This window comes from Paenibacillus sp. BSR1-1, from assembly GCF_030403775.1.
Taxonomy (GTDB): Bacteria; Bacillota; Bacilli; order Bacillales; family Cytobacillaceae; genus Neobacillus.
Genome location: NZ_JAQMWQ010000003.1, coordinates 288,357 through 346,027 on the forward strand (window position 1 = coordinate 288,357; position 57,671 = coordinate 346,027).

At 38.0% G+C, this 57,671-nt stretch carries 58 protein-coding genes, 1 pseudogene and 1 other annotated feature (2 of these 60 cut by a window edge); of the genes and pseudogenes, 24 read left to right on the plus strand and 35 right to left on the minus strand.

The features are described 5' to 3' along the window. A protein-coding gene (locus PH210_RS07120; protein ID WP_289984217.1) for a bifunctional YncE family protein/alkaline phosphatase family protein crosses the window boundary here: on the minus strand, positions 1 to 1,101 show its start. The gene continues 1,647 nt to the left of window position 1, outside the view; 1,101 of the gene's 2,748 nt are visible here — the first part of the coding sequence; it begins with the start codon at positions 1,099 to 1,101; its stop codon lies off the left edge, out of view. A 381-nt stretch (positions 1,102 to 1,482) separates the two neighbouring features. Then, a complete protein-coding gene (locus tag PH210_RS07125) occupies positions 1,483 to 2,763 on the minus strand; it encodes a VTT domain-containing protein (RefSeq protein WP_289984219.1) in 1,281 nt (426 codons plus the stop codon). A gap of 221 nt (positions 2,764 to 2,984) precedes the next feature. On the opposite strand from PH210_RS07125, the gene PH210_RS07130 reads away from it, so the two are divergent. Continuing rightward, positions 2,985 to 6,107, plus strand: coding sequence for an efflux RND transporter permease subunit (locus tag PH210_RS07130; protein ID WP_289984220.1), 3,123 nt, complete (start codon positions 2,985 to 2,987; stop codon positions 6,105 to 6,107). 50 nt (positions 6,108 to 6,157) lie between these two features. Here PH210_RS07130 and PH210_RS07135 read toward each other — a convergent pair whose 3' ends face one another. Next, the gene (locus tag PH210_RS07135; protein ID WP_289984222.1) at positions 6,158 to 7,246 is read right to left on the minus strand and encodes a PrsW family intramembrane metalloprotease; all 1,089 of its coding nucleotides are present in this window, start codon (positions 7,244 to 7,246) and stop codon (positions 6,158 to 6,160) included. A 742-nt stretch (positions 7,247 to 7,988) separates the two neighbouring features. Continuing rightward, complete coding sequence (locus PH210_RS07140) at positions 7,989 to 8,225, minus strand: helix-turn-helix domain-containing protein (RefSeq protein WP_289984225.1); 237 nt, start codon at positions 8,223 to 8,225, stop codon at positions 7,989 to 7,991. 217 nt (positions 8,226 to 8,442) lie between these two features. On the opposite strand from PH210_RS07140, the gene PH210_RS07145 reads away from it, so the two are divergent. From PH210_RS07145 to PH210_RS07165, 5 genes are all read left to right on the plus strand, one after another. Continuing rightward, a complete protein-coding gene (locus tag PH210_RS07145; protein WP_289984433.1) occupies positions 8,443 to 9,099 on the plus strand; it encodes a response regulator in 657 nt (218 codons plus the stop codon). Position 9,100: 1 nt separating this feature from the next. Beyond that, complete coding sequence (locus tag PH210_RS07150; RefSeq protein ID WP_289984226.1) at positions 9,101 to 10,207, plus strand: sensor histidine kinase; 1,107 nt, start codon at positions 9,101 to 9,103, stop codon at positions 10,205 to 10,207. A 115-nt stretch (positions 10,208 to 10,322) separates the two neighbouring features. Next, the gene (locus PH210_RS07155) at positions 10,323 to 11,261 is read left to right on the plus strand and encodes an ABC transporter ATP-binding protein (RefSeq protein ID WP_289984228.1); all 939 of its coding nucleotides are present in this window, start codon (positions 10,323 to 10,325) and stop codon (positions 11,259 to 11,261) included. 12 nt (positions 11,262 to 11,273) lie between these two features. After that, on the plus strand, positions 11,274 to 12,386 hold the full coding sequence (locus tag PH210_RS07160; RefSeq protein ID WP_289984230.1) for an ABC transporter permease: 1,113 nt from the start codon (positions 11,274 to 11,276) through the stop codon (positions 12,384 to 12,386). Beyond that, positions 12,386 to 13,531, plus strand: coding sequence for an ABC transporter permease (locus PH210_RS07165; RefSeq protein ID WP_289984232.1), 1,146 nt, complete (start codon positions 12,386 to 12,388; stop codon positions 13,529 to 13,531). The genes PH210_RS07160 and PH210_RS07165 overlap by 1 nt, the downstream gene beginning before the upstream one ends. Positions 13,532 to 13,577: 46 nt before the next feature. On the opposite strand, the gene PH210_RS07170 is transcribed toward PH210_RS07165, so the two are convergent. From PH210_RS07170 to PH210_RS07205, 9 genes are all read right to left on the minus strand, one after another. Then, positions 13,578 to 14,090, minus strand: a complete 513-nt coding sequence (locus PH210_RS07170) for a DUF3231 family protein (protein WP_289984233.1) — start codon at positions 14,088 to 14,090, stop codon at positions 13,578 to 13,580. A gap of 106 nt (positions 14,091 to 14,196) precedes the next feature. Beyond that, positions 14,197 to 15,291 (minus strand): Ger(x)C family spore germination protein, encoded by a 1,095-nt coding sequence (locus PH210_RS07175; RefSeq protein WP_289984235.1) that lies wholly within the window; start codon positions 15,289 to 15,291, stop codon positions 14,197 to 14,199. After that, positions 15,288 to 16,388 (minus strand): GerAB/ArcD/ProY family transporter, encoded by a 1,101-nt coding sequence (locus PH210_RS07180; RefSeq protein ID WP_289984237.1) that lies wholly within the window; start codon positions 16,386 to 16,388, stop codon positions 15,288 to 15,290. The genes PH210_RS07175 and PH210_RS07180 overlap by 4 nt, the downstream gene beginning before the upstream one ends. A 1-nt stretch (position 16,389) precedes the next feature. Beyond that, the gene (locus PH210_RS07185) at positions 16,390 to 17,754 is read right to left on the minus strand and encodes a spore germination protein (RefSeq protein WP_289984238.1); all 1,365 of its coding nucleotides are present in this window, start codon (positions 17,752 to 17,754) and stop codon (positions 16,390 to 16,392) included. A gap of 77 nt (positions 17,755 to 17,831) precedes the next feature. Further along, entirely contained in the window at positions 17,832 to 17,966 is a 135-nt protein-coding gene (locus PH210_RS29735; RefSeq protein ID WP_354669967.1) for a DUF3231 family protein, read from the minus strand. A gap of 299 nt (positions 17,967 to 18,265) precedes the next feature. Next, positions 18,266 to 18,406: a hypothetical protein gene (locus PH210_RS07190; protein WP_289984240.1), complete on the minus strand. Its 141-nt coding sequence runs from the start codon at positions 18,404 to 18,406 to the stop codon at positions 18,266 to 18,268. A gap of 60 nt (positions 18,407 to 18,466) precedes the next feature. Next, positions 18,467 to 18,640 (minus strand): asparagine synthase, encoded by a 174-nt coding sequence (locus PH210_RS07195; protein WP_223590070.1) that lies wholly within the window; start codon positions 18,638 to 18,640, stop codon positions 18,467 to 18,469. A gap of 119 nt (positions 18,641 to 18,759) precedes the next feature. Beyond that, entirely contained in the window at positions 18,760 to 19,788 is a 1,029-nt protein-coding gene (gene splB, locus PH210_RS07200) for a spore photoproduct lyase (protein ID WP_289984242.1), read from the minus strand. After that, positions 19,785 to 20,036: a transcriptional regulator SplA domain-containing protein gene (locus PH210_RS07205; RefSeq protein ID WP_289984243.1), complete on the minus strand. Its 252-nt coding sequence runs from the start codon at positions 20,034 to 20,036 to the stop codon at positions 19,785 to 19,787. Before PH210_RS07205 ends, splB begins: the two co-directional genes overlap by 4 nt. Positions 20,037 to 20,206: 170 nt before the next feature. Between PH210_RS07205 and PH210_RS07210 the strand changes: the two genes are divergently transcribed. The 3 genes and pseudogenes from PH210_RS07210 (at position 20,207) to PH210_RS07220 (ending at position 22,258) form a co-directional block, all read left to right on the plus strand. Beyond that, the gene (locus PH210_RS07210) at positions 20,207 to 20,629 is read left to right on the plus strand and encodes a pyridoxamine 5'-phosphate oxidase family protein (RefSeq protein WP_289984244.1); all 423 of its coding nucleotides are present in this window, start codon (positions 20,207 to 20,209) and stop codon (positions 20,627 to 20,629) included. Between the two features lie 136 nt (positions 20,630 to 20,765). Next, complete coding sequence (locus tag PH210_RS07215; protein WP_289984246.1) at positions 20,766 to 21,800, plus strand: DUF3231 family protein; 1,035 nt, start codon at positions 20,766 to 20,768, stop codon at positions 21,798 to 21,800. 12 nt (positions 21,801 to 21,812) lie between these two features. After that, positions 21,813 to 22,258, plus strand: a pseudogene (locus PH210_RS07220) (hypothetical protein). 28 nt (positions 22,259 to 22,286) lie between these two features. On the opposite strand, the gene uvsE reads toward PH210_RS07220, so the two are convergent. The 4 genes from uvsE to PH210_RS07240 form a co-directional block, all read right to left on the minus strand. Next, on the minus strand, positions 22,287 to 23,252 hold the full coding sequence (gene uvsE / locus PH210_RS07225) for a UV DNA damage repair endonuclease UvsE (RefSeq protein WP_289984247.1): 966 nt from the start codon (positions 23,250 to 23,252) through the stop codon (positions 22,287 to 22,289). A 64-nt stretch (positions 23,253 to 23,316) separates the two neighbouring features. Continuing rightward, on the minus strand, positions 23,317 to 23,901 hold the full coding sequence (locus PH210_RS07230; RefSeq protein WP_289984249.1) for a 5' nucleotidase, NT5C type: 585 nt from the start codon (positions 23,899 to 23,901) through the stop codon (positions 23,317 to 23,319). A gap of 12 nt (positions 23,902 to 23,913) precedes the next feature. Continuing rightward, on the minus strand, positions 23,914 to 25,008 hold the full coding sequence (gene ribD / locus PH210_RS07235) for a bifunctional diaminohydroxyphosphoribosylaminopyrimidine deaminase/5-amino-6-(5-phosphoribosylamino)uracil reductase RibD (RefSeq protein ID WP_289984250.1): 1,095 nt from the start codon (positions 25,006 to 25,008) through the stop codon (positions 23,914 to 23,916). After that, on the minus strand, positions 25,001 to 25,759 hold the full coding sequence (locus PH210_RS07240) for a GTP cyclohydrolase II (protein WP_223590087.1): 759 nt from the start codon (positions 25,757 to 25,759) through the stop codon (positions 25,001 to 25,003). The genes ribD and PH210_RS07240 overlap by 8 nt, the downstream gene beginning before the upstream one ends. Positions 25,760 to 25,895: 136 nt before the next feature. Between PH210_RS07240 and dsdA the strand changes: the two genes are divergently transcribed. Continuing rightward, a complete protein-coding gene (gene dsdA / locus PH210_RS07245) occupies positions 25,896 to 27,221 on the plus strand; it encodes a D-serine ammonia-lyase (protein WP_289984252.1) in 1,326 nt (441 codons plus the stop codon). Between the two features lie 776 nt (positions 27,222 to 27,997). On the opposite strand, the gene PH210_RS07250 is transcribed toward dsdA, so the two are convergent. From PH210_RS07250 to PH210_RS07275, 6 genes are all read right to left on the minus strand, one after another. Next, the gene (locus PH210_RS07250) at positions 27,998 to 28,795 is read right to left on the minus strand and encodes a hypothetical protein (RefSeq protein ID WP_289984253.1); all 798 of its coding nucleotides are present in this window, start codon (positions 28,793 to 28,795) and stop codon (positions 27,998 to 28,000) included. 110 nt (positions 28,796 to 28,905) lie between these two features. After that, positions 28,906 to 30,381, minus strand: a complete 1,476-nt coding sequence (locus PH210_RS07255; protein WP_289984255.1) for a pyruvate kinase — start codon at positions 30,379 to 30,381, stop codon at positions 28,906 to 28,908. A gap of 27 nt (positions 30,382 to 30,408) precedes the next feature. Then, positions 30,409 to 30,912, minus strand: a complete 504-nt coding sequence (locus tag PH210_RS07260) for a hypothetical protein (protein ID WP_289984257.1) — start codon at positions 30,910 to 30,912, stop codon at positions 30,409 to 30,411. Continuing rightward, entirely contained in the window at positions 30,896 to 31,381 is a 486-nt protein-coding gene (locus tag PH210_RS07265; protein ID WP_289984258.1) for a hypothetical protein, read from the minus strand. The genes PH210_RS07260 and PH210_RS07265 overlap by 17 nt, the downstream gene beginning before the upstream one ends. Positions 31,382 to 31,507: 126 nt before the next feature. Further along, complete coding sequence (locus tag PH210_RS07270) at positions 31,508 to 32,866, minus strand: arsenic transporter (protein WP_289984259.1); 1,359 nt, start codon at positions 32,864 to 32,866, stop codon at positions 31,508 to 31,510. A gap of 308 nt (positions 32,867 to 33,174) precedes the next feature. Then, positions 33,175 to 33,705 carry a hypothetical protein gene (locus PH210_RS07275; RefSeq protein WP_289984260.1) on the minus strand — a complete coding sequence of 177 codons (531 nt, stop codon included), beginning with the start codon at positions 33,703 to 33,705 and terminating at the stop codon, positions 33,175 to 33,177. 180 nt (positions 33,706 to 33,885) lie between these two features. Here PH210_RS07275 and PH210_RS29740 point away from each other — a divergent pair, with 180 nt between their 5' ends. The 5 genes from PH210_RS29740 (at position 33,886) to PH210_RS07300 (ending at position 38,491) form a co-directional block, all read left to right on the plus strand. Continuing rightward, on the plus strand, positions 33,886 to 34,194 hold the full coding sequence (locus PH210_RS29740; protein WP_354669968.1) for a pentapeptide repeat-containing protein: 309 nt from the start codon (positions 33,886 to 33,888) through the stop codon (positions 34,192 to 34,194). Between the two features lie 324 nt (positions 34,195 to 34,518). Then, positions 34,519 to 35,592 carry a CotH kinase family protein gene (locus PH210_RS07285; protein WP_289984263.1) on the plus strand — a complete coding sequence of 358 codons (1,074 nt, stop codon included), beginning with the start codon at positions 34,519 to 34,521 and terminating at the stop codon, positions 35,590 to 35,592. Positions 35,593 to 35,742: 150 nt separating this feature from the next. After that, on the plus strand, positions 35,743 to 36,291 hold the full coding sequence (locus PH210_RS07290; protein WP_289984264.1) for a YwrJ family protein: 549 nt from the start codon (positions 35,743 to 35,745) through the stop codon (positions 36,289 to 36,291). Positions 36,292 to 36,357: 66 nt separating this feature from the next. Next, positions 36,358 to 37,632: a hypothetical protein gene (locus PH210_RS07295; protein WP_289984265.1), complete on the plus strand. Its 1,275-nt coding sequence runs from the start codon at positions 36,358 to 36,360 to the stop codon at positions 37,630 to 37,632. A gap of 190 nt (positions 37,633 to 37,822) precedes the next feature. After that, on the plus strand, positions 37,823 to 38,491 hold the full coding sequence (locus PH210_RS07300; protein WP_289984266.1) for a YwrJ family protein: 669 nt from the start codon (positions 37,823 to 37,825) through the stop codon (positions 38,489 to 38,491). A 94-nt stretch (positions 38,492 to 38,585) separates the two neighbouring features. Here the strand turns inward: PH210_RS07300 and PH210_RS07305 are convergent, their stop codons facing one another. Together PH210_RS07305 and PH210_RS07310 are read right to left on the minus strand one after the other, a co-directional pair. Further along, positions 38,586 to 39,233, minus strand: a complete 648-nt coding sequence (locus PH210_RS07305; protein ID WP_289984267.1) for a phosphatase PAP2 family protein — start codon at positions 39,231 to 39,233, stop codon at positions 38,586 to 38,588. Between the two features lie 40 nt (positions 39,234 to 39,273). Further along, complete coding sequence (locus tag PH210_RS07310; RefSeq protein ID WP_289984268.1) at positions 39,274 to 40,347, minus strand: NAD(P)H-dependent flavin oxidoreductase; 1,074 nt, start codon at positions 40,345 to 40,347, stop codon at positions 39,274 to 39,276. 149 nt (positions 40,348 to 40,496) lie between these two features. Between PH210_RS07310 and PH210_RS07315 the strand changes: the two genes are divergently transcribed. Next, the gene (locus PH210_RS07315; RefSeq protein ID WP_289984269.1) at positions 40,497 to 40,889 is read left to right on the plus strand and encodes a thiol-disulfide oxidoreductase DCC family protein; all 393 of its coding nucleotides are present in this window, start codon (positions 40,497 to 40,499) and stop codon (positions 40,887 to 40,889) included. A gap of 62 nt (positions 40,890 to 40,951) precedes the next feature. Here PH210_RS07315 and PH210_RS07320 read toward each other — a convergent pair whose 3' ends face one another. Beyond that, positions 40,952 to 41,362 (minus strand): VOC family protein, encoded by a 411-nt coding sequence (locus PH210_RS07320; protein ID WP_223590111.1) that lies wholly within the window; start codon positions 41,360 to 41,362, stop codon positions 40,952 to 40,954. Between the two features lie 140 nt (positions 41,363 to 41,502). Then, entirely contained in the window at positions 41,503 to 42,054 is a 552-nt protein-coding gene (locus PH210_RS07325) for a GNAT family N-acetyltransferase (protein ID WP_289984270.1), read from the minus strand. Between the two features lie 619 nt (positions 42,055 to 42,673). Here PH210_RS07325 and treP point away from each other — a divergent pair. The 3 genes from treP (at position 42,674) to treR (ending at position 46,567) form a co-directional block, all read left to right on the plus strand. Then, positions 42,674 to 44,098: a PTS system trehalose-specific EIIBC component gene (treP, locus tag PH210_RS07330; protein WP_289984271.1), complete on the plus strand. Its 1,425-nt coding sequence runs from the start codon at positions 42,674 to 42,676 to the stop codon at positions 44,096 to 44,098. 73 nt (positions 44,099 to 44,171) lie between these two features. After that, positions 44,172 to 45,839: an alpha,alpha-phosphotrehalase gene (gene treC / locus PH210_RS07335; protein ID WP_289984272.1), complete on the plus strand. Its 1,668-nt coding sequence runs from the start codon at positions 44,172 to 44,174 to the stop codon at positions 45,837 to 45,839. A gap of 14 nt (positions 45,840 to 45,853) precedes the next feature. After that, positions 45,854 to 46,567, plus strand: coding sequence for a trehalose operon repressor (treR, locus tag PH210_RS07340; RefSeq protein WP_289984273.1), 714 nt, complete (start codon positions 45,854 to 45,856; stop codon positions 46,565 to 46,567). Positions 46,568 to 46,619: 52 nt separating this feature from the next. On the opposite strand, the gene PH210_RS07345 is transcribed toward treR, so the two are convergent. Then, positions 46,620 to 48,170, minus strand: a complete 1,551-nt coding sequence (locus PH210_RS07345; protein WP_289984274.1) for an ATP-binding protein — start codon at positions 48,168 to 48,170, stop codon at positions 46,620 to 46,622. A gap of 192 nt (positions 48,171 to 48,362) precedes the next feature. On the opposite strand from PH210_RS07345, the gene PH210_RS07350 reads away from it, so the two are divergent. Both PH210_RS07350 and PH210_RS07355 read left to right on the plus strand, forming a co-directional pair. Next, entirely contained in the window at positions 48,363 to 49,040 is a 678-nt protein-coding gene (locus tag PH210_RS07350; protein WP_289984275.1) for an SOS response-associated peptidase, read from the plus strand. 179 nt (positions 49,041 to 49,219) lie between these two features. Beyond that, on the plus strand, positions 49,220 to 49,837 hold the full coding sequence (locus PH210_RS07355) for an RraA family protein (protein ID WP_289984276.1): 618 nt from the start codon (positions 49,220 to 49,222) through the stop codon (positions 49,835 to 49,837). A gap of 40 nt (positions 49,838 to 49,877) precedes the next feature. Here PH210_RS07355 and PH210_RS07360 read toward each other — a convergent pair whose 3' ends face one another. Together PH210_RS07360 and PH210_RS07365 are read right to left on the minus strand one after the other, a co-directional pair. Then, positions 49,878 to 50,372, minus strand: coding sequence for a GNAT family N-acetyltransferase (locus tag PH210_RS07360; protein ID WP_289984277.1), 495 nt, complete (start codon positions 50,370 to 50,372; stop codon positions 49,878 to 49,880). Positions 50,373 to 50,489: 117 nt separating this feature from the next. Beyond that, positions 50,490 to 50,855, minus strand: a complete 366-nt coding sequence (locus PH210_RS07365; protein ID WP_289984278.1) for a c-type cytochrome — start codon at positions 50,853 to 50,855, stop codon at positions 50,490 to 50,492. A 215-nt stretch (positions 50,856 to 51,070) separates the two neighbouring features. On the opposite strand from PH210_RS07365, the gene PH210_RS07370 reads away from it, so the two are divergent. The 3 genes from PH210_RS07370 (at position 51,071) to PH210_RS07380 (ending at position 52,968) form a co-directional block, all read left to right on the plus strand. Next, positions 51,071 to 51,268, plus strand: a complete 198-nt coding sequence (locus tag PH210_RS07370; protein ID WP_289984279.1) for a hypothetical protein — start codon at positions 51,071 to 51,073, stop codon at positions 51,266 to 51,268. A 96-nt stretch (positions 51,269 to 51,364) separates the two neighbouring features. Continuing rightward, the gene (locus PH210_RS07375) at positions 51,365 to 51,763 is read left to right on the plus strand and encodes a hypothetical protein (protein WP_289984280.1); all 399 of its coding nucleotides are present in this window, start codon (positions 51,365 to 51,367) and stop codon (positions 51,761 to 51,763) included. 314 nt (positions 51,764 to 52,077) lie between these two features. Further along, entirely contained in the window at positions 52,078 to 52,968 is an 891-nt protein-coding gene (locus PH210_RS07380) for an alpha/beta hydrolase (protein ID WP_289984281.1), read from the plus strand. 469 nt (positions 52,969 to 53,437) lie between these two features. On the opposite strand, the gene PH210_RS07385 is transcribed toward PH210_RS07380, so the two are convergent. The 5 genes from PH210_RS07385 to PH210_RS07405 form a co-directional block, all read right to left on the minus strand. Then, positions 53,438 to 53,653, minus strand: coding sequence for a GNAT family N-acetyltransferase (locus PH210_RS07385; protein WP_289984282.1), 216 nt, complete (start codon positions 53,651 to 53,653; stop codon positions 53,438 to 53,440). Beyond that, on the minus strand, positions 53,641 to 53,778 hold the full coding sequence (locus PH210_RS07390; RefSeq protein ID WP_289984283.1) for a hypothetical protein: 138 nt from the start codon (positions 53,776 to 53,778) through the stop codon (positions 53,641 to 53,643). The genes PH210_RS07385 and PH210_RS07390 overlap by 13 nt, the downstream gene beginning before the upstream one ends. Before the next feature lie 415 nt (positions 53,779 to 54,193). Then, positions 54,194 to 54,913, minus strand: coding sequence for a YebC/PmpR family DNA-binding transcriptional regulator (locus tag PH210_RS07395; RefSeq protein WP_289984285.1), 720 nt, complete (start codon positions 54,911 to 54,913; stop codon positions 54,194 to 54,196). A gap of 245 nt (positions 54,914 to 55,158) precedes the next feature. Next, on the minus strand, positions 55,159 to 56,424 hold the full coding sequence (ilvA, locus tag PH210_RS07400; protein ID WP_289984287.1) for a threonine ammonia-lyase IlvA: 1,266 nt from the start codon (positions 56,422 to 56,424) through the stop codon (positions 55,159 to 55,161). 84 nt (positions 56,425 to 56,508) lie between these two features. Next, positions 56,509 to 56,777: a binding site (T-box leader), on the minus strand. A gap of 153 nt (positions 56,778 to 56,930) precedes the next feature. After that, positions 56,931 to 57,671, minus strand: the final stretch of a protein-coding gene (locus tag PH210_RS07405; protein ID WP_289984289.1) for an amidohydrolase. 858 nt of this gene lie beyond the right edge of the window; only the last 741 of its 1,599 coding nucleotides appear in the window; its start codon lies beyond the right edge, outside the window; its stop codon occupies positions 56,931 to 56,933.

The following is a 57,671-nucleotide window of genomic DNA, read 5'->3' on the forward strand; positions in this document are numbered from 1 at the left end:
TGCTGTTGGTAAAAGTCCTTGCAATTCAGGTGCCTTATCTGGAGCCTGCCAGTCATAGACCGCAATGGCATTGTCACGGCCAAGGCTGACCATTAACTTGCCATCCACCATTTTAACAGCGTTTGGAGCTGAACCTTTTGGCGCATTTGGATATGGTTTGATGTCGATTGTTTGGACCACATTATTTGTCTTTGAGTCAATAACAGAAACGGTGTCACTATTTGTGTTGGTGACAAATATGTACTGACCTGACTGTGTCATCCGTTCCGGCTGCACGCCAACTGTAATGTTTTTAACCACTGTATTTGTCGAAAGGTCAACCACTGCAACGGTTCCTGTTGTAGTGGCACCTGTTTTATCTGTCACAACTGGAGTTCCAGAAGAGTCAACCGTAGTGTCGCCTGCTTGAGCTTTGCGGCCGCCTTGGTTTGTTACATATGCGAAGTTACCGTCAACTAATACGCTAGTAGGAGCATTTTCGACGGCAACTTTGGTTAGTGCGCCAGTTACCGGATCAATGACACCAAGGCTGTTGTCACGGTTTAAAGCAACCAGAAGCTTGCCGTCTGGCGCAACTGTAATATCAAGCGGGTTGATATTACCGCCGACAGATGCTTTAGGAAGATTGATAGATTTTAGAACTTTTGGAGTACCATCTTGTCCAACAGACAGAACGACCACTTTACCAGTTGAGCTTGACGACCCAGTTGCATATAGCTGGCTTCCGTCTTTTGAATAAGCCAAGCCCCACATACTGGAAAGACCTAAGCTGATATCCTGGGCTTTCATCACTCCGCTTGAAAGATCGATGACATTGATTCCAGTGCCGCCGTAATTGTTGCGGCCAACGATGGTTACTGCAGTCTTTCCATTTGGATTAACAGCAACAGTCATCGGGTTCCCGCCAAATTCAATTTGTTTTCCTGCAGGTGTAATCAACTGGTTAACAGGTGTCTGCACGGAACCATCTGCTTGTTGACCCACTAAATTGCTTCCAAAAACACCGTCTTGCGCAGCATAGACACCCGCAGAACCTAAAAGCATGGTACTTAATGTAATTCCCGCAAACAGCCTTTTCTTTTTTCTAAGTTTCTTTAACATCTCTCTCACTCCCTTTTTTTGGTACGGTTTAAGATTACTCCTGTTTTATTAAGCACTTATTGATTAAATGTTAATTACAAATTAATAAAATTCTGACTAATTATCTAAAACTATCGACCTAGTTCAATTTCGAGCATTTTTATTTTTTAAAAAAAGGCTCTGTTAGACTTAGTTGTTGATTTGCGCTCCAGTCGCTTCGCTTTCCGCGGGCGTGCCGTGGAGCCTCCTCGGCGCTTTGGCGCCTCCGGGGTCTCCCCTGCCCCGTACTCCCGCAGGAGTCTTCGCGCCTTCCGCTCCAATCAACAGTGTTAAAAATCAATACTGTTCTTTAACATAGCCTTAAAAAAAGAAAAGCTGCCAGAATGGCAGCTTTTCTTTAAACTACTGATTTTTTTTCAAAACAAGTCGAATCATTTCAAACAATAAGAAGTTAAAAAATATCCAGACACCGCCATAGACATATCCGCCAACAATATCACTTGGAAGAATTTCGCTCGATGCTATCTTTGCTATGGTTACCCCCAATAATACGACTATGGCTACTATGGGGCCCATAATTGTAGTAATTGTGTTTTTCGGATGGCGGACAAGTAAAAATAAACATGTTCCATAAATAGTGATGGTTATCAACGAACTTATTTCAGGAAAAGTATCAGAATGAAATTTCCCTACGAACCCTAGCGATTGAAGTGAGGAAAAAATCTGTATGACTGATTCATGAAACAACCTTGCTCCTAAAATGGGAACAATTAGTAGAAGAAACTCAAGCAGCCTGTTTTGTCCTTTTCTCCAAATTATGATGAGGGTTATTCCAATTATGGCACCGAAAGCATACGGAGATTGGAATAATTGAAATAAACTCATCCATCTCATATAAATAGCTGCCTCAACCAAATATTCAGTGACATCATCAAACTGGCTAAACTCACCAAATAAATAGTCTTGAGCCATACCAAGCATCAATGTCACCATACCGATTAATACGAGAGTAAGAAAAATGAGAAAGAGTTCTGTTTTTCGAATGGTTTTAAGATGATGAAGCAGCCGTTGTGTGAACCGTATAAAAAAATCCTTAATTTGATTTTTATAAAACCGGTAGGCCAAATAACCTGCCAACAAGATTGCAAAAACAATGATAAAGATAATTAAATATTTGCTTGCTGAATGATGGAAAGCCTGCCACCTAGGGCCCAATACTTTTCCTAAAGTAATAAAACAAAATCCCCACAAAAATGATCCAATATAAGCAGGTAGTATAAATTTTCGAAATGGCATTTGTGAGATCCCCGAAATATACCCCGTAAAATGCCTGATTCCCGGTATGAAATAAGCGAAAACTAACAATTTACTTCCTGAACGCTCGAACCAGGCAGCTGTTTTTTTATATCTTTCCGGTCCCATGTGGATGTACTTTCCGTATTTTTCAATAAGTTTATATCCTCCTGCCTTCCCAATCCAATAGGTTACCGTAATGCCCGCACCGCCTGCAGCAAAGACCGTCAGGAGTGCAAAAATATAATTCATTTTTCCCTGAAAGACAAAATAACCAGCGTAACTCATTAAAAATTCTCCTGAAATGGGCAGCGCCATAAGCTCCAGGAAAATACCTATAAATAAAATCAGATAGCTGTGATGTTCAAATAAAGTGATTAAATGTGACATTTATATGCCTCCAAATTTAGAACCGAAATAGAACTTGTATGGATTCTTCCCACCTAGCTCTATTTAAAATGCTAGCATGAATTCTTCTTTCATTTTGCATCTTAATCAATTATTAATCTTTTATTAAGGGAACATACACGTTCGTTTTATACACTTAAATTGCCCAAATATGGGAGACTGTATCATTCTAGTTTGATAAGAAAATTACGGGAGGCAAAATAATGAAAAGATTAGTAGAGGCAACCATGCAAAGAGCCATTCTGATGATTGTTTGTGTGGTTATCATTTTAGCCTGGGGCGGTATTTCTGCTTATCAGATGCAAAGAGACTATTTGCCGGGAATTAATAATACTACCCTTTCTGTTAGTATGAGAGTGCCTGGTTACCAAGCAGCTCAGGTCAAACAGCAAGTAACGGATAATCTGGCAAGTGCCGTCAAAACAGTCGATGGTTTATCCAATGTTGAATCCACTTCTTATGACGGCGGATTGTTTATGAGTTTGTATTTTCCAATGAATACAGACATGAAGCAAGCAGAAGATCAAGTAAACAAAGCGTTGGCAAATGCAGACCTACCGTCAACCATTACAAGTACACCCTCGGTAACACGATTAACAACTAGTTCATTCCCAATTTTGACTTATAGCGTAACAAGTTCGAAATTGGATGAGCAAACATTACGTTCTACTGCCACACAGGAAATTGTGAAGCAATTAAAATCTGTTCCTGGTGTATCAGATGTATCCGCCATTGGTGGAGCAAAAGATGGTTATGTATTAACTGTCCGCATGAAAGACCTAGTGAAAAATGGATTAACTTTAGATGATGTAAATAAATCGTTTGCTTTGGCTGTTCCATCCATGCCGCAAGGGAATATCGTTAACAACCAATTATCGATACCTGTCTCTTTTGATGGGTTACCATTAACTGAGAAGCAAATGGAAAACGCAACAATTAAGAATAAAGAAGGAAAAGTTATTCCTGTTTCAGCGTTCGGTACGATCACGCATTCTTTGAATGACGTTAAAACTGTTTCCCGAACTAACGGAGCACCAAGTGTTACTTTAAATGTAATCAAGACACCATCAGCCAATATCACGGATGTGGCTGATCAAGTAAAAGATCGTGTTGCACATCTTCAATTAGATACCGTGAATCCAAAAGATGTTTCGTTCAAAGTTCTACTTGACCGTGAAAAAGAATTAAACAGCTCTTTATTCGGATTAGTTCGGGAAGGCTTGCTTGGCTGTTTATTCTCGATGATTTGTGTGTTCTTCTTCTTCCGAAATGTTAGAAGCACATTATTAATTGCGATTTCACTGCCAATTTCTTTACTAGCAACAACTGCTTTCTTAAAATCAATGGGTATTACATTAAACATTTTAACCGTATCTGGTTTGATTGTAGCAATGGGTCGTATTGTCGATGATTCAATTGTTATCTTGGACAATATGTATCGTAAACGGGAGGAATCAAAGGATAAATCTCTACTATCCGTTCTAGCATCATCTGTTGTTGAAATGCTTCCAGCTATTTTGGGCTCAACGCTTACAACAATCGCCGTTTATATTCCGATTGCTTTTGTCGGCGGGGTAATTAGTGCATCTTACAGTGGATTTGCTTGGTCAGTCGTCATTGCACTTATTATTTCATTCTTTGTTGCGATGCTTGTCATTCCTGCCCTTGCTTTTATGGGATGGAAAGGCGGCAATACAGCAAAACAAACGGTCAAACTTGATAATACAATGAAACCTTTATTGCAGTCTGCTTTTAAACACAAAAAAGCGATGATTATTGTTTCTATCTTAGTCTTTTTAGGTGCTGGTATCTATTCTGCTTTCCTTCCAGTAAGTTTATTGCCTAGTGGAAAAATCGGACAAATTGCCATTAAAGCTGAATTGCCTAAAGGAAGCACGTTAATTCAAGTTGATTCGGAAGTGCAAAAGATTGAAAAAACATTAAAAGAGAATCCAAAAGTTACTGCGTATTCAGCCAACTTTGGCTCAACCATGACACCGCAAAGTGATGACGTGTTTGACCAAGGAGGCGGCTTTATCACTTATCCAAATGTCGCCAACCTTGCTGTTGTGCTGAAGAACCAAAAGGATGCTGATTCTGTCATTAAACAGTTACAAAACCAGCTTCCGACATTATCTAAAGATGTTACTTATACTGTAACAAGCCAGAACATCTCTGGTGATGATTCACAAATGCGTATCTTATTTACAGGTTCGGACCAAACAACATTAGACCAAGTTGCTCAAGAAGCTAGAACAAACTTATCCAAGGTTGCAGGCCTAAGTGTTGACGGAAAAGTTGATTTAACAAATGGTTCACCGAAGTATAAAGTGACTTTTGATCAAAAAGCAATTGAAGAAAAAGGTGTTAAAGTTTCTGACATCCTGGGTGTGATTAGTCGTTACATGTCTGCTTCTAAAGATGCAACGATTACGATTGATCATAAAGCCCTTCCTGTAGACCAATTTTTAGATCAAATTGCATCAGGAACCAACTCTACAATTTCATTAAATGCTTCTGCAGATGATGTTTTAGCATCTCTTGCGGCTGAAACAGTTGCTGGAAATAATGGTGAAATGGTTCGTTTTGACCAAATCGCAAAGATTGAAAAAGACCAATCTCCTTCAACCATTAGTGAACGAGATGGTCAGCCATTCTCCCTTGTTACAGCACAGATTACATCTAATGATATTAGTAAAGTGTCGAGCCAGGCAGATGAAGCTCTAAGCAACATGAAGCTACCTAAAGATGTGACGTATTCATTAGGCGGAATTACTCAACAAGTCAAAGATATGATTTTCGATATGTCTGTTGCGGTTGCATTCTCGATTCTTTTAGTATTGCTGATTACTTCTTCTATTTTCAAAGGCTGGAGAGCACCACTATCAGTACTATTAAGCATTCCACTTGCATTAAGTGGTGTGGTTATCGCATTGGTTATATTCCATGGTGAATGGAATCTTGCAGCTTTAATCGGTATTCTAATGCTTACTGGTATTGTTGTAACAAACGGTATTGTGTTAATTGATAAAATTGAAAGAAATCGAAAAGAAGGAATGCCTGTTAAGGAAGCTGTATTGAACGGTAGTCTTTCTAGGATCAGACCGATCTTAATGACAGCTGCTGCAACAGTCCTTACTTTGTTACCACTTGCATTTTCACACAATGCCGACACAGTAATTTCTCAAACGCTTGGTATTGTCGTTATTGGCGGTATGGTAACATCAACAATTAATAGCTTTATTATCATTCCTATTATCTATGAGTGGCTGCATAAAAAATCAGCAGTCAAAAACGCGAGTTCAATAACGCAAGGCATACACTAATAAATATTCACACCCAAAAAACACCGACTTCTTAGTCGATGTTTTTTGGGTTATTTCATTTCATTCAAGGGACTTATGATTACCCTCCCCTTCTTCTCAGCGATCTCCTTTAAGCCCATCCGAATCATGCGAAATACGAGAATCCATGATGCGGTCATCAAAACGATTTGTCCAACCGGAAAAATACCTGGAATCGGAGCATCCCATAAAGCATGCAGCAAAACCACGATAAAAAATATCCGAAGGAATTTTGCTTTTATAAACATGTTTAATTCCGGATGTTTATCCCCTTGTACCATGCAAAATGCGGCACCAGTCAATGCAGCCCAAGCAACATGTCCGCCAGGTGCTAAAAAACTGCGCCAAAGGATGGTGGAATAAAGGCTTGAAAAACTACCTGAAAGAAGTGCCCTTAATGCATAACCAGCAGTTTCAAACGCTGCGAAGCCAGCGCCAACCGCAGCACCTATCAGAAGACCGTTAAGAATATATCTGTACTTAATGTTGCGCACGAACAGGATAACTGTCGCAACCTTTGCCAGTTCCTCGGCGATTCCTATCGTGATGGGATTGATGTTATGCCTTAAGATATTAAAAAAAACAAGGGCGACCAGCATCGATAGAATACCGCCGATAAACACCACGTAAATGACTCTATAAAAAGCAATATTCTGAGGTGCATTCATTTCCCAGAAGAATATTAAAGTAGTAAATGGCACCGCAAAAGCACCTACAATAATAAGTCCTGGTAAGAAGTTAATATTTTTGAACAAGCTGACACCCAAAAACAATCCAAGGAAAGCAATAAGTGCAATGATGAAAACCCTCGTAAATAGCCAAGGTTTTGGCCATGTTTCCTTTACTTCCTCTATTTTAGGAGTAGTAAGCGCTGTTCCAACGATAAAAAGCCGTTCAGCCTCAAGAATACTATGATTTCGGAACACACGTGAAAATATATTTTGAAATTTTGGTTCAACCGACCGTTCAAATTTAGGAACCATGTCTACATAATGGGCAAATTCATAGAAATAGCTGTTTTCATCCTGGTTACCATTCTCAGGGCGTATAAACTTTTCGCCGCAGTTTAAGCAAAACTTTACCCCATCTGGATTAACATAAACACATCCCGGGCATTTCATTGGCTTCTCCCCTTTCATTTTCTAATCTTAAATGTGCTAATAAATGTATGATTCCCTTTTGAAACCAATAATACCAATACATTTTTTGCAAAATTTTATCGCAAAAAAGGCAGGAGGATTTGAATTCCTTCTGCCTTTTTGTATTAATCCGATTTGCCAAACAGAACGGAAGGATTTCCAATTAATATCCAGTAAATGTCTAAAGTTTCGAAAATTTTGTAGTAAGAGAGAGGAAAGATGTCATAAGTGGCAAAAAAGATGTAGTAAGTCTTCTTGTATTGTGGGATTTACCAATAAATATCCAGGAAATGTCGTAAGTTTCGAAAATTATGTAGTAAGTAAGCGGAAAGATGTCATAAGTGGCAAAAAAGATGTAGTAAGTCTTCTTGAATTGTCTGATTTACCAATTAATATCCAGTAAATGTCGTAAGTTTAGAAAAACACGTAGTAAGTTAGCGAAAAGATGTCATAAGAAGCGAAAAAAATGTAGTAAGTCTTCTTGAATCCTCCTCTTATATTAAAAAAATCTATTATTGATTTAAAAAATCATCGAAATGAAAAAGCGATTCGTGATTTCAACATCATGAATCGCTTTTTAGCTTATAATCCTATTTCTTTCAAAATACTTTCCAATGTAGCCCCTTTATACGAATTTTTAGCCTTTGGAGCTTCGGCTGCAGTAAGATTTTGTAATACAAAGTTTTTGATAATATAATTCATGTCTTTTCCATCCACCACTTTATCAAATCAATGGTTCTTTTTCGAATAATTCCTCGTTGTTTTGCATCACGAGGGCATCATGCCAAAGCCTTAATTTCAGTTGAAGGTTTTCATATTTGTCCGTTTCTTCTTCTAGGCTGATATTTAATCTTTTTGACAATAAGTATGTAATTTCCCCTGAGTATTCCGTAATATCTCTTTCTATCTTCCTTAAATGTGTAACAGAGCAAATTCCTTCACAAAGCTGACTTTGGGTCAATCCAGCTTTTTTTCAATAAAATTTGATAATTTTCCCATCAATCATTCATGCACCCCATGTTGGATTTTATCCATAATTATAGATTGCTCGTTATATTTTACAATAAATGTCGGTATTGTAATAGACAAATATAGAAAGTGAAAATTTTACAAAGCAAGATTACTGGCTTCCCTTAAATGCGTTATAATGGAGAAAAAAGGAAGTGACCGGCGGGGATATGGCTCCACTAGAACCTAAAAAAATTAAGTTGATTATTGCCGATGATAATTCATTTATCCGGGAAGGCTTAAAAATAATTTTAAATACATATGAAGAATTTGAAGTGTTGGATACGGTGAATGATGGAAAAGAAGCTATGGAATATTGCATAAAGCATGTGGTGGATATTGCCTTGCTGGATGTACGCATGCCGAATATGAATGGTGTGGAAGCAACGAAGCTCATTAGCGAACAAACGAAAACCAAACCAATCATTTTAACTACCTTTGATGATGATGAGTACATATTGGAGGCCATCAAAAATGGCGCAAAAGGTTATTTATTGAAAAATAACGACCCGGAACGAATTCGAGATGCGATAAAGAGCGTCATGAACGGAAACAGTATTTTACAGGATGTTGTATTAGAGAAAATTAAATCTAACTTATCGGAAAATAAAGAAACAGAATCGAAAATTGACGCCTCCCTGTTTACCGAAAGAGAACGGGAAATCATGTCGCTGATTGCCAAGGGCTATTCAAACAAAGCCATTTCCAAGCAATTATTTATTTCTGAAGGAACTGTCGCCAATTACATCACTTCAATATTAGGGAAAACAAGATTAGAGCATCGAACACAAATAGCCATTTACTATATTACTGGGAAAGTTGAATAAGATGGATTTTTGGATTATTTTTAGCAAGCTCGCTTTATTAATTTTTATAGCCTTTACCTGTGTCCGGACCGATATTAGTCACATTTCATGGGTTGTTTTCGCTATTCTGCTTTATTTCTGTTTGAATATCACTTTAAATATCTTTAAAAGGATTTCAATAAAAAGAATCCTGCTGTTACTTTCAATCGGGATATCGATTACATCCTATTTTGAAATAAATTCGTTGTTTATTTTACTTTTACCGTTTGCTTTGATTGAATTGACTGCTGATTTTTTTAATAAAAAAATAATCATCCTGCTCATTTCCATAGTCCCTATAATAAACATTAATGAAGCATTACAGCCTCTATATGGGATAGTAACGATTTTTTGTTTCATGATTTTTACCATTATATCAGTGTACGGGGATCGACTAATAAAAAATGAAGAACAAATGGATTCAATGAGAAAAACGCTTCAAAAAATGACCAAAAACCTTAATGAAAATACAGAATACATCCGCCAGTCAGAATACACCTTTAAATTAGAAGAACGAAATCGAATTTCACAGGAAATTCACGATAAAATCGGGCACTCCATAACGGGGGCACTTTTTCAAATGGAAGCAGCCAAGCGTTTAATCGAAACCGACAAACTCAAAGCAACAGAGCTGCTGCAAAATGCCATTAATATTTCCAAGGATGGAATTGAAAACATTCGATTGACTCTAAAAAATATGAAGCCCCCTTCTGAGCAGGTGGGGATTCATCGGATCAAGTTGATGATTGACGAATTTGCCGCAAAACATCAATTTAAAACAGTCCTGACTCACGATGGCAATTTAGATATCATTACCCCGATTCAATGGAAAATCATCCATGAAAATACCATAGAAGCCTTAACCAATACCATGAAATATTCCAATGCAACGCTCGTCTCAGTTGAATTGAAAGTGTTAAACAAAATGATTCGTGTAGAAATTAAGGACAATGGTTCCGGTGCGGATAAAATTAAAAAAGGGCTAGGTATTATCGGGATGGAGGAACGCACTGCTTCCTTGAACGGGAAAATTATTGTCGATGGAACCCGCGGATTTTCTGTCACCACCCTCCTCCCCATTCATTCATGAAAAACTCACGCAAACAATATGAATAATCTCATGTGAAAAGAATGAACGATTGCACTTATTTCTGTTCATTCTTTTTTTTATACTTAAACCATACAAACGATTTAGGGGTGAAAAAATGAACGTTTTAGAAATCAAAAATTTAACAAAAAAATTCAGTGATTTTATTGCTGTCGATAATATGTCTTTAACGGTTGCCGAGGGAGAAATATTTGGATTCCTGGGTGCTAATGGAGCAGGAAAAAGTACCACCATCAATATGATTGCCGGCCTTTTGCGGAGTAATGAAGGTGTCATCAATATCCTTGGTAAAAATGCGGCCAAAAACAGCCGTTTTGCCAAGATGAACATTGGGATGGTTCCTCAAGATTTAGCGATCTATGAAGACATGACTGCCTATGAAAATGTGAAATTCTTTGCTGGTCTCTATGGACTGCGGGGTCAGGAACTAAATGAAAGAGTGGAAGAAGCGCTGGAGTTCGTCGGTCTTCAGGATAAACATAAAAGTTATCCTAATAGTTTTTCGGGCGGGATGAAACGAAGGCTGAATATTGCCTGTGCCATTGCTCACCGTCCAAAACTGATCATTATGGATGAACCAACGGTTGGAATTGATCCACAATCACGGAATTATATCTTAAATTCCGTTCGAAAATTAAATGAAATGGGCTGCACCATTATTTATACCAGCCACTATATGGAGGAAGTCGAGGAAATCTGTTCTCGCATTGCCATCATTGACCATGGCAAGATCATTGCTGAAGGTACAAAGGAACAGTTAAAATCTATCATCACCAATACGAAGGATTTATGGATTGAAGTCAAATCAACGGAAAAAGTAAATGTGGAGTCCATAAAAGCAATCAATGGAGTTGAAGCCGTACAGATTGATGAAAATCTTATCAAAATAAACTCGGACACCGGCGTTAATAATCTTAATAAAATCATTGAGCATTTTATCAATAGTCATCTTGAAATCCGCTCTCTTCAAGAAAAAGCGCCAAACTTAGAGACTGTTTTCTTAACATTAACAGGGAGAAACCTGCGTGACCAATAAGGGGGATTTACTTTGAACATATTGAATATTGCTTGGAAAGGAATTAAAACGGACTTCCGGGATACTAGGACCTTGTTTTTTATGCTCGCTTTTCCGGTCGTGCTGATGCTTGTACTCGGATCTGCCTTATCGAATACCTTTGGAAATAGCCTTCCTGTGGATGACATTCATGTTCTATATCAAGATACTTCACATAGTGACAATTTTAATCAATTTATCGATGCCGCCGAAAAATCTGGGATTCACTTTCAAAAAGTGACCGAAACCATCAATCCCCAAAATGAAGTAAAACAAAGCAAATATGATGGATATGTAGAAGTGACACAACAAGGTTTACAGCTATATGTCAATAACGGGAATAGCATTGAAGGGAGTATCCTTCAAGGAATGCTCACTTCCTATGTTGATAAATACAATATTGCTTCAGAGATCATGAAGGTTGCCCCTGAGAAGCTGGAAAGTGCCTTTACTCACAAACAGAAGGATGATTTTATTAAGGAAACATCCGTCCTTCCAAATAAACAGCCTGGTTCGATGGATTATTATGCGATAGTGATCACAACGATGATTGTCCTTTATGGAGCGATGTCATCAAGTTCTTTAATTATCAGTGAAAGGGTCAGAAAAACGGCAGATCGTTTAATTGCCTCACCAGTGAGGAAAAGTGAAATTTTTATCGGGAAAGTCTTAGGGAGTCTTGTAAGTAATACCATTTGTGTCCTATTAGTCATTTTGTTTAGCAAACTATTTTTTAAAGCAAATTGGGGCAATCATTTAGGTATGGTTATCCTCGTCTTGCTGACAGAAATCATCTTTGCCGTAAGCATGGGAATTGGGCTCAGCTTTTTGACAAAGACAAGTGCAGCTCCAAGAATTATCATCATGCTGTTTGTCCAGTTAGCGTCATTTTTCGGTGGGGCATATTTTAAAATTGATAATCCGCAAGGAATCTTTAAATTCATTACGGAGCTCTCTCCCCTTACCTGGGTAAATTCAGCCATTACCAAAATGATTTTTGCAAATGATCTTTCAGCAGCCATTCCTGCAGTGACCATCCATTTGACTGGTGCACTCATATTCTTACTTGTGGCTGTCATCTCTTTACAAAAACGGGAGGGATTATAATGAAGGATATCCTCTGGTTAATTCAAAATACACTAAGTGTAACGTTCCGAAAAAAGAAAAATATTATTTTATATCTATGTATGCCATTAATCGGTATCTTTATTTCCCTGCTCGTTTATGGCGGGGATCAAAAAGCAATCCTGCATGTCGGAATTGTCAACCAGGACAATAGTGAAATCGCATCCGATACCATCAAATTTCTAAAAGGCTTGGAAAATGTTAAAGTTGTAGAAATTCCAAATGCAAAGACGAAAGATAAAATCATTTCTGGCGATGTGGATAGTGTTATTACCTTTGAAAAAGGGTATTCAGAAAGTGTATTATCCGGTAATCCTGCGCATATCCAGATTACTTCGATCAAAGGAGCTCAAATCACGGGATTTGTTAAATCCTATTTATATCAATATGTTGATAATATTTCGACGATTAGTATTGCCGCTGCTGGAAATCAACAAACTTTTAAGCAGATGTATCATGATTTTCAACAAACCAACTACAAACTGACTACTCATTCCTTAGAGGATACATCCAAAAACAAGAATATGACCAATCAAACAATTGGCTTCCTAATCATGATCATGCTTATGTCTGCAGGAAATATGTCAGAGATTATTCTTCTTGACAAAGAAAACAGAACCTATTTCCGCTTGCTTTCGACCCCCATAAATGCACGAAAATATTTATTAGCGAATGTCTCAGTGAACATGATTATTATGACGATTCAGGTTCTCATCACGTTAACGATCATGAAAATCCTTTTTAATATCGGCATTAGCATGTCATTTTGGCAGGCAGCGTTCGTGATGATTCTATTTTCATTTATTTCAGTAGGGCTCAATTTAGTGATTGTTGCATTTTCCAATAGCAGAAGTGCTGCAGGAGCAATGCAGAATTTGATTATTACCCCGACGGTTATGATTTCCGGTTGCTTCTGGCCGGTCGAAGTAATGCCAAAAACGCTGCAAAAAATAGCTGATTTCCTGCCACAGCGCTGGACCTTGGCTACCCTGACAAAACTGCAAGAAGGAAACTCCTTCAGCAGTTTATCATTAAATTTTATGATTCTGATTGCTTTTGCGGCAGCCTTTTTCCTTATAGCCGTTTATAGGTTCAGCAGAAATAATTCAACTCAGAACTTTGTGTAAAAAAAGCCTGTTCCTTTCTTAGGAACCGGCTTTTAATATAAGGTTCTTAACAATCACCGTGCTTATTTAAATGCAATGGCGGCGGGATGAGCCACCCTTTCTCCTTATTTAAGCGGAGTACTTTTGCCCCAAGTGCTGCCTTTTGGTTGTGTATTTGAAGAAATAACATAGCTACGTCTTCCCTAATTGATTTACCTATCACTTGACTGCTGGTTACAAGCCCTGCAGCAATATCTGCTGAAAGTGTTGCGGCAATAGCAGGATCCGGAACTCTAGCTCCAACCGGAATATCCTCCAAACATGCCTCGGGAGGCTCTGGTGCTGCCGGCGGTAAACCAATACCATTTTCTTTTAAGAGTTCTTCCACTTGTTTCTTATCATGCTGGCAATTATCTATTGCTTCTAATAATAATTTTTTTAAATCATCGTCACCTGCATGGTTAATCAAGGTTTGATATCCTGCAATCATACCATTTCCTGCTAATACAGTTGCCCAAAGGTCAAAAGCTTCACCGTAGTGTAATGGTTCCTCTTTAGGATTTCCACTTAAAATTCCCATTGTTGCCCTCCTTAGTAGATAGGAAAATGAATTCATGTAAAGTGCCACCTTTCTTAAAGCACATAAATAACCTTCCCAATACTAAATAAATTAATGATTCTAAAATTTAGTACATTGTTCCAGTTCCTTTTAATTTAACATCTGATTTTACATGAAATTCAAGTTTGGGGTACAGGTTCTTCCACTGATATAATTCATTTTTCGTAATTCCATGTTTAACCTGATATTTAAGCCCCAGGCCGAGCGGGTCTACCTCTAATTTCTGAAGGTGTTCCAGGAAGTTTTTTACCCTTGCACTAACTAAAATTGCGGCTTTTTTTTCGGATTCTTTTATATCGCTCCTGCGATGCAAGTTTTTTTGAGATTCTTCTATAAATCCTTTGATTTTAATTTGGACGTCAACATAAGGATTTCCCTTTTTCGGTATAATGATTTTCATGTTTGTTTTCGTTTGTTCTGCATTTACAAAAATTTGATCTTTTCCTTTCCCAACATCTATTAATGCTGTCTTTTCTGGATTTAATAGTTCATTTAATAATCTGGTTTCATCACGATTTAATTCAGCTTTTATTGTCTTTCCTTTTAATACAACTGAGGTATTAATTTTAAAAGAACCATTTATCGGTTTAATAATTGGTAAATAAGGATCTATACCACTTTCTCTTAGTCTCATATAGTAATCATTTAATATTTCGGACAAGACGTATGGGGATCTATTTGTTACTTCATTAAATGCCAAAACTAGAGCATTGGCTGGCAGTCTTTCCGATTTTACTTTCCAAGAAAGTACTTCTTTTGCTGATGGCTCACCAACAGCTACATAAGTAATGCCCTGGATATCGGGACGCTTAATAAACCATTTCATAAGGTCCAATTGATTGCTTTGCATGATTTTTTTATCCAAAACAATCACCCTGCAATGCCCAAAATCTAATTTTTTATCTACTAATGATTGAATCACTCTAATAGCTTCCGAAATTGAATTTGACTCTTGGGTGATGATTTGAAAATCCGATTTACCTGCCTCTACTTGTGCGGAGGGAATTGTTAATTTCAGCATGACACGAAAATGATGTTTAGCATTTTCAGGTTGATCGATTCCAATCGCTACAACAAAAAAACGCTTATCAATATCATTAAATTGGCAGCCAGCCAAAAAAAATGTAACCATTATAAAAATAATTAATAAATGATATTTCATGCCTTTTGCCTCCTGGAGATCAAGTAAACCAAAACTACTAGCATAAACTCAGCAGGGAAGCGAATATTGAGCCACAGTTTGACAATATAAAAAAATTGTCTTTGGTTAGTTATTGCTTGCAAAATAAGGGTAAGAACCCCCATTCCAATTAAGAACACAAATGTAAATAGTTTTTCCCTTTTTATATTAGTCTTAGCAGAAGTATTCTTTCCAATGAATACCCCTTCTAATAGTTTTAATCCAATATGCCAGGTGATAATCCCGAATAACAGTACCAATAAAAGGTATAAGCACAGAGTCAAATATAAAACCCGTTCGATGAAACCAAATTCCATCCTTAAAGAATCTGTAATAAAGATCCATGGAAAGACAACATCGTTTACTCCATTAACACCTAAAAAGCCCATCGGGATGAAAAAGGTTGAGCAAAGGACAAAAATCCCAATAATAGGAAGAGTCCAGAGAACCTTTATAAGTTTTCTTGAATCAATGAACCGATTTACAATGGCCAAATTAATATATCCAATAAAAATATAAGTGGCTGCAGATATCGAACTGTAACTTGGAATTTGCCAAATAAAATGACCCATTCTTTTTATATGGTCAAAATAAAAGAATTTACTTGTGATGGCTTTAAATAGAATAAAAGCTACCATAGGGGCAGCAATGACAATAATGATTTCTGTTAAATAAAGGATTGAATCGGTTTTCTTTGAAGCTCCAAAGATTATGATGAAAAGAAGGAACCCCAATATGAGTAGTAAGTTCATTTCAGGATTAAGATACAATTTGACTACATAACTGTAAGAAACTAAAGCAAATGTGCCCGATGCCATCCACATAATTCCCAAAAATACTAAATACGGGTTACGAATATAGGCCGGAAATTTCTCGTGGAAGATTTCTGGAAGTCCTTTTTTGGGAAATCTGCTCATTCCAATGATAAATAAAAAGATAAATAAACTGCCGATGATTATGCTAATTACTATAGATATAATGGAGCCATGAAATCGATCTTGCACTAAAACCATCGGGACATTTAATATGATGTTCAACATCATTGTCAACATGACTATATAGAAAAAATGACGAGTCAAATTAGTGGTGTCCCCCTTTTGGGACATTGGTTATGGTTTCAATCTTATCCGAAGACCCCCATGATATCGATAAAAATGGAGTTCCGAAGCTTCGCATATCTACTAAAATGCATAATAGTACAATTACTCCGCCTACTAATCCGACCATACCAAAGAAACAGGCAAATAAGATTAAAGGATACCTGATACAGCGAATCGCAAAACTCATGGCGTTGACAGGGATCGTAAAGTTTGCAATTGCCACAAATGCTGTGACGATAATCATGATAGAACTAACAAGCTGCGCCTGCTGCGCCGCTTGTCCAAGAATGAGTCCGCCTACGGTCGTAGCGGTTGGTCCAATTGCTTTTGGCAGTCGAATACTTGCTTCGACTAGCATTTCAACGGCTAACATCATAAAAAGAACCTCATAAAAGGATGGATATGGGACCCCCGACCTGCTTCCGGCAATTGTTAAAGTTAATTGTGACCTAAGTATTTCTGGATTATAGGACGTGATAGCAATATATAATGCAGGCAGGATTAATGTGACTAGAAGAGCCAAATAGCGAACTACTATCATAAGCATTTTTATCCAAAAAGAATGAAATAAATCATCCATGGAAGAGATAAAATCAAAAAAAACGGCCGGAAGAATCAATGTGAATGGGGTACCATTGATCAAAATAATAACTTTTCCTTCCGCCAGGTTCAGGACTGTTCTATCCGGCCTTTCCGTTATCATCATTGTAGGGAATAAATGAATCTTCCTTTTATTTAAGGCATTTTCTAGTTGTCCTGCAGACTGAATAACATCTATATCGATTTTACTCAAACGATTTTTTACCTCGTTTATTACTATTGGATCTGCATAATTAACATCATAAAGAATGGCGATTTTGGTCTTTGATAATGTCCCAATTGATTGGTATTCAACCTTTAATTTTTCAGATGGGTACCTTTTTCTAATAAGTGCAAGGTTTGTATTTAAATTTTGTGTAAAAGCTTTCTGGGGGCCTTGAACAACCATTTCTACGGTTGCATCTTCTGGCTGGTTATTTAATACTGATATAACTTTATAAGAATAAATTTCGTTCGAAAAAAAGATTAGAACATTTCCTAATAATAACAAATTTGTAAGATCTTCTTGATTTTGTATGACTTGACAATGGGTTAAAGATAACAAGTGCAAAAGAAATTTACTTTCTTTTTCACATAACATCAATGGCTGGATAATATCGGTTTTAATTTTTTCTGCATCACATAGGTTTTGGATATAAACCAGGTGTATTGGTTGGTTGTAATACTCAAAGGAATGTATGATCAGGTCCTTCGTTTCTTGTAATTGCTGCTTCAAGGTGTTAATAATTTTATTTTGAATTTTCATACATCCACACCTTTTTAAAAGTGAAGTTATTGTTTCTTATTTGCCAATTCCTAGCAATTTCCTGCCAGCGGCGGCTGCTACAGCCAACCGTATTTTATTAATAATTCGGCTCCGTCCTCTGCATATATTCCTGCTTCCGTCATTAGCTTCGTGAATTCCAAAGCTAAATCCCTTCTTTGAGAAACGGATGCACCAGCACCAAAATATCCAATGGATGGATAACGAGTCGTTTATATATTGAGTCCAAAGATTTGCGATTTCTGCTGATGGAAGTTCTGCGTTATGCTAATATTTTCCACTTAAAAGCCTCCATAAAAGTAGATATATTTGTATACTTCACCTTTTAATAAGTTATTAGCCTAACTTTTTCTTTCCTATCGAAAGAAATATGTTTTATAGTTCCTTGAATAAATTTCCATTTATATGGAAAAATATATCTTACATCATGAAGTACAACATCGAAAAAAGGTCTGGGAATTATCCCAGACCAACTCACACTATCAATTTTTTATTAACTCTTTTGAACTTGATCCACTTGATTGTTTCCATATCCAGGGACACTGCCCGCATGCTCTTTATGATATTTTGTTCCTGAACCCTGCTGGTATTTACCTTTTTGGTTCTCATTTCTGTTTCGTTGTTGATTTGACATGAATATCTACCTCCAAAGTTGAAGAAGGTGAGCATGTTCTATTGCCCATCCTTCTATTTACTAACGACGATGTTCAATAAGGTCATATACTCCCAAAACGATGTGAGCTAATCCGAAACCAAAAACGGTATTGGCAATCATTTTATTTGTCCCCCGTTTTTGTTTTAATGCATATCCAGTCGCGGTTACGGCTGAGCCTAATGCAGTTGGTATTAAACCTTCTCGAATATTCATGTATAATCCCCCTACATCGAAGTTAGAAAATGGTGTCAATTCACCATTTTTAGTGTTGCCTTAAAGGATGCATGTATGCTTATTCCAGGTGTTTTAAATATCTATAAGATAGTACCAGTCTATGTGAAATATTCCAATTTTGCATTTGGGAAAAACTTTTCCATATAGCCGTATAGGTGGGTTTTTAAATCCTCTTCTTCTTCTTTTTGATAAATGTATTTGCCAATCCCATATTTCCCCCATTTATATCTTCTTTTTTCTTCATCCAATTCTAATTTTGTCATCGGATAGTTTTTTTCAATTACTTTTTTTGCCGGTTTGGTAAAACGATGTTGAATAAATTCGAAGGTTAAGTCCTCCTTAGCCTCCGGAGGCAATTCTGCTTCCAAACGTTCAAACATATGTTTATACCCTTCCTCCCACCCCTCATGCAGGTAAATGGGAGCAACAATGAACCCAAGCGGATAACCGGCTCTTGCGACTTTTCCTGCTGCTTCAATCCTTTTAGCCAATGGCGAGGTCCCCGGCTCAAAGTTTTTAATGACATAATCGGCGTTAACACTAAATCTAAATCTTGTTCTCCCATTATGTTGCGCATCAAGGAGATGATCCACATGATGAAATTTCGTTACAAATCTAAGTTTTCCAAGTTCTGATTTTCCAAAATGCTCAATGGCTCTTTTTAACGTATGGGTTAAGTGATCAATCCCCACAATATCGGAGGTACAGGAGGCCTCAAACCTTGTCAGTTCCGGAGCCCGCTCCTCCATGTATTTATCGGCAGCTTCCAGAATCTCCTCGACATTCACGTATGTTCGGATATATGGTTTACTGCCCATTGTTGTTTGTAAATAACAATAGTGACAATGCCCCATACATCCGGTCGCGAATGGGATGGCATACTCTGCTGAAGGCTTAGAAGTATCGAATTTCAATGTTTTTCTTATTCCAACCACCAGTGTTGACTTTGCAACTCGATATCTTTGGAAGTCATTGTCACCGGGCAAATTTCTAACTTGATTATGGGATGTGGTATATCGGATTTCGACATCCATTTTTTCGAATTTTTCTAAAAGTTCTTTTCCTAATGGATAGTCCAGTGCATCCGGCTCAAAGTAAACCAATTTAGGCGTGAAAGGGTTATTCATTCCAACCTCCCTTCTGAAGCACTGCCATAATAATAATCAAAGGCTTGATTTGCCTCTTCTTCTGTAGAATAAACTGCCATATCATTGGAAAGCGGGTAATAGGTTTCGTACAAAAATAACGCTAATTCATTGGGCTGTTCAGGATTATTGACAACTGCAGCAGCTTGGATGTTTGCAACATCCTGTGTATGGGGATTTCGGTAAAAAACATAAACAATATCACCAGCATGGTAATTTTGACTTTCCATTCCATCACCTTTTCTTCTTCGCAATTAACCATTTGTAACTCATTATTAAAATTTTTCCCTTTTCGCAGCTAATATTATGTTTTCTTGATAATGGAAATTAATGATCGATTAGTATAGGTTAGTTAATTATGAGGAAATTAATATTGACTTTGAAAAAAGGAGCGGAATCCATGAACGATCAAAATTTAAAAGAGAAGGTTATCAAGATTATCTCTGATCACAAAACCGGTGTCCTTTCATCGGTCGAAAATAATAAGCCCCATTCACGCTATATGACGTTCTACAATGATGACCTTACCCTGTATACACCTACAAAAAAGGATACTGAAAAAATTGAAGAAATCGAGAAGAACTCATCCGTCTCTGTCTTATTAGGTTATGAAAAGAATGGACAAAGCGACGCCTATGTAGAAATCCTTGGAACATCTAGCATTAATGAGTCACAGAATCTTAAAAAGCAATATTGGGATGAATCATTCAATCAATGGTTCGAAGGCCCAGAAGATCCGAACTATGTGTTTCTTCAAATCGTGCCTGAAACTGTCCGGATCTTAAATCTTCATGGTGAACCGCCACAAGAAATTACTATATAAATCCATTTGGCTCTTTTTACTGATTATTTCAAATCTCAGTTAATAAAGCGCTCTTCCTGTTGAAGAGGTTTTACTGCCGAGTATAATACAATCTGAAGAGAATACGATCCTAAAGCGTGCATGAAGAGGAGTATCCATGAAAACAATTAAGCCAATTAAATTAGGTTCCTACAAAGAAGAGATTAGCGAACAATTAACTTCTGCAGAAATGGGGAAACTTTGGGCTACCTATATGGGAAACAGCATGTCAACATGCATTTTAAGTTATTATCTCCAACATGTGGAAGATAAGGATATTAAAACGTTATTAGAAAATGCATTAAGGCTAAGCCTAGAATTTATGAATACAACGAAAGGAATTTTTGAAAAGGAGAACTACCCTATTCCTAAAGGTTTTGGGGATGAGGACGTTAACCTTGGAGCTCCCCGTTTATATCAAGATCAATACTATGTTCATTATCTGAAATACGCTGGAAAAGCAGGTATGAGTATCTATAACGTTGCAATTCCTCTTGTCATTAGAAAGGATGTTAAAGAATTCTTTAGATACTGTATGGATGCCACAATGGACTTAATGGAGCAAATCAATGAAATTTTAATGAATAAGGGATTTATTATGAAACCTCCTTTAATTCCAATACCTGAAAAGGTGGAATTTGTTCATCAGGACTTTTTAAATGGTTTCCTGGGACATGTCCGTTCTTTACATGCCTTAGAAATTGCCCACCTTTACGACAATATTGAAAATAATGTAACGAGCAAGGCACTCATTTTGTCATTTGCACAAGTGGTAAAGGATGAAAAGATTCGGAAATTGTTTGAATGGGGCAGGGAAATGACCACCACAAGTATTGAACACTATATGAAAATGCTACATAATGAAAATTTACCTACTCCTTCTTTTTTGGACGATTTGGTGACAGCATCAACTTATTCACCATTTTCAGATAAATTAATGCTATTTCATAAAATGGATATGTTTTCAATGAAAATAAGAGCATTTGGTAATTCAGCTGCAGTTAACGGAAGGCATGATATTGCGCTAATGTATTCCAAGTCGTTAATGAAAATCGGACAATTTGTTGAAGCGGCAGCAAAAATTTTTGTTGAAAAAGGCTGGATGGAACAACCTCCGCATGCAGTAGATAGAAAAAAATTAGCATCTGAATGAGGTAAAACAAATGTGAATCCAAATGAAAAATTATTATGGAGCATTGCTTTCCCTGGTTTTGGTCAATTGCTTAATGGGAAGTATGTAAAAGGTATCCTCTTTATCTTTTTAGAATTTATGATCAACATCCGTTCACATTTTAACGAAGTAATCATGCTTAGTTTTAATGGGGAAATTGAAAAGACATTTCTTCGCACTGAATTCCAATGGCTAATGTTTTATCCTTGTGTTTATTTTTTTGCCATGTGGGATGCATATAATGATGCAGGTGGAGGCAAAGAACCTTATTCATTTCTGCCATTTGCACTTTCAGCCTTTTTTGTCACTGTGGGGCTTATCTTTTCAGCAAAAAAAAGGTATTCGGGATGCTGCTTGGAACAGTCTGGTTTCCAATGTTAGGTGTGATTCCTGGGGTTTTTATAGGGATATTAATGAAAAAAGTATTAAGAAGAGAATAAAGCTTGGCGAATGCCAAGCTTTTTTTGCCTATTTCAACAGAAAAGAAGAGCCATCAATGACTTCTACATCCCCTCGAGCTCTTATTTCCTCCATTAAATGAAAAAGTGCCTCATCTTTTCTTTTGGCTTCAATCATACAATCAATTTGTTTGATGCTCCCTTTTATTACATTTAAGAAATCAAAGAACATGTTATTGTCAACATAGTCGGAATGGTGGCGAAATTCTTTTTGGCTTTTTGGACTTGAAATATGCATTTTTATGGGCAGCGGAGAATACTTCCATGTATGAATGATCCGCTCCCAATTCACCTCCCAGTTTGGATTCTCATGATGGGCAAGGTGATGATGATAATCGAAAACGAGCGGTATTTCTAATTTTTCACATAAATAAAGAGTATCTTCAAGGGTAAAGGAAGTATCATCATTTTCAAGCATGATCATTTTTTGAATCGATCTAGGTACAGCCATCCAATTATCAACAAAGCGTTCCAGTGATGTTTCAGTTTCTTTATAGTTCCCGCCAACATGCATGACACAGCGGTGAGTTGGGTCAATCCCCATTCCCTTTAATAATAAATAATGCAGCTTTAAGGTTTTGATTGAATTCTTTAAGATGTGGTCCTGCTGGGAATTAAGTAAAACAAAATGATCTGGGTGGAAATCAACTCTCATCCTATGCTTTTTGACAAACTCACCAACTTCATGCAAACTTCTTTTTAGTGGTTTCATATAGTCCCAATCAAGCAGTTCTTCATGATTGGCTAAAGGGATTAATCGGGAGGTTAGCCGATAAAAATGAATGTCAGAAGCGGCATTATGCTTAAGGATACGTAATGTATTATGCAAATTTTCAAGTGATATTCGCTCTAATTTGCGAATTGCAGCCTCCCGATCATCAATTTTCTGGAATTGGGCGAAGGTCATTGTTTTGGAAGGGGAAGCGTTTTTCAGTTCCATGCTCATAGCTACATAACCGAGACGTACAATTGTCATTTGTTCACCTCATCAATGATTTAGAGAAAAAATAGCCTGTTCCATTTGGAACAGGCTGATAATATTAAACTTCCCTTTTTTCTATTTCGCACTCTAAAATAATAGAGAAATCTGACCAATTTACAATTCGCGGTAAATCCAAATCTCGATTATAGGATTGATCTCTTACAATAAGTTTTGTTGATTCTTGAAGTAGTGTATTTAGAACTGCCGGCTTATCATCGAAGTAATAATCCAGTTTTAAATTTTTGATGATGTCCACTTTTTCATGATCCTGCATCCCGTAGAAAAAACGATCATCACGGATGGGAAAACCCCGTTCCTTCATCCATTCCATTGTCTGGTCCCGATACCCCTTTGGCCTTGAGGTAATGTAATAGATCTCATGCCCTTGTTTATCAAGTAGCTGCAACGTTTCAACCGCTTCGGGATAAGGCGGGCAGGAGGTAAAATAAATTTCTTCTAATGATTGCTTCCACATTTCCTTCCCCTGTTCATCCGTTAACCCAAAAGGCTCATGGATCTCCACTCTTTTCAGCTCGTTAAAATGCTCAATCGGTACCTTCTGATTCAATTTTTTATTATAAATATGGAAAGCGTGCTCCCTTAAATTTATTAACGTATCGTCTATATCAAAGCCGAATTTCATTTTAATTACCCCTCATTTTTGGTAAAGCGGATAGCCGATAAATTTAAAATCCGGCCCGATGTTGGTAAAAGATCCACCCGAAAGCTCGACAGCCTCACTCATTTTTTCAAAACCTTCCCCCTCTAGGAAGGTTGGGGCATGCTTACCACCGATTAGTTTAGGTGCAAAATAGAGGACCACTTTATCAATGAGTTGATTTTCTAAAAAAGATGCGTTGATTGTTCCCCCGCCCTCAATTAATAAAGAAGAAACCAAATTTTCTCCCAGGATATGTACAACATCATTAGGATCAACATGTTTGGATCCGCTGGTTTGAAAAACCTTTATTCCTAAAGATAATAATGCCGCTTCCTTTTCCTTATCGTAATTCTTACTTGTAAAAATCCATGTTTCTGCCTGTTTATCGGTGACAACTTTAGATTCTAAAGGTATTTTTAATGCGGAATCCATTATGATACGGATTGGGTTGCGTCCATTTGGAATCCTTGTTGTCAACTCAGGATTATCCTTGATGACGGTATTGGCACCGACTAGAATCGCCATATTTTCATTTCTAAGATGATGGACATCTTTTCTAGCTTCTTCTGAAGTAATCCATTTACTGTGGGAGGTATGAGTAGCGATTTTGCCATCCAAGGTAATTCCTGATTTCAAAGTTACAAATGGCTTTTTCTTTACAATGAATTTATTAAATACCTCATTCATTTGTTGGGATTCCTTTTCACGAACCCCAATTATGACTTCAATCCCAGCATCCTCAAGAATTTTAACACCGTTTCCGGCAACGATGGGATTAGGATCAAGTGTTGCAATCACTACTCGTTTAAGGCCTGCCTCTACAATGGCAACGGCACAAGGACCTGTTCGTCCCTGATGGGAACAAGGCTCCAGAGTTACATAAATGGTACCTCCCTTGGCTTTTTCGCCCGCCATCCTCAGGGCATGGATTTCCGCATGCGGTTCACCGGCCTTTAAATGGGCTCCGATTCCAACCACCCGGTTGTCATTGACAATAACAGAACCGACCAATGGATTTGGATCTGTCTGTCCTTTCATGGCCCTTGCATTTTGCAGGGCCAAATCCATATAAAATTCATGACTAGTCATTTGGGCAAGACCCCTCTTCTTCTTTTAAATGACCGGAGCGATTAATTTTTGTCTGAAGGTATTTTTCATTATACTCAGATACATCTCCCCATAATGGCCTTCTCCCTGAAACAGGTAAACCGGAATTCTTTAAAGCATCTAATTTTTTAGGATTGTTAGTCATAAGAGTAACTGGCTTGGAACGTAAGGCTTTAAGGACTTGGATAGCATCGCTGTAGTTTCTAGAATCATCTACAAACCCAAGTGCTTGATTGGCTTCAACGGTATCATAGCCATTTTCCTGAAGAATATAGGCCATTGCCTTGCTGAATAGGCCAATCCCTCTTCCCTCATGGTTCGCTAAATAGAATAAAGCCCCTGTTCCATGTTCAACAATCATTTTCATGGATTGTTTCAATTGATATCCGCAATCGCATCTTTTACTGCCAAAAATATCTCCAGTGTGACAGATGGAATGCATCCGAATGATCGCATCATCGCCGAATTCAAAATCCCCGTAGGCAAGGACACTGGATTGCTGAAATTCTGCTAAATTGGCGGAAGAAAGTTTGTCAATGATCCTTTCAAAATCCTCGGTTACTTCGTCGCAATTTAGCCAGCAATACCATTTGAAAATTACCGTTTCACCATATAAATTAACAGGAAGCCGAATGGGTCCAACTAAATAGATAGCTCCTTTTTGCGTTTTAATTAATTGAATTTTATCTTCTAAAACCGAAAGAACCTTTGGCTCTAATTTGGTTTGCTTCAAATGAAATCCCCCTTTTTTATTTATTATTTGTTAAAGTTTCAAAAAAACGCAAGGAATATGACTAAAAAAGAGGGTGGTTACAACTGTATTCCTACGTTAAACTATAAATAAAGATAATGATGTGGAGGTTCTTTTTTTGGAGAAGATTAATTTATCTATTGAACAGTATCCTTTATTAAAAAGCCTTAAATCCCTTAAGGAAGAGCTTTGGCTTAATCCAAAAATCGAAACTTTTCATTCAGGAATGGAAAAGTCGCTGGTAACTTTTGAGGATGTATTGGATGCAGAAGAAAGATTAAACCGTTTTGCGCCTTATATTGCCAGCGTTTTCCCTGAAACAAAAGAGGCTAATGGCATTATTGAATCACCATTAATTAGAATACCTTCTATGAAGCAAAACCTAGAAGGTGATTACGCCCAATCGATTTTAGGTGAATTACTGTTAAAATGTGATAGCCACCTTCCTATCTCTGGATCAATTAAAGCTCGAGGCGGCATTTATGAAGTCCTTAAACATGCGGAAACTTTAGCCTTAACACATGGACTGTTAACGCTCAAAGATGATTATTCCATCCTTGATAGTGATCGCTTTCGGACCTTTTTCTCGCAATTTTCCATTGCTGTAGGTTCTACTGGAAATTTGGGATTGAGTATTGGCATTATCAGCGCCAAGTTAGGCTTTAACGTGACAGTTCATATGTCCGCCGATGCCAAGCAATGGAAAAAAGATTTGCTGCGCAGTAAAAGTGTCACAGTTATTGAATACAGTGCAGATTACAGTAAAGCGGTTGAGGAAGGACGAAAACAAGCAGAAGCGGATTCTTTCTGTTATTTTGTCGATGATGAAAACTCACACGATCTTTTCTTAGGTTACGCAGTGGCTGCATTACGCCTGAAAAATCAATTGGAAAAGTTGGACGTGATCATCGATGAAAATCATCCCTTGTTCGTTTATCTTCCATGTGGTGTCGGCGGAGGGCCAGGAGGGGTCGCCTTTGGTTTAAAATTAGTGTTTCAAGATCATGTCCATTGTTTCTTTGCAGAACCGACTCACTCTCCTTGTATGTTACTTGGCTTAATGACAGGACTACACGATAAAATCGCGGTTCAGGATATTGGAATTGATAATATTACAGCTGCCGATGGTCTAGCAGTGGGCAGACCTTCGGGATTTGTCGGAAAAGTCATCGAGCCGTTTTTAAGCGGCATTTATACGATTAGTGATGAACAAATGTATAAGCTATTAAAGGATTTAGTGGATACGGAAAAGATCTATTTAGAACCTTCAGCATTAGCCGGGATGATTGGTCCAATTAAATTAGGCCAAGATGGGACGGATTATTTACAAAAACATCATTTAACAGAAAAAATGAAAAATGCTGTTCATATCCCTTGGGCCACCGGCGGAAGCATGGTGCCAGCTGATATTTTGGAGCAATATTATCAGCTTGGACATCAATAGGGAAACGCCATTCACTTCAAACAATATCAGGCTATCGAAATACTTTCGATAGCCTTTTTTTATTCTTTTTATTTAACAATTCATTTTTAAAATAGTCTGTTGATTTGCGCTCCAGGCGCTTCGCTTTCCGCGTGCGTGCCGGGGAGCCTCCTCGTCGCTGCGCTCCTGCGGGGTCTCCCCTGCCCCGTACTCCCGCAGGAGTCTTCGCGCCTTCCGCTCCAATCAACAGAGTGTTTTTAATAACAATCTTTTATTTACCTATTAAAGGATGAATAAGTGGTGAATTCATTGTTTAAGCCAAAAGGGACTAGCCAAAATGAACATGATTTTGTATCTATCGATGAATTTGTACCGATGACCATCTTCTTCGCTTGATTGATAAAAATATTGCCTTTTCGGTGTGTCCTTATTATAACGATAATAATGAATGCTCCAATAATCCCTCTAATTCTTTTTAATGATGAAGATAAAGGTTATCTTTATGGCATTCAATCTGAACGTTAAGTGGACAAGAATCTAATTTAGCCAGTTTGGAAAAGTTGTGTGTTGCAATTCCCTTGTTGGTCTTACCTCCCTGTTGATTGGAGCGGAGGGCACTCGACTCCTTCGGGATAAAGAGGTCACTGGAGACCCCGCAGGCGCCAAAGCGCCGAGGAGGCTCCAGGACCTCCCCGCGGAAAGCGAGTGCCCGCAGCGGAAATCAACAGGACTGATAGCAGAGACAATCTATTCAAAAAGATTCAAAAAAAACGCCATCCACTTCGAATGGCGTTTTTTTAGAGTTTCAGTTTCGTAATAAAAAACAATTCGTTTTGGAACATATCTAATAGATCTTCGAATTTGGAATTAATTAAATGAGGAAAAAGATTTTCGAGTGCTTCGTAGTAATCCTGGCCTAATACTTCGCGGAGAATGACATACTTATTAAAAAGCAGTGCTTTTTCAAAATCAATACCCAGCTCATAAAGTCCTCTAAACAAGTCTTCCTTAGGTATTTTTTTGATTTTCCGATAAATCTTTTCATTTTTTTCAATAAATTTTTCATTTAAGTAATGGGTTACATAATCAGTATAGATCATTTGGCCAATTTCATTGGTTTCTTTCTTGGAATAATTAAAACCAATTACACGGTCCCCTTTATTTTCACGAATGATAAAAGTTTTATTCCCTTGTAAATGGGTAATGAAATTTTTAACGCTTTTATCAAAAATTTTGTTAAATTGAATGATTTGATGCAGTTTCACCGCAAAGTCTTTGTGTTCCTCGCCGACGACAAAAAGCCGGTCCACGATAGGTAAAAGCTTTAATACTCCTTCGGATAACTGGCTTGAGGCATCATAGATGATGATATCGTGTTCCTTCTTCATCTTTTTTACTTTTTGTTTTTGTTCCGCCAGAGTTAGCTTGGAGAATTCATGGAGGAGATGATTCGAAGGATCCTCTTTTTCTAGGGAGCCATAGGAAATGAATGCAACGGATAAATTAGTGTTCGTTTTCAGCCAATGAAATACAGACAAGGACAATTCTGTTACGCCCGACTTTGCTTTTGGCGAATAAAAGCCAACCAAATACACTTTTCTCACCTGCCTTTTATTTAATAATATTCAAAGGGAAAAGAATGGGTATAGACATTCCCCCGATACCACAAAAAGAGCCGAACACAACCGCGTCGTCTCTTTTTCTACTATAAGATTTGGTGAGTATTTGAGTATGTCCTTGGTGAAAAACTTTGTTCTGTTTGCAGCATATTTCTAAGCATTTTTAAGGACTCAATTATATAAGGACCTTTGTTTAGCATGATACATGCAGCTTGCTTTCCATATGAAGCATCGGTCATTTCTGCACGAGATGGAATGCCTGTTTTTGTTAATTTCTCTAAAACACCTGTTGCCCAAATGGCTGGGATATAAGCGGCAGAGCAAATTTGAAGGATATCATCCTGGACACTGGCCAAGTTTTCCGGTCCTACTTCCACAGCTAAATCCCCTCTTGCGATCATAATACCAAAGCTTTTAAACTTTAAACCTTCAAGAATAATTCTAGCTGTCTGGTGAACCGCGTCCTTTGTTTCGATTTTTGCCACAACCGCGAGATGCATTCCATCATATCTTTTCATTGCCTCACGAAGTTTTTCCAAGTCTATAGGAGAATGTACAAATGATATTCCCACAATGTCGGCATGCTCGATAATAAAGGGTAAATCATGAAGGTCCTTTTCCGTTAAAGCGGGAACATTTAAGCTTGGAAGTGAATCAGGCAGATTTACACCCTTTCCTTCCTTTATTCGAAGGGATTTATTAGCCGGTGTTTGAATGTTAATTTCAATGTAATTTGATGTAATATGCTGGACGACTCCCTTGATTTTACCATCATCGATAAATATCCGATCCTTTAATCTGACATTACGAAACGCTTTTTCAAGTGTAACGGGAACACCAGCGGGACCATCAGTCGAAGCCGGGTGCCCTGGCTTTTCAGGGTCAAGGTATAAACGCAAAATGTCGCCTTTTATGACAGAAATTTCGACCTGCTGAAGCTTTCCGATTCGCACTTTTGGACCTGCCATGTCCATGTATATTTTGCAAGTGCGATGATTATAAATCCCCTCGTCCTTTAACTTTTTTTCCGCCTCTCGCAATCCTTCGATGATTTGTTTCCAAATCCCTTGATGATTGTGTGCACAGTTAATCCTGGCGATATCCATTCCGTTCAATAATAATTCTTTCATCACTTCAGGTTCGTAAATCATTTTGGCATCTAAAGTAACCATTATTGCAGAATGAAGCTGCTTCTCCCTTTTTCCAAAAAGCTCTTCAGATTTTCTTTCTGAAATTTGTTTTGCATCAATCGGTGTGGGAATAGAGAGTCTGGCAGGTGGCGCTGTTTTAACATTAAGGTGGTTTAATATTTTTTCCATCGTAAATAAAACGTGCAAGTTGGAGAATTCCAAAGGTGTAAGCCCTTCAGCCGCTAATGGTATATACAATTCACGTAAATGAAGTTTTCGAAGTGCTAAAAAGGCAAGCAAGTTATCCCGATTTTGCTGCCCATCTTCCAATGAGAATTTTTCTAATGCCATTTCACTTTCTTGAATCACTTGATGATAAAGGTTTAATACTTTTTGAGATAGTTCTTGTTGGTTAATTGAGACATTAACCACACTATTCACTTCCTTGTTAACACTGAATTATCCATTTATTTTATTATTCAAGGATGAAGAAAGTGAAAAGTAAATGAGAAGAATGGTTTGTATTATCATATAAACGTGAAAGGACCAATACATTTTATAACCCTTCTCATAATGATAGAGACCGATTTTTAGGCCGATCCATTCAATTAAGACCGAAAAACCGGACCAAATTAAGATATATAGAATTGTATAAAAACCTTTGATTCTTAACCTTTTGTAAAAATACACAAAAAAATAACCATAGGGTCCGTTCATGACATAAGTTAAAAAATCCATTACCTCATAACTGGATTTATCATTCACATCATATAGATCCCAGGGGCTGACACTGGTGGTATGATCAAAAAAGGTAACAAAGAAAATTCCAAATAGATAATAAGCTATCCCTTCTATCAACGGAAAAATTTTTGGTAAAACGAATATAATCACATTTAATCCAATGATACTGACAATAACAAACCATTCATTCCAATCAAAGGATGTATCATATACCACTTTCATGGTCTTTGCTCCTTTTTTGAGCATATAAAACAAGTCTGGTGAGTACTAAACCAATGAGCAAATAACAACAATGGACAATAAAACCACCAATATGAGTCCAATGGGTATACCGAATGATCTTGAAATAAATAAACAAAAATTCAAGTCCATTTAAGAGCAGTAAAAAGAATAAAAAGGACAAACTCTTTTTGTATGTATCTCCCACATTTAAGAATGCATTAACAAATAGAAGCACAATTATAGGAATCAAGATGTCCCGATATAAGAGAAAAGCGATAAATAAAAATGGATCTTGGGTTGATTCAATCTTATCCAAATTGATTGTCATTATCGTATTATAATTGGTTGCGGCCATGGCTAAGACCATATAAACCATTGAGTTTTGTAAAAAGGACAATGCTTTATGTTGAAAGAAGAAAAATAGACAAAGGATTAAGGTAATTCCAATCGATACTGGCAGGCCAATCAAAATGAACTCCTCCGAATTCCATCGTTCTCGATTTTTCATTTGGCCATAGTATGGACCTCCGATAACAAATTAATGCTAAAAATAAAAATTAAAAAGGACTCATCCTTCGATGAATCCTGGCAAAAATTATGGAACAAAAACGAGTAATAACCATAAATACAAACAAATGAGCGTAAAGACCAACGTTAGCGGAATGACAAGGGCTGTCACTTTAATATATTCCATCCAGGTTATTCTAATCTTATTTTTCTTGAGGATATGCATCCAAATTAGCGTTGCTAAAGTTCCGATTGGAAGAATCAGCGAGCCGACATCACTGCCAATTATATTCGCGAGGTAAACAGTTTTTATTAGGAGCGGGTTTAATCCCATATCCGTTAACGCCAAGGTTGAGATCATTAATGCGGGGTGATTGTTAAAGATGTTGGAAAGCAGTGCTGTTATCAATCCCATGGTTAAACTGGCATGCAATAAGCTGTCGTTGACTATTGGTTTGAGATGGTTTATCAAAAAGCTTGAAAGGCCAATATTGTGTAAACCAAAAATGATAACATACATGCTAAAAGCAAATATCAAAATATGCCAAGGAATCTTTTTGACGACGTCCTTAGGATTGGTCTTTAAATACACCCATCTCCAGATTAATAAAATGATTGACCCGAGTACGGCGACCAAGGATACCGATATGCCAACAAAGGATGCGGCAAATAAACTAATTCTTACAAAAAATACAAAGATCAGCATACTAATCATGAGCTTTTGTTGTTGATTAAATAAATCTTCTCTATTATTCTGCAATGGGTGGTATCGCCGGTTTTTTTGTAACGGGATACAAAAGGAATGGTGGCCGATCTCGCGGGGAATGTCTTTCTTAAATACTAGGAACAATAATAAGGAAAGGAAAAGTAATCCAATTACCCCTGGCACAAACATCATTTCTGTTTGGAGATATAGGTCCATTCCAATAATTTTTAATGCAATTAGATTCACAATATTACTAACACCAATCGGTGCACTTGATGCTGTTGCAATTAACGCTCCGCTCAACAGGAATGGTATTTTTTGTTTATTTTTCAATCCTAGATTATTTAATATTAAAATTAATATTGGTGTTGTTATTAATATACTGCCATCATTATTAAAGAAAAGCGTCATTAGAAAACAGAGCAGTAAGGTCAACCAATATAGGCGAATACCTTTCCCTTTTGATAATTTCAACATAAGAGCTGCCGTCCAGTTAAAGAAGCCAAAGCTTTCAAGCACAATTGCCATAACAATAGTCGCGATAATAGTAATCGCAGCTCCGGTTACCTTGGAGCTGATATCTAGTAAATCTCCTGTTGAAACGCTTCCACTTAAAAAAACAAGGATGGCTCCTATCGTTGCCGGAATTGCTTCGTTCATGTTTTTTGGACGGATAAAGATCATAACCATTGTTAGAATAAAAGCAAATATGGTAATGAGAACCGTCGATTGATGGTACATAAAAATTAATTTACTCCCTTCAAAGAGTTTCGTTCTTAATTTTCCGTTTCTTCATTTCTTGTCCTTGCTCTATAGTACGTCCCTTTTATGAGGCTTGACCTAAACGAATATCTCGGATATGTAATAAATCAGCATTAATCTATAAAAATTCATATAGATTTTTACCTATTTTTTTCTATATAGGCAGATATCACTATGGGAGATCACTAGGCTTATGTACGATGAATTCGAAGAAAATTAGAATTTATTAAGTTATTGGAAATAATAAATAAATAACCGATACTGATGATCAGTATCGGCGTCTACTTTTATGGCTTGTGAAATTGAATATTGCTACTTACCTTAATCCCTACTGCTCTTTTAGCTGCCGGAACCTCTGCTTCCACGGGAACCTCTGCTTCCACGGGAACCTCTGCTTCCACGGGAACCTCTGCTTCCACGAGAACCTCTGCTACCGGAACCTCTGCTGCCGGAACCTCTGCTGCCTGAACCTCTGCTGCCGGAACCTCTGCTGCCTGAACCTCTGCTGCCGGAACCTCTGCTGCCAGAGCTGCCAGAGCTGCCAGAGCTGCCACCTTTACCTTTTTTACCTCTGCTGCCAGAGCCACTGCCGGAACCGCTGCCGGAACCGCTGCCAGAACCCCTGCTGCCTGAACCTCTGCTGCCTGAACCTCTGCTGCCAGAACCTCTGCTGCTAGAACCTCTGCTGCTAGAACCGCTGCCAGAACCCCTGCTGCCAGAACCCCTGCTGCCAGAACCTCTGCTGCCTGAACCTCTGCTGCCAGAGCCGCTGCTGCCAGAGCCGCTGCTACCAGAGCCGCTGCTACCGGAGCTGCCACCTTTACCTTTTTTACCTCTACTGCCAGAGCTACTGCCGGAACCGCTACTACCAGAACCCCTGCTGCCAGAACCCCTGCTGCCTGAACCTCTGCTGCCTGAACCTCTGCTGCTAGAACCCCTGCTGCTAGAACCCCTGCTGCTAGAACCGCTGCCAGAACCAGTACCTGTGCCTCCTACAGATCCACTTCCACGGCTGCTGCTTCCACGGCTGCTGCTTCCACGGCTGCTGCTTCCACGGCTGCTGCTTCCACGGCTGCTGCTTCCGCGGCTGCTGCTTCCGCGGCTGCTGCTTCCACGGCTGCTGCTTCCACGGCTGCTGCTTCCACGGCTGCCAGAGCCGCTGCTACCGGAGCCGCTGCTACCGGAGCTGCCACCTTTACCTTTACCAGGACCTTTTTTACCTCTACTACTGCTGCCAGAGCCACTGCCGGAACCACTGCCGGAACCGCTGCCAGAGCCACTTCCTGTACTTCTTCCTCTGCTGCTAGATGATGACCGACTGCTGGAGGAACTTGAAGAACTCATTTGAGCCCTGCAGTCATTATTATTTCTTTTACTTGTAGGATTGTTATCCATAAAGCCAACTACGTCGTTTTGTTTTGCTTGGGAAAGTAAGTCTGAAATATCAATTTTTAAAACCATTTTTCCACCACTTTCTAAATAATTTTATTTTCTATTCCAATTTATGTAGAATCAGCGCAATTGCCATAGACAAACATATAATTTTAACCCGATATTTTTTAAGTTTATAAACACATACGGTGAGTAAACTGCATATATCTAAAAAAAATATTGTTTAGGAGAGAATTCAAGTGTTAAAATATGAACTTTATATCAATCCTAAATGGTTAAGGAAATTAAATAAGGACATTTGGAATGATGACTTGGTCCCAGCAGAATTAAAGATAGGAGAAAATCGCTACTCAGTTAAAATTTCCTATAGAGGTAATGTCATTAGAGATAAGAAAAAAAAATCTTATCGTATCCTATTTGAAAAGCCAACTATTGTCGATGGTGCCCATGAAATAATCCTAAATGCGGAATACATTGATGTAACGATGAGCAGAAATAAACTTTCCTTTGATTTATTTGACCGCATAGGTGTTATTGCACCACATTCAAAGCATGTGCTCCTATATGTTAATGGATATTGTAAAGGCATATACCTAGAGATTGAATCGTTTGACCAATATCTCCTAGAAAAAAGGAAATTACCAGAAGGACCAATCATTTATGCAACCAATAATCGAGCCAATTTCTCATTACTAACCAAAAAAAAGGAACTGAAAACCCGTTTGAGCCAGGGCTATACTATAAAATATGGAACTACAGAGGATCTAGAGGAATTAGAACAATTTATTGCTATGATTAACACCTTAAGTCATGAAGAATTTGAAAAAGAAATCCCAAAAGTATTGGACATCAATCAATATCTAAAATGGGTTGCTGGAGTTGTTTGTACTCAAAACTATGATGGTTTTATCCATAATTATGCATTATATAAAAATGGTAAAACTCAATTATATGAAATTAGCCCATGGGATCATGATGGCACTTGGGGAAGAAATATTCGCGGACGCTTGATGGAATATGATTACGTTCCGTTTACTGGGTATAACACCCTCACAGCAAGGCTTCTGCACCTAACACCTTTTAAGAGAAAATATAAGGACATCCTTTCCAATATTTTGGATCAGCACTTTAATTCTAAAGTACAAGAGCCCATTATTAATGAGCTTTTTGAAACATTAAAACCTTATATGAGTTTAGACCCATATATTACTTCAACTCCAGACAAAATAGATGAAGAAAAAGAGGTCATTTTTGATTTTATTCAAAAAAGAAATGCTTACATTAAAGATGAATTAACAACTTTTATCAAGTAACAAAGTATATGGTTAAATATCATATACTTTTTTTTGCCTATTTTTTTCAAAATCGATAAAAAAAGGCTACTTGTTTAGTACAACAACACACCGAGATACATATTGATGTAGTGTAAATGTTTATTTAATTTAAAGGAGGAAAAAACTTTTATGAATAAAGACATGATGAAGTCTTTGGTCGGCAAAATTATAAAAATTGACCGGGGTGGTCCAGAATCAAGAATCGGAAAGCTATTAGATGTAAATGAAGATCACCTAGTCCTTCTCACTGAAGATGAGGGTGTCGTTTATTACTACACCCATCATATTAAAAGTGTGACGGAGAATGCAAAGGAACAGCTGGAATTCAATATTGAAGTTCCGGAAGGTTTCACGTACAAACAATCAGAAAGCTTCCATGATCTGTTAGATTCCTTGAAGTTCCAATGGGTCAAAATCAATCGGGGCGGTCCGGAAAAATTAGAAGGTGTCCTAAGCGATATTAATAACGATTTTGTTTCCTTAATCAACAAAGAGGAAATCGTTCGCCTTTCCATGTACCATATCCGCAATATCAGTTATGGACTAAAAATTGAAAAGGCTGAGGAAGAAGAATCAAATAACCAAAGCAGCCAAGAAAAAATGTCTTCTTCTGATAAACAACAATCAAAACAACGTGTCGTAAAGTCTGAATCCTCAAAAAGCCAATATGCAAAATAAAAAAAGATAACATCTTTGTCGCTTCTCGAAGGAGAAGCGACAACATTATAAAAGGAGGATTATTTAATGGGTACAGAAAATTTCTCGTCTACATTAGATTTATTACTAGGCTACAACGTAAATCTATATGTAGGTGAAGAAGTATATAAAGGAAAACTTATTGGAGTCGAACCCGATCATGTCATTTTAGAAAATGAAAACAACTACATCTTTTATTATAGTCTTGATCAGGTTCAAGCAATCACGAAGAATACTAAACAATTTCAAGGCGAAGATACAGAAACTGAATTCTTAAAAACACAAAGCTTAACGGAAGTATTGAATTCATTGAAACAATCCTGGGTAACAATTTTGTGCTTAAACAAGCGGTCCTTTAACGGTATATTGAGCCATGTTGATACTGATTATGCTACATTGATTAGTGGTGAAGAAAGGATTTTAATTAAGCTGACCCATATTTCAAATATTTTAAAAGGCTTTATCCAAGAAAATGAAAACTCTAACTCTAACTCTAACTCCAATCAATCTGAAAAACAGGATAATGTAAAACAAAAACAGGATAATGTAAAAGCAGAAGATAATAAAAAGGAAAAGAACGCGAAAGTAACCGCTCAAGTGGCTTCCACCGAATCTTCAAAACAACCAGTGGCCTCTTCGTCTAATGAGATCAAAGCAGAAAAAACATCCAATGAAATCAAAGTAGAGAAAAAATCCGAAGAAAACGTTAAATTTATCGCGGAAGAAAAAGAACAACAAACAAAAGTTTGGTCTCAATCCATTAAGAATGTTACTAAAAAGTTAAATGATGTTACAACTCAAAAAATCAACAATGAAATCAGAAAGCATAAAGAAGAACAAGTTCAAAACATCCAAAAGCAAGAAAAACAACGAGCAGTGGAAAACATCCAAAAGCAAGAAAAACAACGAGCAGTGGAAAACATCCAAAAGCAAGAAAAACAACGAGCAGTTGAGAACAAAAACACGCACATCAAAGAAGAAAAACCTGTAGCTCAAAAAGTAGTAACAGAACCAAAAGTAGTAGCAGAAGCAAAAGTGGTAACAGAAGCAAAAGTAGTAACAGAAGCAAAAGAAGTCCAGGTGACGCAAAAACAAGAACCTATTGCACCAGTTTTTAAATCTAAAGAAATCGTTACTATACCTAAACAGGCTGCAGAAGAGAAAAAGAATGAACCTGCTCAGAATAAAAAGGATGAAACAAGAAAAGTGGAACAGCCAGTCAGAGGTTTCCGTTTTTCTGGTGAACCTGTAACACCAAGGGAATTGGAAAGAACTTCATTCTTCTCAGGATGGCCAAATAGAAGCAATAAGACAAGATTCTAACGCGCAGATTTCATAGCTTATGAAACCATTTATGAAATATCCCAAAAATCACTACGATTTCACTGAACCTTTAAACATCCTAAGATATTTACAAAAAAAGAGTGGGGATGAAATATTTTTAATTCATTGCAAATCCGTTTCAACCCAGCTCTTTTTGTAAATTGAAATTTAGAGGAAAGGATGTGAGTTGATGAATTTAAAAGATAATATCGGTAAATATATTAAACTAGAAATCTCCGGAAAGAAATTTATAAGCGGAATACTCTGTGATATCGGCAGTGATCTATGGGTTGTTTTCAACGGATATGATTACCTTTACATCCCAACCATTCATTGTCAAAATTGGCAATTTTTGAAACAAGATGAAATAGATGAAATTAACCTGAATGACGATTTGACGCCAATATACAATCATAATGAAGAAATTTCATTAAGAAAAACCTTAACAGCAGCAAAAGGCATTTTCACAGAAATTTATGTAACAAGTAACCAAGCACTCCATGGTTATATTATTAGCATTATGAATAACTATTTTGTTTTCTACTCCCCCATTTATAAAACGATGTTTATTTCCCTTAACCATCTAAAATGGTTGATTCCATATACAAACAATCAACGACCTTATGGATTGAGCAATGCTAATCTTCCAGTAAACCCTAGCAACCTAACCTTTGCCAGATCGTTTGAAGTCCAAATTGAAAAATTAACGGGAGAGCTGATTATATTCAATATAGGTGAAAATGAGAATGTAATAGGAAAAATCCAAGGAATCAAGAATAATTTTGTTGAATTAATTAGCGCGAAAGAAGACCCAGTTTATGTAAATCTTCAGCATATAAAAACGGTTCATATGACATAGAATCCTCAAATAATTTTTGGCAATGAATGAAACAAGCTTATTAATTCAATAACAAAAATAGAGTGTCTAAAACGACACTCTTTTTAAAGGAATTTTATTTGTTTTCCACATAAACGGTCTCCGACTTATTGGGCACACGTAAATATAAGCGTTGAAAGGATATTCCAAATAAAAAGGAAACCAGGTACATAGAGCCAATCATGTCAAAAATAACATGCTGCTTGACAAACAGGGTTGATATGATAATCAGCCCTCCAGTTACATGAATACATAAATTGTTTATCAGATGTTTATTTTTAATATGAAGTGAAGCAAGCATCACTGCAAATGTGGTAAGGACATGTATACTTGGGAAACAATTATAGGGACGGTCATTCTTATAGATCCATTGAACCATACTAGTTAATAAATCATTCCCTTCAAGGCTGGGCCTCGGTACGGTTGTTTGGAAAAAGAAATAGATAATGAAGCAGATAAGCTCCGCAACAACGATTAATATTAGGGTTTTGAGATACACCTTGGTATCCTTAAAACAAAAATAGACTAAATAACAAAAGATGTATCCATACCATAAAATGTACGGAATGATAAAAATCGATACGAACGGAATCGCATGATCAATGGGTGTTGAAAGGTCAACTCCCTTTTGTGCACCAAGATTTAATAATTGATAGATCTTGGCAAGAAGCGGAATCACCAACAGGAAAAGCAAGTAGGGTGCTTTCTTCAAATGAATTTTCACGCTGTCGTCACCCCCAAAATATGAAGTTTTTTTAAGCGATTTATAGTTTTGAGCGTACGATTTCCGCCTCATTTACAATTTGATTGATTAGGTCACTAGCACATAATTTCCGTGCCAGCCTCGGGCTTTGACCAGCCCAAAGGGACATATTTTCGGGATTTCCCTTTGCGCTTGAGTTTTTTCTTATCGCTTTTGTTAATTCGTTTTGTATTGGATAGTCTGGCAGTTCATCTTCAAAACTGGACATTTTTTCAATGAAGCGATTGCTTACCCCTCTAGCCATTTTTCCAGAAAAGGCTTTGGTAACTACAATTTGCTCTTCTGTTGCTTGAATAATCGCTTCTTTATGAATTGGGTTTGCACTGCTTTCTTCACAAACAAGAAAAGCAGAACCCATTTGGACCCCAAGGGCACCAAGTGATTTCGCAGCAATCAATCCTCTGCCATCCATGATTCCGCCAGCAGCAATAACCGGAATGCTGATTTGATCTGCCACTTGTGGAATTAATGACATTAAGCCTATTAAGCTATGCTTATTTTCAATGTGAAATGTCCCGCGATGCCCCCCTGCTTCTGTTCCCTGAACGACAACAGCATCCATCCCTGCTTTTTCATTGATAAGGGCTTCTGATACCGTTGTGGCTGTTCCGATTAAGACGACCCCGTTTTCCTTAAGTTTGTTAACCATTTCAAGCGGTGGAATGCCAAAAGTAAAGGAACAAATAGGCACATTTTCATCCAAAATAACCTTTAGTTGTTCATGAAAACTTTGTAGGTCTTCCTCAAAGCTTGGAAGTGTTACTTTATCCTCAACACCCAGTTCTTCCAAAATTGGCTGTAATAAGGTTTTGGCGATATGCAGCCTTTCTTCATCAGCTTCATATTTTGCAGGTACGAATACATTTACCCCGAATGGTTTATCAGTTAACTGCTGAACTTCTTTAATCTGAAGCCGGACTTGTTCAGGACTCATATAGCCAGCCCCAATCATCCCAAGGGCCCCTGAGTTAGAAACGGCTGCCACTAACTCAGAGGACGTGATTCCCCCTGCCATCGGCGCTTGAATGATTGGATATTTAACTTTAAGCAACCTTGTAAAATTATTTTCCCACAAGAATTTTTGCCCCCCTGTTCTGTTTTTTCTGCTAATATTTCCCTAATTAAATTTTACCATTGTTTAAACGTGTAGCAAGAATAAATTCATTCAGGACTAGTTTGATATTGTGATATGATGGAGCCATCTGAGATGAAGTAGGTGAAATAGTGGAACGGATTGTTTTATTTGATGGTGTCTGTAATCTTTGCAATGATAGTGTGCAATTTATTTTAAAACGAGATATCAATAAATCCTTTAAATTTGCTTCGCTCCAAGGTGAAACCGGTCAAAAGCTTCTGAATCAATACGGCTTAAATCCCGCTATGAATAGCTTTGTACTCATCGAGAACAATAAACCTTATCTAAAATCGACTGCTGCATTAAGAGTTTGCAGGAAGTTGAGAGGTACTTGGCGACTATTTTCACTCCTCATACTCATCCCTAAGCCCTTCAGAGATTTCGTCTATGGGGTTATCGCCAATAATCGTTATAAATGGTTTGGTAAAATAGAAAGCTGCCTGCTCCCTTCTCCGGAATGGAAAGACAGATTTTTGGATTGACCCCAAAAAAGAAATGCCATTCAAGAGGGAATGGCATTTCTTTTTTGCTTTACATTTCATTATTATGATTTAGGATGGTTCAAGTCCCAAATGATGCCGAATGCATCTTTCACTTTTGCATATTTTGCACCCCAAAAAGTATCCTGCAATTCCATAAAAACGGTACCTTTTTCACTTAGTGCGTTATAAATTTTTTGAATTTCTTCTTCGCTCTCTAATTCAATGGCCAATGAGATATTACTTCCGACTGTCACCGGATTTCCTGGAAAAGCATCGGAAGCCATTAAAAATAAATCGTCTTTTTTAAATTGAGCATGAATAATTCGGTCCGCTGCCTCAGGTGGTGTCGGATAATCCGCTTCGCCATACGTTTGCAGGTTTAATACTTCCCCGCCAAATACTTCCCGATAATACTCTAATGCTTCTTTTGCATTGCCATCAAACATTAAATATGGTGTAGCTTGTCCCTTCAAATTGAACACTCCTCTAAAAATTAATACCACTTTTATCATTCGATCTATGTAAGTAAAATTCCTTTGTTTCCAGAACAAACGTTTCAAGTCAACAAATACTATTTTTTCTAATTGCTAATTTTCCTATACGTAAATACATTCTAAGAACCCTGATATGAAGCTTTATGAAATTGGCCTATATGTTTAAAAAGCAGCTTCCCATCTGCATGGATCTCAGCATCATTCCATAACTTCAAGAACATCGCTTGGTACGTCTCAGGTACCCAAATGTAGTGATGGATGTAATCCGTTAGAATAAAGCCGCTCTTTTGCCAAAAATGGATTCTTGCCAAATTCTCGGGTTTTGCCTCGGATTCCACTTCAATGACCAAACTATTAAAGGATTCGGAGGTTATGGACCATTCCTTAATATACTGAATCGTTTTCAAACCATACCCCTGGTTTTGAAAATTCTGGTGAACAGCCAAATAATCAATCAGCAGGGCTTGGGTACCCTTCAGCTTTCCAGTCAACGCCATCGATACTACTTGGTCACCGACAAATCCCATATGTAAAAAGCAAATTTCTTTCCGAAACATATTACGAATAATTTTTTCAGGTTTAGCGCCCTTCTGAGCAAATGCTTGATGATAGATAGGACTGACCATTTCCCATACCTTCTCATCCCACTGATGAATCGTTTTGAATTTCACTGCTTGCATTCCTCCATAAAAATGAATAAAGCTTTGTTGTTAATTTTACCAAAAAGCCCTCGAAGCAAAAAAAAACCTTTGAACAAAAGTCAAAGGTTCCAACGAGAACTTAGTGGTCAAGGCTAAGCTCTCACATTAGGAGGTCTAAACTCAGAAGAATTTAAACATCTTTATTTTACCATTTTCTTAATATTCTTTCAACACTTCAAAGCTGTAAAGAGTAAAAGTGGTTCAAAAGGCTCAATTGTTATTTTTTTATTTGCTGTGTTAAACTTGGCTGTTGATTTGCGCTTCAGGCGCTTCGCTTTCCGCGGGCGGCCCGGGGAGCCTCCTCGGCGCTTAAGCGCTGCGGGGTCTCCCCTGCCCCGTCCTCCCGCAGGAGTCTTCGCGCCTTCCGCTCCAATCAACATTGTTAAAAAATCAACAATGTTCTTTAACTCAGCCTTTTTATTAAAAATAATTCGTTGACAAACTTGTATATACAAGCTAGAATGAAAACGTAATCAAAACTTGTATATACAGGTTGTTAAATTTCCATTTGAAAACGTCATCATCACCTGTATATCTATATAAAAAATAATTTGAATCGGGTTATTCCCATTCACCAGGGGGAAGTCATATGTCAAAGTACACAGATCCTTCAAAAGATCTATTGAAACACATTGGCGGTAAAGAAAACATAGCAGCCGTCACCCATTGTGTAACCAGAATGCGGTTTGTACTCAATGATCCTAGTAAAGCCGATGTAAAAGAAATTGAGTCAATTGGACTAGTAAAAGGCACGTTTACCCAAGCGGGCCAGTTTCAAGTAATCATTGGAAATGAGGTTTCCAGCTTCTACAACGAATTTGTCAAAATAGGTGGTGTAGATGGAACTTCAAAAGAAGAAGCCAAAAAAGCAGCGAAGCAAAATCAAAACTGGCTTCAGCGCATGATGGGTCATTTAGCGGAAATATTCACACCATTAATCCCTGCCCTTGTAGTCGGCGGTTTAATCCTTGGTTTCCGAAACGTAATCGGTGATATCAAATTATTAGATAACGGCACGAAAACCATTATTGAAGTATCCCAGTTCTGGGCTGGTGTCCATTCCTTCCTATGGCTGATTGGGGAAGCAATATTTCACTTCCTTCCAGTTGGAATCACCTGGTCTGTTGCGAAGAAAATGGGTGCATCTCAAATCCTTGGTATTGTTCTTGGTATTACCCTAGTATCGCCGCAATTATTAAATGCTTATGCAGTTGCCGGTGCAAAAGAAATTCCCACATGGGATTTTGGTTTTGCCCACATTAAAATGATTGGGTATCAAGCACAAGTAATTCCTGCGATTTTAGCGGGCATAGTATTAGGCTTCTTGGAAACAAGATTACGTAAAATTGTTCCAAATTCAATCTCTATGATTGTTGTACCATTCTTGGCATTAGTTCCAACTGTATTAATTGCTCACACGATTCTAGGCCCTATCGGCTGGTCTATCGGTTCTGGCATCTCTCATGTTGTTTACTCTAGCTTAACATCAGCATTTGGCTGGTTATTCGCAGCAATCTTTGGTTTTGCCTATGCTCCTCTTGTTATTACAGGTTTACACCATATGACGAATGCGATTGACCTTCAATTGATGAGTGAACTACACGGAACAAACCTATGGCCAATGATTGCCCTATCAAATATCGCCCAAGGTTCAGCCGTTCTTGCGATGATCTTTATTAATCGTAAAAATGAGGAAGAAAAGCAAGTATCCATTCCAGCAGCAATCTCTTGTTACCTTGGTGTAACAGAGCCTGCGATGTTCGGTATCAATTTAAAATATGGTTTCCCATTCCTTGCTGCGATGATTGGTTCCATGATTGCAGGTGTCGTATCCGTAGCCAGCGGTGTAATGGCTAACTCCATTGGTGTCGGCGGTCTGCCAGGTATTTTATCAATCCAGCCAAAACATATGGCAATGTTTGCAATTTGTATGCTGATTGCGATTGTGGTTCCATTCATCTTAACGAATATCTTTGCAAAAACAGGTGTTAAAAAGTTTTCTATAAAAAAATAAAACTCCATTAGGAGGGAGACAGACTCCCTCCTATTTGACATTAGAATTAAAAAAATTTAGGTGGGTGTTTGAATTGGCAGCATCATGGTGGAAGAATTCAGTGGTATATCAAATCTATCCAAAAAGTTTTTATGATACATCAGGAAATGGTACCGGGGATATCCAGGGTATAATCGAGAAGCTAGACTATTTAAAAAATCTTGGTGTCGATGTACTTTGGCTCACCCCTATTTATCAATCTCCACAGCGTGATAACGGTTATGATATAAGTGATTACTACCGGATTCACGAAGAATATGGAACAATGGAAGATTTTGATCGGCTGCTCGAAGAAACTCATAAACGCGGGCTTAAAATCATTATGGATATTGTCATCAACCATACGTCAACTGAACATGAATGGTTTAAACAAGCAAAATCCTCCAAGGATAACCCCTATAGAGACTTCTATATTTGGAAGGAAGGCGAAAACGGCATGCCTCCGACAAATTGGGAATCAAAATTTGGCGGTTCTGCTTGGGAATATGATCAGACAACAGGGCAATATTACCTTCATTTATTCGATGTCACCCAGGCGGATTTAAACTGGGAAAATGAGCAAGTCCGTACTGCTCTATATGAAATGATGCATTTTTGGCTTAAGAAAGGTGTCGACGGCTTCCGGCTTGATGTGATAAATCTTATTTCCAAGGACCAGCAATTTCCTCAGGATGACAGTGACGGACGCAAGTTTTATACTGATGGCCCGAGGATTCATGAGTTTCTTCATGAAATGAATGAAAAGGTTTTTTCAAAATACGATATCATGACGGTTGGTGAAATGTCGTCAACGTCCATTGATAACTGTATAGGGTATACCAACCCTGATCGTGAAGAGTTAAACATGATTTTTAGTTTTCATCATTTAAAAGTAGACTATCCGAATGGGGATAAATGGACGAAGGCGGAATTTGACTTTCAGGCCTTAAAGCAAATTCTTTCAAAGTGGCAGGTGGAAATGAATGAAGGCGGCGGCTGGAATGCCCTTTTCTGGTGCAACCATGACCAGCCTCGTGCAGTATCCCGTTTCGGTGATGACAAAAAATATTATAAAGAGTCGGCTAAAATGCTGGCAACAGCTTTGCATATGATGCAAGGAACCCCTTATATTTATCAAGGGGAAGAATTCGGAATGACTAATCCAGACTTTGATTCGATTGACGAATACCGCGATGTTGAATCGATCAATATTTATAGCATCAAGAAAAATGAAGGCCTGGCTGAACTAGAAATTATCGAAGTCCTTAAGCAAAAATCCCGGGATAACTCTAGAACTCCAGTTCAATGGAATGATAGTTTTCATGCAGGTTTTACGACGGGAACTCCTTGGATTGAAACTGCGGACAATTATCCAGAGATTAATGCTGAGAACGCACTTCTGGATCCGTCATCCATCTTCTATCACTATCAAAAGCTAATTCACTTAAGGAAAAAATATGATGTGATAACGAACGGCAATTTCGAGTTAATTTTAGATCAGGATGATGAAATATTTGCTTACGTAAGGGAAAATGGACCGGAAAAATTACTGGTCATAAACAATTTTTATGGAAACGAAAAATTAATCACCCTCCCTGCCCATTTGCATCTTGATGATTATATTAGTGAAATGTTAATCTCAAACTATACAGATTCCCCTCCATTAAAAAGGGAAATCCAGCTGCGGCCATATGAGTCGTTTGTGTATCACCTGAAAAAATGAACGGAGAGGTCAACATGACGAACAAGTATCTAACCATTTATAACACTATTGTCGAGCAAATAAAGAGCGGTGAAATTCCACCGCAGACGCTTCTCCCTTCTGAGAATGAATTATCCGAACAATTCAATACCTCCAGGGAAACGATTAGAAAAGCGTTGAATTTGCTGTCGCAAAATGGCTATATTCAAAAAGTTAGAGGCAAAGGTTCGATTGTGATTGATCTTTCGAAGTTTGATTTTCCCATTTCGGGCTTGGTCAGCTTTAAAGAGCTGGCACAAAAAATGGGCCGAAAACCAAAAACGATTGTGAATGAGTTTTGCTTAATCAAACCCGAAACCTATATTCGCCAGCAACTTCACCTTTCAAGCAAAGACCTCGTTTGGAAAGTAGTTAGAACGCGAGAAATGGGCGGAGAAAAAATTATTTTAGATAAAGACTTCTTAAGTAAAAAGAATGTTCCCCATTTAACTGAGGAAATTTGTGCGGATTCCATTTATCAGTATCTTGAAAACGACCTAAACATGACCATCAGTTTTGCTAGAAAAGAAATTGTCGTAGAAGAACCTACCAACGAGGATCGGACCCTTCTGGATTTGGAGGGCTTTCATAATATCGTTGTGATCAAAAACTATGTCTATTTAGATGATGCAAGCCTTTTCCAATACACAGAATCAAGGCACCGTCCTGATAAATTCCGTTTTGTTGACTTTGCGCGAAGATCACGGTAAATCAAAAGGAGACCCCTAATATTTCAAATGGGATCTCCTTTTTCATATTTTTTTAGGCATGGTTCCCTGCTAAATAATCTTTCAAAGCGAATTGCAGTGTCCCTTTGAAATCCGCTACCTGGTCCAAATTTATACCCAAATGAATCAATATCTTAACTATTTCTCCACGTAACCCCGTTACAACTGTTTTACACCCCATCATGGCTATGCCATTAATAAGATTCATTAATGAACGAGCGACTTCGGATTCCATCTGAGCAACACCCGAAAAGTCAATGATGAGTGTTTGGATATGTGAATTTCCTATCTCTGAAATAGCTTTGTCTTCAATTGTTGAAACACGGTAGCTATCAATCTGCCCGATGAGCGGTAAAATGCAAATATTAGAAGAGATTGGTATAATCGGAACAGAAAGATTTTCTACTAATTTTCTTTGGGATTCTAGCAGTTCATCCTTATATTTGGTATAACTGATGAAAAAATAGTTTAGAAACTGATCGATCATTTGATTAATATTTTTTTCAAGTGTGAAGAATTCTTCTAAATCCGACATAGAATTCGTGCTTGCTTTGTAATTATAAAGAAAATCCCATAATGTTCTGCGAATGGCTTGAACCCACTCAAGCTTAAAGGCAATTGTTAAAGAATACCTTGCCCATGCCACACCTTCCTGTTTGGCAAAGGAGATTAATTCATGCTCTCTTCCTTCTACAACAAACATGGCTAGTTTGTGTGCATTTTTTAAAAGATTGATATTGCCCAATGTATGTATTTCTTCAATTTTATCTCTCACATTAATTGCTTCATTTAATAAACAATTTTCAAATTTTGCTCGATTAGCGACAAAAAAATCCTTTAACGTACTACTTTCTACCACATCAAGCTCCAACCTTTTCACACCTCTTTTTTGTAAGTTAAATTGTTTGGGCAATCGAATTGTAAAGGTTGTCCCCTTTTTTTCCTCGCTGTCAATATGGATTTTCCCCCCATGCTGATAGACCACAGAAAACACTTGAGTTAATCCCATACCTGTTCCGTGATCCTTTGTGGTATAAAAAGGAGTACCAAGTAAAGACAATTTTTCTGTTGGGATTCCAACTCCGGTATCTTTAATACTGACTATCAGTTCATCATGAGCTGCAAAATGACTAATCGTTAACTTTCCATTCCCTTCAATTGATTCAATGGCATTTTTTATCAGATTGAAGAAAGCTTTTTTAAATTGATTTTTCTTCCCATAAATCGTATAGTCCGTGTCTTTAAATTGAGTGACTACCTGAATATGGTATAATTTGTCTTGAAATAAATTAAGGATGGACTCAAGCTCTACTGCAAGGTGAAAAGATTGCTTCTCTTCTTCTTCCTGATCCGGCTTAGAAACTTGAAGAAGATTATTTAAAGTTGTTAAAGCATTATCCAATTCTGTTTGTGCAATATTGACATAATCTGATTTGTTCTCATGTTCAAGGAGTTGTAAAAAACCCTTTACTGCCGTTAGCGGATTTCGAACTTCATGTGCAATACCAGCAGCAATTTGTCCTACAGATGCTAGTTGGCTTAAATGATTATTACTATCTAACTGCCTTTGATACGTGTCCTTCACAATGACAATACCCTTTCTTTTATTACAAATTTTCTACTGCCTTAAAACAAATTCAATTATTTAGTATTTCTAAATAATTTTACCAAAATTTTCAGAAAATTAATAGGTTAAATATTCCTAGTACTATATAAATTTTGAAAAAAGCACCCTTATTTAGGTAAAATAATTGTAATTAGTTATGGGGGGATGAGTATGTGCGGCCGGTTCACATTAACAACGAGTGTCGAGGAAATTATTGAAAGGTTTTTGATCGATTCTTTTTTAGAAGAAGAATTATTTTCGCCCAGCTATAATATTGCCCCCTCCCAGTCCGTCTTGGCGGTCATTAATGATGGAACTTCAAACCGAATGGGCTTTTTAAAATGGGGGTTGATTCCACCCTGGGCAAAAGACATGTCCATTGCCAATAAAATGATTAATGCTCGAGCTGAAACCTTAGCTGAAAAGCCAAGTTTCAAAAATGCTTTTAAGAAGAAACGCTGTTTAATCCTCGCCGATAGCTTTTATGAATGGAAGCGTCATGAAGATAAAACGAAGACCCCGATGCGGATTAAACTTAAAACTGAGGAATTGTTCGCGATGGCAGGCCTTTGGGAGCAATGGAAATCACCAGAGGGTAAAGCTATTTTCTCCTGCTCGGTTATAACCACGACTCCCAATGATTTAATGGCAGATATTCATGATCGGATGCCGGTAATTTTAAAGCCTGAGGATGAAAATACCTGGATCAATCCCACTATTTCCGATGCAAACTTTTTAAAACAATTCCTAGTGCCGTTTGATCAAAATCTTATGGAGGCTTATGAGGTTTCCTCACAAGTTAATTCTCCTAAAAATAACAGCATTGATCTTATACAAAAAATTTGTTAAAAATTTTTTAAAAATGGACATGTTCACTACATGCAAGTCCATGCTTGTTCATAAGATGTATTACCCATAAAAGTTTTCCTTCTTTGGAAAGTGGTTACGCCACTTTCTTTTTTTATTTTCCTCCCAATTAAAATCCCTTATAATGGATAAAGGATTGGAAAATGGAGAGGAGAATTTGGATGGATCAGTTGGTCAATAAATTTCGGAATATTCCCACAACGTGCATTTCAGATGCTATGGAGGGATTAAACAACCTTCACCCTTCAATTAAACCGCTTAAGGAAGAATATAAGCTGGCTGGACGAGCCCTCACGGTTAAAATTCCTGTTGGCGACAACCTGGCCGTCCTAAAGGCAATCCGGGAAGCTAAGCCTGGCGATATTTTGGTTGTAGATGCAAAAGGAGATCAATATCGGGCGATTGCGGGAGATTTTGTCGTTGGTATGGCACAAACTCTTGGTATTAGCGGAATCGTTGTGGACGGTGTGATACGTGACATCGTTGGAATCCAACAATTGAACTTTCCTGTCTTCTCTAAAGGAACTGCCGTTGCTGCAAGTGGAAAAGCTGGAGTTGGGGAAATTAATGTTCCAATTTCATGCGGCGGTACTGCAGTCAATCCAGGAGATATCATCGTTGGCGATGCCGATGGTGTCGTTGTTATCCCTCAAACAATCGAACAAAAAGTATTAACAAAATCTCTTGATAAATTTAAAAAGGACCAAGCTAGAGAAGCTGCTATTACCGGCAACCGGGAAGCGATTATTAAATACTTGGATGAAATGTTATCAAAATAATGCCAAAACCCCTTTTCCATAATGGTTAAGGGGTTGATTACTATAATTTCATATGTAAAATGTACATCGGTCCCTGCCGGCCCATAGCTCGAATTCCTTCATCAATAAAGCCGCATTTTTTATAGACATGCTGAGCAATGGTATTTATTTGGTTAACAGCAAGGATAATTTCATTTTTTCCTGGAAAATGCTCTTTCACGAATGCAGGCAATAATTCTAAAGAACTCTGAGCAATTCCTTTACCTTGAAAGGATGAATCCACTGAATAAGCTCTCAAAAGCAGAGCCTGCTTATTATCAGAATAATCCTTCACCCCATTCCAGCCATGGAGGACGAAAAAACCTGCAAGCTTATCTTCATAAAGAATCAATATGGGAACACGCTCTTCTTCATTTTCACATGCGTGAATGGCATCTATTGGATGTGCAGTGAATCTGGACTGTTCCTGAGACAAATAATAATTTGCAAACAAGGTTAAATTCTCAGGTTGATAAAATTCTAAACGGGTTATACCCTTCGATATGGATTGTTCCATCCCCTATTCCCCCCTTAAAAAGCTAGCCTTCCATTTGATAGTATATCAAATTGATATTGTATAATAAATCAAAATAGTCCGAACCTTGTTCGGACTATACCACAACTTAAGTATTCATTATTTTTGATCCCATAAGTAACTTACTACAGCATCATATTCTTCTTTCGATAATGAAGCTGGGGCTGATTTTGGCATATTCTTTGAAATGAAAGCTTGTAAATCTTCCTTCGTTTTAAAATCTGTATGGATTCTGTTCGCATCGAGTACTTTTTGACCACCTGTAATGTTGCCAGAACTATGGCAGGTTATACAGCTTTTTTGAAATACTTCATCCCCCGCTAAAGCAGTCGCCGGTTTACTCTCTTCCTGTTTTGCAGGTTCTTTCGCTGGTTCCTTTGCGCTATCGCTGTCATCTTTGCCGCAAGCGCTCATTATACCAATCAAAAGAATAAAAAAAATGGCAAATCCAAAAATCTTTTTCAAGCCGCCACCTCGATTCTTATAGGTTCTTAGAATTGCAAAATAATCGGTAATTCCTAAATCCATATTATTGTAAAAGCTGTACAATTATTCCTATGCGCATAGTAAAAAATGGACATAAATCATTACGACAACAATAGGATAAAATACCTATATATTCCTTTGGAATGGGGATGTTATTAAATGAAACCTATACCAATGAAAATGGAGATGACAATATGACCGACAGCAAACAAGCTCACGAAGAAGAACATCTTGAGGCTGCAGACCAAATTAATAGTTTGCATACTTACAGCCTAGCAGCGAAAGATGATTCAATAAACACGACCGAGCACATCACAGCAAATACCCTTGCTGAACCTGCAAAAGCAGCAAATGATGCGGCGGAAAATATGGTGGAATCGAAAAACCAATAAGAGAAATTTAAAAAAAAATATTCACCTTCCTAAAAATGTCATATCCTTCAGATCTGAACATAAAATAGAATATACGTTCGTAGGGAGGCGAGGATTTTGGTTAAACAATCCTTGATTACAGGTGAGATGTTAGTCAGGTATTACGAACTAAATAAACAGAAAAAAGAAATCGAGCTCGAAATGAATGCATTAAAAGATGCTTTTCAAAGTTATTTTAATCATTTAGTTGGCATTGACAATAAAGGCGAGATCACTATCAGCGGCTATAAGCTGCAAAGGCAAATTCGGAAAACGGAAAAATATCATGAAGTGGAAACAATTAAAAGATTAGAAGAATTAAAGATGAATGACCTCATCCAAGTCGTGAAAAAACCGGATGATGTAAAAATCAAAGCTGCCCTTAATCTAGGATTTTTAAAAGGGGATCAGTTGGATGGCTGTATTATTACTACAACAACCCCTGCGATTTCTGTTAAGCCGATAACACCAAGATAAATTTTATCTCAAAAAAGGAATCTACATCTTTAATCTGTAGGTTCTTTTTTCATTGGTGTTAAAGGCTATTTTCGCAAAGATTGTTGTTTTTCGTATAGGTTCATCAACACGTATAACAATATTCTTCGTGGCATCTTTTCGCTAGAACATTTGCGAAAATTGCCTAGAAACTTTGTAAATGACCTTTAATAAGTTCTAAAAGTGCAACAAAGTTTACGAAAAGAGCCTTAATAAATAATGGAGGATTTTCAAGAATGATGGAGAAATACATATATGTAAACACTTACATACCTTTTGAAAGGGGTTATTAGGAAATGGCAAGTCAAGAAAGTTTGTTAGTTCGGCAGTATTTAAAGTCTTTTTCGTCCAACCAATCGGCAGAATTTAATCTAGAAGCAGCTCGGAATGGATTAGAGGCTTTATCTGGTTTAACTCCGGTTGCATCCGATATTAGCGTAGAAAAAACAGAAATCGAAGGAATTCCAGCAGAATGGGTAGTGGCTCCAAATGCGGTTGTTGATCGTGTATTCCTTTACCTTCATGGCGGCGCCTACATTATGGGAAGCTGTAACACTCATCGGTTTTTAGCTTCTAAGCTTTCAAGATCTACTACTGCTCGTGTTTTAGTCCCTGAATATCGTCTTGCACCAGAAAATCCTTTCCCTGCAGCGGTTGAAGATGCGGTTAAAGTGTATCGCTCTTTAATTTCTTCGGGTATTTCTCCTGAACAAATCGTCATTGGCGGAGATTCAGCTGGCGGCGGTCTAACCTTATCAACGCTGTTAACGTTAAAGGCCGAAGGAGATAAATTGCCTGCCTTGGCTGTTCTTCTGTCTCCTTGGACGGATTTGGAAGGTACGGGGGAATCAATGGAAACTCGTGCAGCAGTTGACCCTTGGCTATCTCCTGATTCTTCTCGTGTTGTCCCGGCTTTATATATCGGTGATTTGGATCGTCGTCATCCGATTGTTTCACCAATTTATGCTGATTTATCAGGTTTGCCGCCAATGCTTGTGCATGTCGGCAATGATGAAATCCTTTTAAGCGATTCGGCCCGCCTTGTTGACCGTGCCCGTGCAGCGGGAGTTGAAGTCAACTTTAAGGTTTGGGATGATATGTGGCATGTCTTCCAAACCTTCCAAATTCCTGAAGGCCAGCAATCAATCGATGAAATCGGCGATTTTGTTGTAAATCAATTAGGGTAGTAATAAAAGGAACGCTTGGAATTTCAATCCGAAGCGTTCTTTTTTTTGGTTGTATAAGTTGTAGGCTTGGTATTGGATATTAATGTTGAATTTCCAGGAAAAATCCAGGAAATGTCGTTAATTTTATAAAATATGTAGTAATTACGGGATAATTGGTCGTATGTTGCTAAAAATAGGTCATAAGTTTTGATGGTTCGAAGGGATTTCCAGTTAATATCCAGTAAACGTCGTAAAATTTAAAAATTAAGTAGTAAATGTGGGAAAATAGGTCGTATGTTGCTAAAAGTAGGTCATAAGTTTTGATGGTTCGAAGGGATTTCCAATTAATATCCAGTATTTGTCGTAAAGTTTAAAAATTAAGTAGTAAATGCGGGAAAATAGGTCGTATGTTGCTAAAAATAGGTCATAAGTTTTGATGGTTCGAAGGGATTTCCAATTAATATCCAGTATTTGTCGTAAAGTTTAAAAATTAAATAGTAAATGCGGGAAAATAGTTTACAAGCCGGGTACCGAGACCCAACCCTCTGGCCTTTGGATCTACTAAAAGTAACCTTATCTTGGCGATGGAATTGCCGCCATCCACGACAAAATCGGATCCAACCACTTCTCCGTCCATTTCGGCAATCCAGCAGTGTTTTTTATCTGGATTTAGATTCTTGATAAAATCAGCAGCTATTTGTGCCACAAGTGCTTCAACTGTTCATTCCAGCTGTATTCTTCCGCATAAAGGTCGCCATGTTTATGGATGACCATTCTCAAATCGCCAGGTTTGTGGTGCCTGAGAAGATATAAATCCTTCTTATCTGTCAAAAATATCCCTCCAGCATTCTTTAATTCTATAATACCAATTCTACCAGAACCAAACAGAGTGCCCAAGCTCGTCAGTTTATCCCTATCACGGGCACTGTGAACCACTCAGAGTGCCTGCTCCCTCTCGTTTTTCCATCTCACGGGCACTGTAAGCCATTCAGAGTGCCTGCACCCTCTTGTTTTTCCCACTCATGGGCACTGTGAGCCACTCAGAGTGCCTGCTCCCTCTCGTTTTTCCATCTCACGGGCACTGTGAGCCACTCAGAGTGCCTGCTCCCTCTCGTTTTTCCATCTCACGGGCACTGTGAGCCACTCAGAGTGCCCGACCTCTTCGATTTTACCCACTCATGGGCACTAGCGAGGAAAATAAATGGAATTAAAAAACAGACCCATCAATAGGGTCTGCAATTAAAGCTTATTCGCCTAAATCAACATTGTGATACACTTGCTGCACATCATCTAAATCTTCTAAAGCATCGATCATTTTTTCAAACTTCGATTGTCCGTCCTCTGGCAGAGTAACGTCGTTTTGTGCCAGCATAGTCAATTCAGCAACCGTAAAATCAGTGATTCCTGCATTTCTGAATGCTTCTTGAACCGCATGGAACTGATCAGGCTCAGCATAAACGATGACTTGATCTTCTTCTTCGATGATGTCGCGCACATCTAAATCAGCTTCCATTAGTAGCTCTAGTACTTCTTCTTCTGTCTTACCTTCCACACCAATAACAGCAGTCGCATCAAACATATAGGCTACAGAACCGCTGACACCCATGTTGCCGCCGTTTTTACCGAATGCCGCACGAACGTCTGAAGCGGTACGGTTCACGTTATTTGTTAATGCATCGACAATCACCATGGAACCGTTTGGACCAAAGCCTTCGTAACGAAGTTCAGTATAGCTTTCCTCTGAACCGCCTTTTGCTTTATCAATGGCACGGTCAATAATATGTTTTGGTACATTGTATGTTTTGGCACGTTCAAGGACAAATCGTAAAGCTTGGTTGGATTCTGGATTTGGTTCACCTTGTTTTGCTGCTACATAAATTTCAACACCAAACTTTGCATAAATACGACTTGTATTTGCGTCCTTTGATGCTTTCTTTTCTTTAATATTGTTCCATTTACGACCCATATGAACACTCTCTTTCCTCTTTGAATCTACATTTCATTATAATCATAAATAATACTGGTAAACCTATTAATTATTTATGCTCTACTCATTCACAGATAATATTATACCTCAAATGGGTCATTTGTTAAGGGATATTATATAAAAATTATAGGTGCCTGACACCAATAAAAATTTTTGCTTTAGAAATATAGATAAACGCCAAAAGTGGTTCAGGCTAGACTGAACCACTTTTGGCAGGATTATCGCTACACTAGCATTTGAAACAAGGTGCTATCTTTGTTGACTTCCCGATAAACGAATCCCTTTGTTTTGATCCGGTCTATTAATGGATAGTAATCGTCTTTATCCTTTAACTCAATTCCAACCAGAGCCGGGCCGGTTTCACGATTATTCTTTTTCGTATATTCGAAATGGCTAATATCATCATTTGGACCGAGGACGTCTAATAGGAATTCACGTAATGCACCTGGCCGCTGCGGGAACTGAACAATAAAATAATGCTGCAGGCCTTCAAAAAGCTTCGAACGCTCTTTAATTTCCTGCATTCTTCCGATATCATTGTTCCCGCCGCTGACGATACAAACAACCGTTTTGCCTTTAATTTCATCTGCGTATGTATCTAAGGCCGCAACGGAAAGTGCTCCAGTTGGCTCGACGACAATTGCATTTTCGTTATAAAGAGTTAATAGGGTCGAACATACCTTTCCTTCAGGAACAACGATGATATCATCAACAATTTCTTTACAAATGTTGAAGGTCTTAGTTCCCACTGTTTTAACCGCTGCACCATCAACAAATGGATCAATTTTTTCAAGTGACGTAACTTCACCTTTTACGATTGATTCCTTCATTCCAGGTGCTCCTTCAGGCTCGACACCAATTAAATGGGTCTCAGGAGAGATGTGCTTTAAATATGTTCCTACACCCGCCATAAGTCCGCCGCCGCCGATTGCACCGAATAGATAATCGACTTTTTCTGGACAATCATTAAGAAGTTCAACCGCCACCGTACCTTGACCCGCGATGACGTCAAAGTCATCAAAAGGATGAATGAAGGTTCGGTTTTCAGCACGGCTGCATTCCAGCGCCTTTTCAGAAGCATCATCAAAGGTATCTCCAACTAATACAATTTCAACACTATCCTTGCCCCAGAATTTCACTGAGTTTACCTTTTGTTTAGGGGTTGTGGTTGGCATGAAAATTTTGCCGTTAATTTTTAATAGATGACAAGAGTAAGCCACTCCTTGGGCATGGTTGCCTGCACTTGCGCAGATAATTCCGTTTTGCATTTCTTCAGAGCTTAACTTTTTAATCCGATTATAGGCCCCGCGAATTTTAAAGGAACGGACACTTTGCATGTCTTCCCGTTTTAAATATACATTACAGCCATACCGTTCAGATAATAAATGGTTAAATTGCAGAGGAGTTGGCGAAATCACATCCCTAATCGTGTGACTTGCAATGATGATATCTTCTACATTCAGCGTTTTTTTCTCTACTTGTTGACTCATTTTCTCGGTTCCTCCTCATATTCAAACATCAATCTTTTCTTATTTGATGATGGTTTATAAACAACAAAAAACCCGTCCCATATGGATAGGGACGAGTTGTTCTCGCGTTACCACCCTACTTCCGCAGCAAATCTTTCGTTGCGGCTCTCGATAGACGTACAGCACTTATCACTTAGCTCTTCGTACTTGTACGCATTCCGATATAACGGCGGAATTTACCGGTATAGCTTACTGATTCCGTTCAGCTATACATCTCGGAGATGATCTTCAGAAGGCCCTGCTATCGACTCCCACCAAACGTCGACTCTCTAGGAAACATGGAGCAATCCTACTCTTCTCGTCATTGATTTAAGATTAATTTTTTATTAGGGTACCACCGAAAAAATGCTCTGTCAATATTTTTTGACTATTTTTTATATTTAGACAATTTATAAAGCGCTTACATTTTTGGAAAGACATTTGTCCTCCCAAGGAGAACAAATGTCCACGAACGGTGCCTGACACCATTATTTTTGGTGTTTTATTTCGCCGTTGATGATGGTCATTTCAATCTCAGTTGTGAGGAGCTCATCTGGGTTTTCCATTGTCATTAGGTTTTTGGAATAGACGGTCATGTCGGCTAGTTTGCCGCGTGTGATGGTTCCTTTTATATGTTCTTCGTTGGTGGCGTAGGCTCCGCCGATTGTAAACAATTTAATTGCTTCCAATACAGATAATATTTCTTTCTCATTCCAGCCTTGATGGGTTTCTCCTGGGGCTCTGCGGGTTACGGCTGCATGGATACCAAGCAATGGGTCAACAGGCTCTACTGGAGCATCTGATCCTCCAGCACATAAAACTCCTGCATTCAGTAACGTTTTCCATGCATACAAATATTGTTCCCTTACATCCCCTACTCTTTCTCGTACCCATGGATAGTCCCCTACGACAAATCTTGGCTGGATGTCAGCAATTCGACTCCTGTCCGCTAATCTCTGGACTAAATCCGGACGAACCAGAGAGGTATGAATGATGCGGTCACGATGGTCCACTGTCGGAAATTGGTCGAGTATGTCTAAAACATTTTCCAGCGCTTTATCTCCAATGGTGTGTACGGCAATAGGCATGGAAAAGTCACGAGCCTCCTTAACAATCTCATATAGGGCATCCTGATCAAGCATCGCATCCCCAAATTCGCTTGGAGCGTCATGATACGGTTCAGAAAGCAGTGCTGTTCTCCGGCCGAAGGCCCCATCAGCAAAAATTTT

Coding starts and splice junctions, on each gene's coding strand:
- PH210_RS07295 (WP_289984265.1), top strand. CDS start 36,358: ATGGGTACAGAAAATTTCTCGTCTACATTAGATTTATTACTAGGCTAC.
- PH210_RS07355 (WP_289984276.1), top strand. CDS start 49,220: ATGGATCAGTTGGTCAATAAATTTCGGAATATTCCCACAACGTGCATT.
- splB (WP_289984242.1), bottom strand. CDS start 19,788: ATGAATAACCCTTTCACGCCTAAATTGGTTTACTTTGAGCCGGATGCA.
- PH210_RS07170 (WP_289984233.1), bottom strand. CDS start 14,090: ATGGGAATTTTAAGTGGAAATCCTAAAGAGGAACCATTACACTACGGT.
- PH210_RS07175 (WP_289984235.1), bottom strand. CDS start 15,291: ATGAAATATCATTTATTAATTATTTTTATAATGGTTACATTTTTTTTG.
- PH210_RS07360 (WP_289984277.1), bottom strand. CDS start 50,372: ATGGAACAATCCATATCGAAGGGTATAACCCGTTTAGAATTTTATCAA.
- PH210_RS07270 (WP_289984259.1), bottom strand. CDS start 32,866: ATGTACCATCAATCGACGGTTCTCATTACCATATTTGCTTTTATTCTA.
- PH210_RS07190 (WP_289984240.1), bottom strand. CDS start 18,406: ATGTCAAATCAACAACGAAACAGAAATGAGAACCAAAAAGGTAAATAC.
- uvsE (WP_289984247.1), bottom strand. CDS start 23,252: ATGACAATTGTACGTCTCGGTTATGTAGCTATGAGCATGGAACTGAAA.
- PH210_RS07210 (WP_289984244.1), top strand. CDS start 20,207: ATGAACGATCAAAATTTAAAAGAGAAGGTTATCAAGATTATCTCTGAT.
- PH210_RS07290 (WP_289984264.1), top strand. CDS start 35,743: ATGAATAAAGACATGATGAAGTCTTTGGTCGGCAAAATTATAAAAATT.
- PH210_RS07300 (WP_289984266.1), top strand. CDS start 37,823: ATGAATTTAAAAGATAATATCGGTAAATATATTAAACTAGAAATCTCC.
- PH210_RS07130 (WP_289984220.1), top strand. CDS start 2,985: ATGAAAAGATTAGTAGAGGCAACCATGCAAAGAGCCATTCTGATGATT.
- PH210_RS07165 (WP_289984232.1), top strand. CDS start 12,386: ATGAAGGATATCCTCTGGTTAATTCAAAATACACTAAGTGTAACGTTC.
- treP (WP_289984271.1), top strand. CDS start 42,674: ATGTCAAAGTACACAGATCCTTCAAAAGATCTATTGAAACACATTGGC.
- ilvA (WP_289984287.1), bottom strand. CDS start 56,424: ATGAGTCAACAAGTAGAGAAAAAAACGCTGAATGTAGAAGATATCATC.
- PH210_RS07150 (WP_289984226.1), top strand. CDS start 9,101: ATGGATTTTTGGATTATTTTTAGCAAGCTCGCTTTATTAATTTTTATA.
- PH210_RS07125 (WP_289984219.1), bottom strand. CDS start 2,763: ATGTCACATTTAATCACTTTATTTGAACATCACAGCTATCTGATTTTA.
- treR (WP_289984273.1), top strand. CDS start 45,854: ATGACGAACAAGTATCTAACCATTTATAACACTATTGTCGAGCAAATA.
- PH210_RS07205 (WP_289984243.1), bottom strand. CDS start 20,036: ATGGAAAGTCAAAATTACCATGCTGGTGATATTGTTTATGTTTTTTAC.
- PH210_RS07350 (WP_289984275.1), top strand. CDS start 48,363: ATGTGCGGCCGGTTCACATTAACAACGAGTGTCGAGGAAATTATTGAA.
- ribD (WP_289984250.1), bottom strand. CDS start 25,008: ATGACTAGTCATGAATTTTATATGGATTTGGCCCTGCAAAATGCAAGG.
- PH210_RS07230 (WP_289984249.1), bottom strand. CDS start 23,901: ATGAAATTCGGCTTTGATATAGACGATACGTTAATAAATTTAAGGGAG.
- PH210_RS07215 (WP_289984246.1), top strand. CDS start 20,766: ATGAAAACAATTAAGCCAATTAAATTAGGTTCCTACAAAGAAGAGATT.
- PH210_RS07195 (WP_223590070.1), bottom strand. CDS start 18,640: ATGAATATTCGAGAAGGTTTAATACCAACTGCATTAGGCTCAGCCGTA.
- PH210_RS07155 (WP_289984228.1), top strand. CDS start 10,323: ATGAACGTTTTAGAAATCAAAAATTTAACAAAAAAATTCAGTGATTTT.
- PH210_RS07185 (WP_289984238.1), bottom strand. CDS start 17,754: ATGAAAATTCAAAATAAAATTATTAACACCTTGAAGCAGCAATTACAA.
- PH210_RS07145 (WP_289984433.1), top strand. CDS start 8,443: ATGGCTCCACTAGAACCTAAAAAAATTAAGTTGATTATTGCCGATGAT.
- PH210_RS07135 (WP_289984222.1), bottom strand. CDS start 7,246: ATGAAATGCCCGGGATGTGTTTATGTTAATCCAGATGGGGTAAAGTTT.
- PH210_RS07380 (WP_289984281.1), top strand. CDS start 52,078: ATGGCAAGTCAAGAAAGTTTGTTAGTTCGGCAGTATTTAAAGTCTTTT.
- PH210_RS07395 (WP_289984285.1), bottom strand. CDS start 54,913: ATGGGTCGTAAATGGAACAATATTAAAGAAAAGAAAGCATCAAAGGAC.
- PH210_RS07260 (WP_289984257.1), bottom strand. CDS start 30,912: ATGAAAGTGGTATATGATACATCCTTTGATTGGAATGAATGGTTTGTT.
- PH210_RS07370 (WP_289984279.1), top strand. CDS start 51,071: ATGACCGACAGCAAACAAGCTCACGAAGAAGAACATCTTGAGGCTGCA.